Annotated in this window: 52 protein-coding genes (1 of these 52 only partly in view); 26 read left to right on the plus strand and 26 right to left on the minus strand. The window is 72.5% G+C overall.

Features of this window, described 5'->3' with window-relative positions; all coding sequences use genetic code 11:
* Positions 1-819 precede the first annotated feature (819 nt).
* Positions 820-1,473, plus strand: coding sequence for a DUF4360 domain-containing protein (locus ACIGXM_RS10090; protein ID WP_396558857.1), 654 nt, complete (start codon positions 820-822; stop codon positions 1,471-1,473).
* A 91-nt stretch (positions 1,474-1,564) separates the two neighbouring features.
* Here the strand turns inward: ACIGXM_RS10090 and ACIGXM_RS10095 are convergent, their stop codons facing one another.
* Positions 1,565-2,224, minus strand: a complete 660-nt coding sequence (locus ACIGXM_RS10095) for a TetR family transcriptional regulator (protein WP_396558859.1) — start codon at positions 2,222-2,224, stop codon at positions 1,565-1,567.
* 140 nt (positions 2,225-2,364) lie between these two features.
* Here ACIGXM_RS10095 and ACIGXM_RS10100 point away from each other — a divergent pair, with 140 nt between their 5' ends.
* Together ACIGXM_RS10100 and ACIGXM_RS10105 are read left to right on the plus strand one after the other, a co-directional pair.
* Positions 2,365-2,520 (plus strand): hypothetical protein, encoded by a 156-nt coding sequence (locus ACIGXM_RS10100; RefSeq protein WP_396558860.1) that lies wholly within the window; start codon positions 2,365-2,367, stop codon positions 2,518-2,520.
* 61 nt (positions 2,521-2,581) lie between these two features.
* Positions 2,582-2,860: a DUF4190 domain-containing protein gene (locus ACIGXM_RS10105; RefSeq protein WP_396558861.1), complete on the plus strand. Its 279-nt coding sequence runs from the start codon at positions 2,582-2,584 to the stop codon at positions 2,858-2,860.
* Positions 2,861-2,959: 99 nt separating this feature from the next.
* Here the strand turns inward: ACIGXM_RS10105 and ACIGXM_RS10110 are convergent, their stop codons facing one another.
* The 3 genes from ACIGXM_RS10110 to ACIGXM_RS10120 all read right to left on the minus strand — a co-directional run bounded on the left by ACIGXM_RS10110 (position 2,960) and on the right by ACIGXM_RS10120 (position 4,956).
* Positions 2,960-3,745: an SGNH/GDSL hydrolase family protein gene (locus ACIGXM_RS10110; protein ID WP_396558863.1), complete on the minus strand. Its 786-nt coding sequence runs from the start codon at positions 3,743-3,745 to the stop codon at positions 2,960-2,962.
* Between the two features lie 97 nt (positions 3,746-3,842).
* On the minus strand, positions 3,843-4,577 hold the full coding sequence (locus tag ACIGXM_RS10115) for a YoaK family protein (protein ID WP_396558865.1): 735 nt from the start codon (positions 4,575-4,577) through the stop codon (positions 3,843-3,845).
* 94 nt (positions 4,578-4,671) lie between these two features.
* Positions 4,672-4,956, minus strand: a complete 285-nt coding sequence (locus ACIGXM_RS10120) for a DUF427 domain-containing protein (RefSeq protein WP_396558867.1) — start codon at positions 4,954-4,956, stop codon at positions 4,672-4,674.
* 234 nt (positions 4,957-5,190) lie between these two features.
* Here ACIGXM_RS10120 and ACIGXM_RS10125 point away from each other — a divergent pair, with 234 nt between their 5' ends.
* Complete coding sequence (locus tag ACIGXM_RS10125; protein WP_396558869.1) at positions 5,191-5,346, plus strand: hypothetical protein; 156 nt, start codon at positions 5,191-5,193, stop codon at positions 5,344-5,346.
* Between the two features lie 251 nt (positions 5,347-5,597).
* On the opposite strand, the gene ACIGXM_RS10130 is transcribed toward ACIGXM_RS10125, so the two are convergent.
* Positions 5,598-6,122 carry a PadR family transcriptional regulator gene (locus ACIGXM_RS10130; RefSeq protein WP_396559170.1) on the minus strand — a complete coding sequence of 175 codons (525 nt, stop codon included), beginning with the start codon at positions 6,120-6,122 and terminating at the stop codon, positions 5,598-5,600.
* A gap of 142 nt (positions 6,123-6,264) precedes the next feature.
* Here ACIGXM_RS10130 and gndA point away from each other — a divergent pair, with 142 nt between their 5' ends.
* The 4 genes from gndA (at position 6,265) to ACIGXM_RS10150 (ending at position 10,043) form a co-directional block, all read left to right on the plus strand.
* Entirely contained in the window at positions 6,265-7,707 is a 1,443-nt protein-coding gene (gene gndA / locus ACIGXM_RS10135) for an NADP-dependent phosphogluconate dehydrogenase (protein WP_396558871.1), read from the plus strand.
* A gap of 21 nt (positions 7,708-7,728) precedes the next feature.
* Entirely contained in the window at positions 7,729-8,547 is an 819-nt protein-coding gene (locus ACIGXM_RS10140; protein WP_396558873.1) for a methyltransferase domain-containing protein, read from the plus strand.
* Between the two features lie 140 nt (positions 8,548-8,687).
* Positions 8,688-8,936, plus strand: coding sequence for an acyl carrier protein (locus ACIGXM_RS10145; protein WP_396558875.1), 249 nt, complete (start codon positions 8,688-8,690; stop codon positions 8,934-8,936).
* Positions 8,937-9,332: 396 nt separating this feature from the next.
* A complete protein-coding gene (locus ACIGXM_RS10150; protein ID WP_396558877.1) occupies positions 9,333-10,043 on the plus strand; it encodes an NADPH-dependent F420 reductase in 711 nt (236 codons plus the stop codon).
* Between the two features lie 197 nt (positions 10,044-10,240).
* Here the strand turns inward: ACIGXM_RS10150 and ACIGXM_RS10155 are convergent, their stop codons facing one another.
* Positions 10,241-11,044, minus strand: a complete 804-nt coding sequence (locus tag ACIGXM_RS10155) for a class I SAM-dependent methyltransferase (protein ID WP_396558879.1) — start codon at positions 11,042-11,044, stop codon at positions 10,241-10,243.
* Positions 11,045-11,211: 167 nt separating this feature from the next.
* Here ACIGXM_RS10155 and ACIGXM_RS10160 point away from each other — a divergent pair, with 167 nt between their 5' ends.
* Together ACIGXM_RS10160 and ACIGXM_RS10165 are read left to right on the plus strand one after the other, a co-directional pair.
* Positions 11,212-13,227 carry a glycoside hydrolase gene (locus tag ACIGXM_RS10160; protein WP_396558881.1) on the plus strand — a complete coding sequence of 672 codons (2,016 nt, stop codon included), beginning with the start codon at positions 11,212-11,214 and terminating at the stop codon, positions 13,225-13,227.
* Positions 13,228-13,556: 329 nt separating this feature from the next.
* On the plus strand, positions 13,557-14,414 hold the full coding sequence (locus tag ACIGXM_RS10165) for an oxaloacetate decarboxylase (RefSeq protein WP_396558882.1): 858 nt from the start codon (positions 13,557-13,559) through the stop codon (positions 14,412-14,414).
* 97 nt (positions 14,415-14,511) lie between these two features.
* Here the strand turns inward: ACIGXM_RS10165 and ACIGXM_RS10170 are convergent, their stop codons facing one another.
* The 3 genes from ACIGXM_RS10170 to ACIGXM_RS10180 all read right to left on the minus strand — a co-directional run bounded on the left by ACIGXM_RS10170 (position 14,512) and on the right by ACIGXM_RS10180 (position 18,146).
* Positions 14,512-15,516 (minus strand): hypothetical protein, encoded by a 1,005-nt coding sequence (locus tag ACIGXM_RS10170; protein ID WP_396558884.1) that lies wholly within the window; start codon positions 15,514-15,516, stop codon positions 14,512-14,514.
* 110 nt (positions 15,517-15,626) lie between these two features.
* A complete protein-coding gene (locus ACIGXM_RS10175; RefSeq protein ID WP_396558886.1) occupies positions 15,627-16,622 on the minus strand; it encodes a ketopantoate reductase family protein in 996 nt (331 codons plus the stop codon).
* A 63-nt stretch (positions 16,623-16,685) separates the two neighbouring features.
* Positions 16,686-18,146: an FAD-dependent monooxygenase gene (locus ACIGXM_RS10180; RefSeq protein ID WP_396558888.1), complete on the minus strand. Its 1,461-nt coding sequence runs from the start codon at positions 18,144-18,146 to the stop codon at positions 16,686-16,688.
* 235 nt (positions 18,147-18,381) lie between these two features.
* Between ACIGXM_RS10180 and ACIGXM_RS10185 the strand changes: the two genes are divergently transcribed.
* The 4 genes from ACIGXM_RS10185 (at position 18,382) to ACIGXM_RS10200 (ending at position 21,849) form a co-directional block, all read left to right on the plus strand.
* Complete coding sequence (locus ACIGXM_RS10185; RefSeq protein ID WP_396558890.1) at positions 18,382-19,077, plus strand: TetR/AcrR family transcriptional regulator; 696 nt, start codon at positions 18,382-18,384, stop codon at positions 19,075-19,077.
* Positions 19,047-20,111, plus strand: coding sequence for a 2-dehydropantoate 2-reductase (locus ACIGXM_RS10190; protein ID WP_396558892.1), 1,065 nt, complete (start codon positions 19,047-19,049; stop codon positions 20,109-20,111). The genes ACIGXM_RS10185 and ACIGXM_RS10190 overlap by 31 nt, the downstream gene beginning before the upstream one ends.
* An 81-nt stretch (positions 20,112-20,192) precedes the next feature.
* Complete coding sequence (locus tag ACIGXM_RS10195) at positions 20,193-21,002, plus strand: class II aldolase/adducin family protein (protein WP_396558894.1); 810 nt, start codon at positions 20,193-20,195, stop codon at positions 21,000-21,002.
* 106 nt (positions 21,003-21,108) lie between these two features.
* Positions 21,109-21,849, plus strand: coding sequence for an HdeD family acid-resistance protein (locus ACIGXM_RS10200; protein ID WP_396558895.1), 741 nt, complete (start codon positions 21,109-21,111; stop codon positions 21,847-21,849).
* A gap of 25 nt (positions 21,850-21,874) precedes the next feature.
* Here the strand turns inward: ACIGXM_RS10200 and ACIGXM_RS10205 are convergent, their stop codons facing one another.
* The gene (locus ACIGXM_RS10205) at positions 21,875-22,765 is read right to left on the minus strand and encodes a hypothetical protein (RefSeq protein ID WP_396558897.1); all 891 of its coding nucleotides are present in this window, start codon (positions 22,763-22,765) and stop codon (positions 21,875-21,877) included.
* Between the two features lie 158 nt (positions 22,766-22,923).
* On the opposite strand from ACIGXM_RS10205, the gene ACIGXM_RS10210 reads away from it, so the two are divergent.
* From ACIGXM_RS10210 to ACIGXM_RS10220, 3 genes are all read left to right on the plus strand, one after another.
* Entirely contained in the window at positions 22,924-23,946 is a 1,023-nt protein-coding gene (locus ACIGXM_RS10210) for an alcohol dehydrogenase catalytic domain-containing protein (RefSeq protein WP_396558899.1), read from the plus strand.
* A 139-nt stretch (positions 23,947-24,085) separates the two neighbouring features.
* Positions 24,086-24,517, plus strand: coding sequence for a CBS domain-containing protein (locus ACIGXM_RS10215; protein WP_396558901.1), 432 nt, complete (start codon positions 24,086-24,088; stop codon positions 24,515-24,517).
* A 109-nt stretch (positions 24,518-24,626) separates the two neighbouring features.
* Positions 24,627-25,010 (plus strand): hypothetical protein, encoded by a 384-nt coding sequence (locus ACIGXM_RS10220; RefSeq protein WP_396558903.1) that lies wholly within the window; start codon positions 24,627-24,629, stop codon positions 25,008-25,010.
* A 73-nt stretch (positions 25,011-25,083) separates the two neighbouring features.
* On the opposite strand, the gene ACIGXM_RS10225 is transcribed toward ACIGXM_RS10220, so the two are convergent.
* Together ACIGXM_RS10225 and ACIGXM_RS10230 are read right to left on the minus strand one after the other, a co-directional pair.
* A complete protein-coding gene (locus ACIGXM_RS10225) occupies positions 25,084-25,740 on the minus strand; it encodes a DUF2690 domain-containing protein (RefSeq protein WP_396558905.1) in 657 nt (218 codons plus the stop codon).
* A 253-nt stretch (positions 25,741-25,993) separates the two neighbouring features.
* A complete protein-coding gene (locus ACIGXM_RS10230; RefSeq protein ID WP_396558907.1) occupies positions 25,994-27,352 on the minus strand; it encodes an MFS transporter in 1,359 nt (452 codons plus the stop codon).
* A 203-nt stretch (positions 27,353-27,555) separates the two neighbouring features.
* Between ACIGXM_RS10230 and ACIGXM_RS10235 the strand changes: the two genes are divergently transcribed.
* Positions 27,556-28,218, plus strand: coding sequence for a hypothetical protein (locus ACIGXM_RS10235; RefSeq protein WP_396558909.1), 663 nt, complete (start codon positions 27,556-27,558; stop codon positions 28,216-28,218).
* A gap of 357 nt (positions 28,219-28,575) precedes the next feature.
* Here the strand turns inward: ACIGXM_RS10235 and pepN are convergent, their stop codons facing one another.
* The 3 genes from pepN to ACIGXM_RS10250 all read right to left on the minus strand — a co-directional run bounded on the left by pepN (position 28,576) and on the right by ACIGXM_RS10250 (position 33,485).
* Entirely contained in the window at positions 28,576-31,089 is a 2,514-nt protein-coding gene (gene pepN, locus ACIGXM_RS10240) for an aminopeptidase N (protein ID WP_396558911.1), read from the minus strand.
* Between the two features lie 90 nt (positions 31,090-31,179).
* Complete coding sequence (locus ACIGXM_RS10245) at positions 31,180-32,208, minus strand: SDR family NAD(P)-dependent oxidoreductase (protein ID WP_396558913.1); 1,029 nt, start codon at positions 32,206-32,208, stop codon at positions 31,180-31,182.
* Positions 32,205-33,485: a UDP-N-acetylglucosamine--N-acetylmuramyl-(pentapeptide) pyrophosphoryl-undecaprenol N-acetylglucosamine transferase gene (locus ACIGXM_RS10250; protein WP_396558915.1), complete on the minus strand. Its 1,281-nt coding sequence runs from the start codon at positions 33,483-33,485 to the stop codon at positions 32,205-32,207. The genes ACIGXM_RS10245 and ACIGXM_RS10250 overlap by 4 nt, the downstream gene beginning before the upstream one ends.
* A gap of 64 nt (positions 33,486-33,549) precedes the next feature.
* On the opposite strand from ACIGXM_RS10250, the gene ACIGXM_RS10255 reads away from it, so the two are divergent.
* Complete coding sequence (locus ACIGXM_RS10255; RefSeq protein WP_396558917.1) at positions 33,550-34,236, plus strand: response regulator transcription factor; 687 nt, start codon at positions 33,550-33,552, stop codon at positions 34,234-34,236.
* Positions 34,233-35,609 carry a sensor histidine kinase gene (locus ACIGXM_RS10260; protein WP_396558919.1) on the plus strand — a complete coding sequence of 459 codons (1,377 nt, stop codon included), beginning with the start codon at positions 34,233-34,235 and terminating at the stop codon, positions 35,607-35,609. The genes ACIGXM_RS10255 and ACIGXM_RS10260 overlap by 4 nt, the downstream gene beginning before the upstream one ends.
* Before the next feature lie 7 nt (positions 35,610-35,616).
* Here ACIGXM_RS10260 and ACIGXM_RS10265 read toward each other — a convergent pair whose 3' ends face one another.
* Positions 35,617-36,804, minus strand: a complete 1,188-nt coding sequence (locus ACIGXM_RS10265) for an aminotransferase class V-fold PLP-dependent enzyme (protein ID WP_396558921.1) — start codon at positions 36,802-36,804, stop codon at positions 35,617-35,619.
* A 261-nt stretch (positions 36,805-37,065) separates the two neighbouring features.
* On the opposite strand from ACIGXM_RS10265, the gene ACIGXM_RS10270 reads away from it, so the two are divergent.
* The 3 genes from ACIGXM_RS10270 (at position 37,066) to ACIGXM_RS10280 (ending at position 39,417) form a co-directional block, all read left to right on the plus strand.
* Positions 37,066-37,971 carry an aminoglycoside phosphotransferase family protein gene (locus tag ACIGXM_RS10270; protein WP_396558923.1) on the plus strand — a complete coding sequence of 302 codons (906 nt, stop codon included), beginning with the start codon at positions 37,066-37,068 and terminating at the stop codon, positions 37,969-37,971.
* Between the two features lie 254 nt (positions 37,972-38,225).
* Positions 38,226-38,810 (plus strand): GNAT family N-acetyltransferase, encoded by a 585-nt coding sequence (locus ACIGXM_RS10275; protein WP_396558925.1) that lies wholly within the window; start codon positions 38,226-38,228, stop codon positions 38,808-38,810.
* A 94-nt stretch (positions 38,811-38,904) separates the two neighbouring features.
* Positions 38,905-39,417 carry a methylated-DNA--[protein]-cysteine S-methyltransferase gene (locus ACIGXM_RS10280; RefSeq protein WP_396558927.1) on the plus strand — a complete coding sequence of 171 codons (513 nt, stop codon included), beginning with the start codon at positions 38,905-38,907 and terminating at the stop codon, positions 39,415-39,417.
* Between the two features lie 53 nt (positions 39,418-39,470).
* On the opposite strand, the gene ACIGXM_RS10285 is transcribed toward ACIGXM_RS10280, so the two are convergent.
* The 3 genes from ACIGXM_RS10285 to ACIGXM_RS10295 all read right to left on the minus strand — a co-directional run bounded on the left by ACIGXM_RS10285 (position 39,471) and on the right by ACIGXM_RS10295 (position 42,884).
* Positions 39,471-39,872, minus strand: a complete 402-nt coding sequence (locus ACIGXM_RS10285; protein ID WP_396558929.1) for a VOC family protein — start codon at positions 39,870-39,872, stop codon at positions 39,471-39,473.
* 249 nt (positions 39,873-40,121) lie between these two features.
* Positions 40,122-41,585: an aldehyde dehydrogenase family protein gene (locus ACIGXM_RS10290; protein WP_396558931.1), complete on the minus strand. Its 1,464-nt coding sequence runs from the start codon at positions 41,583-41,585 to the stop codon at positions 40,122-40,124.
* Positions 41,586-41,753: 168 nt separating this feature from the next.
* A complete protein-coding gene (locus ACIGXM_RS10295) occupies positions 41,754-42,884 on the minus strand; it encodes an MFS transporter (RefSeq protein WP_396558933.1) in 1,131 nt (376 codons plus the stop codon).
* 193 nt (positions 42,885-43,077) lie between these two features.
* Here ACIGXM_RS10295 and ACIGXM_RS10300 point away from each other — a divergent pair, with 193 nt between their 5' ends.
* A complete protein-coding gene (locus ACIGXM_RS10300) occupies positions 43,078-43,914 on the plus strand; it encodes a helix-turn-helix transcriptional regulator (RefSeq protein ID WP_396558935.1) in 837 nt (278 codons plus the stop codon).
* 61 nt (positions 43,915-43,975) lie between these two features.
* Here ACIGXM_RS10300 and ACIGXM_RS10305 read toward each other — a convergent pair whose 3' ends face one another.
* From ACIGXM_RS10305 to ACIGXM_RS10335, 7 genes are all read right to left on the minus strand, one after another.
* Positions 43,976-44,305: an STAS domain-containing protein gene (locus ACIGXM_RS10305; protein WP_396558937.1), complete on the minus strand. Its 330-nt coding sequence runs from the start codon at positions 44,303-44,305 to the stop codon at positions 43,976-43,978.
* A 2-nt stretch (positions 44,306-44,307) separates the two neighbouring features.
* A complete protein-coding gene (locus tag ACIGXM_RS10310) occupies positions 44,308-46,398 on the minus strand; it encodes a glycogen debranching protein (protein WP_396558939.1) in 2,091 nt (696 codons plus the stop codon).
* Between the two features lie 3 nt (positions 46,399-46,401).
* The gene (locus tag ACIGXM_RS10315; RefSeq protein WP_396558941.1) at positions 46,402-48,222 is read right to left on the minus strand and encodes an AGE family epimerase/isomerase; all 1,821 of its coding nucleotides are present in this window, start codon (positions 48,220-48,222) and stop codon (positions 46,402-46,404) included.
* Positions 48,219-48,830 (minus strand): DJ-1/PfpI family protein, encoded by a 612-nt coding sequence (locus ACIGXM_RS10320; RefSeq protein ID WP_396558943.1) that lies wholly within the window; start codon positions 48,828-48,830, stop codon positions 48,219-48,221. The genes ACIGXM_RS10315 and ACIGXM_RS10320 overlap by 4 nt, the downstream gene beginning before the upstream one ends.
* A gap of 79 nt (positions 48,831-48,909) precedes the next feature.
* A complete protein-coding gene (locus ACIGXM_RS10325) occupies positions 48,910-49,347 on the minus strand; it encodes a hypothetical protein (protein WP_396558945.1) in 438 nt (145 codons plus the stop codon).
* 53 nt (positions 49,348-49,400) lie between these two features.
* Positions 49,401-51,005 (minus strand): thiamine pyrophosphate-binding protein, encoded by a 1,605-nt coding sequence (locus ACIGXM_RS10330; protein ID WP_396558947.1) that lies wholly within the window; start codon positions 51,003-51,005, stop codon positions 49,401-49,403.
* A gap of 33 nt (positions 51,006-51,038) precedes the next feature.
* Entirely contained in the window at positions 51,039-51,866 is an 828-nt protein-coding gene (locus ACIGXM_RS10335; RefSeq protein ID WP_396558949.1) for a type 1 glutamine amidotransferase domain-containing protein, read from the minus strand.
* A 305-nt stretch (positions 51,867-52,171) separates the two neighbouring features.
* On the opposite strand from ACIGXM_RS10335, the gene ACIGXM_RS10340 reads away from it, so the two are divergent.
* Both ACIGXM_RS10340 and treS read left to right on the plus strand, forming a co-directional pair.
* The gene (locus ACIGXM_RS10340; RefSeq protein WP_396558951.1) at positions 52,172-54,142 is read left to right on the plus strand and encodes a maltotransferase domain-containing protein; all 1,971 of its coding nucleotides are present in this window, start codon (positions 52,172-52,174) and stop codon (positions 54,140-54,142) included.
* Between the two features lie 61 nt (positions 54,143-54,203).
* Positions 54,204-54,796, plus strand: the beginning of a protein-coding gene (treS, locus tag ACIGXM_RS10345; RefSeq protein WP_396559172.1) for a maltose alpha-D-glucosyltransferase. 1,081 nt of this gene lie beyond the right edge of the window; only the first 593 of its 1,674 coding nucleotides appear in the window; the start codon lies at positions 54,204-54,206; the stop codon falls past the right edge of the window.

Consider the following 54,796-nt stretch of genomic DNA (forward strand, 5'->3'; position numbering starts at 1 on the left):
CCGGTGGCCTGGCCAAAGCGGACGTGGCGCTTCTTCCCCCGAGGTGGTGCGGGCGCCGGAGCCGGCCGCGCCGCTGATCGGTGAACCGGCCTGCGCCGTGGCCGAACCACCCATGGTGCCAGGTGAGTTGGCGATCTCTGGCAGCTGTGGGTGGCGTCGAGCATTCCGCCCTTCCCGCACCTGGTGTCGGCCCGTTTCCCGCGGGACCCGTGGCCGGAGTGGGGTGCGGTGCGTCAGGCGCGGATGTGGAGCAGGCGCCGGGCGGGTGGGGCCGGCCCGCCCCGGCCCGCCCGACGGACCCGCCGCCGTGCGGGGACCCGCCGCCGTGCGGGGACCCCGAGCCGGCCGGCTGCGACCGGCCGGGATCCGTACGGTGCTCAGCCGTGCGTCAGCCGGGGGCCGGGAGGCACGGTGGGGGCGGGGACGGCCACTCCGAGGCCCGGCACCCTGCCCGTCGGTGCCGCCTCGGCCAGGACTCTCCAACGCTTGCGCATCCGCTCGCTCCTTCGCTCGGTGCTGAACTCCTGGGGGTGGTGCGTGGTGTGTGCTGCCGACTGACGTCTGGTCGGCGGGGGCCCGGCTCGGACCGGGCGACTACGGGGGAGTCTTGCGGGCCCGGGTCCGGCCCGCAAGAGGTCTGTACCAGTAGGACGGCCAAGGGTTCTCCTCGGTCGTCGCAATGGCCGGAAGTGACACTGCCCACGGCAGCGCGCTGGGCCTAGTGTGGCCCCCCTCGGCGCTCCCAGTCGCGTGATTGTCATGAACCCGCCAAAAGCTGGCCGAGCCGAGGCCCTGTCATCCCCCCGAAGGGAAACCCACATGCTCCGCACTCTGGCAGTCGCCGGTGCCGCCGCGGCCCTGCTCGCCGCATCGGGCCTGAGCAGCACCGCCTCCGCGCAGCCCGCCGACGACACCCCGCCCGGCGGCTTCACCGTCGGCCTGGTCAGCGTCAACGGATCCGGCTGTCCGGTCGGGACCGCCGCGGTCGCCGTGTCACCGGACGACACCGCCTTCACCGTGACCTACAGCAACTACCTCGCCCAGGTCGGCGTGGGCGCGCTGCCCACCGACTTCCGCAAGAACTGTCAGCTGGACGTCCAGGTGAACGCCCCGCAGGGCTTCACCTACGCCGTCGCCGAGGCCGACTACCGGGGTTACGCCTCGCTGGCGAGCGGCGCGACCGGCGTCGAGCGGGCCAACTACTACTTCCAGGGCCAGCCGCAGACCGCCACCGCCTCGCACTCCTTCGCCGGCCCGCTGGACGACGACTGGCAGGCCACCGACACCACGGGTGTCGCCTCGCTGGTCTTCGCGCCCTGTGGGGAGACCCGCAACCTGAACATCAACACCCAACTGATCGTGAATGCCGGCAGCTCCGACCCGAGCAGCACCACCAGCTTCATGACCATGGACTCGATCGACGGCAGTCTGACCACCATCTACCACCTGGCGTGGGAGACCTGCCCGCACTGACCCGCGGGGCAGGTGAGGTGACGGATCCCCGGGCGGATCGCGACTCGTCGACCGGCGAGCCGCGATCCGCCTCGCCCGTTCCGGCCCCGGCTCAGCCGCGAGTCCAGTGGCGGCGGCCGATGCTGATCAGTCGCAGCTGGTCGCGTGCGGTGTCGGCGATCCGCCGGGCTGCCTCCGGCTGGTCGGTGGGGGCCTCCAGGAAGGCGGCGGCGGTGGCGACCAGGTGCTCGACGTAGAGTCCGGCCAGCATCCGCAGGTCGGAGTCGCTCCAGTCGCCGCTCGCCGGCTGGGTGCCGAGAGCCGTCGCCACCTCGGTGGTGAAGACGTCGAGCTCCGCGGTGATGGCCGCCCGTACGGGTTGGACGCCGCCGTGTCGCTCGCGGGCCAGGAAGCGAATGTGAGAGCGGTGCTCCCGTACGTGAGCGGCGATCACTTCGATGCTGCGGTCGATCAGTTCCGCCGCCTCGCCCTCCCCGGCGAGCACCGAGCGGATCATCTCGTGCAGGCTCCGCAGCGACTCGCCCACCAGGACCACGCCGAGCTCGTCCAGGTCGCGGAAGTGCCGGTAGAAGCCGGCGGGGGAGAGGCCGGCGGCCCGGGTCACCTCACGCACCCCGAGGCTGCTGAGGTTCTGGTGCTCGAGCAGCCGCAGGCCCGCGTCCAGCAGGGCGCGGCGGCTCTGCTCCTTCTGGGCCTGCCGGGTGCCAGGGGTGGGGCCGCTGGCCGGGGTGGGGGAGGAAGTGTGACTCACGTCATTCAGTAAACAACTGTTTGCCGACTTTGACCAGCGTAGAGTGGAGAAGTCAGCGAACAGTTGTTAGCCGAACTGCTCGTCCCCCGACTTCGGCCCAGTAGTCGCCCCGCCGTTGGCCCGTCCCGAAAGGCCCGCAGATGTCCTTCCTCGTCGCCATCGTCGCCATGGCAGTCCTGCTGGGTGCCGCGGCGCACACCAGCCTGTCGGTCTTCCTGGCCGCCGCCGGGGCCATCTCGGCCTGGCTGCTGCTCTTCGGGGCACGCGAGGGCCTGGCCCGGCTGCGCCGCCGCTGAGCCGTGCCGCGAAGGCTCCCGCCGTCGAAGTACCGCACCCGCAAGGAGAGGAAAGCCTCGGATGAACGCCCTGACGCCCACTCGGCAGCCGCTCCCCGCACGGGCCCAGGAGGCGGACGGGATGGCTGTCGCCTCGTTCGTGCTGGGTCTGATCGGCCTGCTGCTCTTCAACCTCGTGCTCGGGCCGCTGGCCCTGGTACTCGGCTCGCTGGCGCTGGCCCGGGGCACCGGCCGGCGCGGCCGGGCCCTGCTCGGGCTGGCCCTCGGCGTGGCGGATCTGGTCGTGCTGGCCGCGACCGTGGTCTCCAGTCACGGAATGATCTGGCGGTTCGGTCACTGATGTGACGTCAGGCCACTTTCAGGAAAGAGGAGTTCGTGCTGCCCGGAGCGACCGTCGTCGCTCCGGGCAGCACGCCGTTCCGGCCCGCCGGGCACCGCGTCAGAGCGGCAGCAGCTCGGGCCGCTTCGCCTCGACGTTGTCCCCCGAGGACTCGCCGCGCAGTCGCCGCCCCACCCAGGGCAGCAGGTAGTCGCGCGCCCAGGCCAGGTTCTCCCGTCGCTGCTCGGCCGGGGTGTGGGCGGCCTCGTCCGGCCACGGCGCGGCCGGGTCGTCGGAGGTCGGCAGTCCCAGCGCCCGGGCGGCGAGCAGCGCGACCCGCTGGTGCCCCTCGGCCGAGAGGTGCAGCCGGTCCTCGCTCCAGGCCGGGCGGCTCCGCAGCGTCCGCAGCGACCAGAGGTCGGCCACCGCGCAGTCGTTGCGGTCGGCGATCGCGCGCAGGTGGACGTTGTAGGTGGCGATCTTGCCGCGCAGGTGGCGCAGCACCGGCACGTCCCGGGTGTCGAACCCGGTGCAGATCAGCACCCGCCCGGCCGCCCCGCGCAGTTCCACGACCGCGGCCTCGAACCGCTCGGCGACCTCGTCCGGGTCGCTGCCCGGGCGCAGGATGTCGTTGCCGCCCGCGCAGAAGGTCACCAGGTCGGGGGCGATCCGGCGGACCTGCGGGACCTGCTCGCTGACGATCTGGTCCAGCAGCCGTCCGCGGACCGCGAGGTTGGCGTAGCGGAACGTGCCCTCGTGCTGCCCCTCGGCGAGCATCCCGGCCAGCCGGTCGGCCCAACCGCCGAACGTGCCGTCCGGGTTGGGGTCGTTCAGGCCTTCGGTGAAACTGTCCCCGAGGGCCACGTAGGAGGTGATGAGGTCAGAGGTCTCCAGTAGGTCAGCCATGGAACGAAATAGTTCACCTTCTCAAGTGACCTACGCCACCGTAGGTGACGGGTGGCGGAGCGTGACATTGGCCACGCACGGTTCGGGAATAGCCGGGTCAGCACACCCGGGTCCAGTCCTCCCGGGAGCGCGCGGCGCCCGTGGCGGCGGCCAGCGTCACGGCGAACAGCATGACCGCGGGTGCCGCCAGGGCGAGTTGGCGGTTCAAGTGGCGGACCACCAGCGCGCCCGCGGCGGCGCCGAGCAGCAGCACCAGCACCGAGAGCAGCCGTCGGCCGGTCTGCTCGGCCCGGCTCCGACCGGCCCCGGTGTCGGCGAGCGCCCCGGCCATGGTGCGGGTCAGCACGGTGGTGGTCAGGTCGGGCACGCCCAGCAGGTGGACCATGGCGTTCTGGAAGCCCATCGCCACCGCCAGTACGGCCGTGGCCAGGTACCGGGCGGGGCCGGCGACCGGATCCGGGCCGGCGGCGGCCAGCGCGGCCGCGGCGGCCACCAGCACGGTCTCCAGGAACACCCCGTGCAGCATCGCCCGCCCGCGGTGCGGAACCCGACTGATCAGCCGTCCGCCGAGCAGGGCACCCAGCGCGAAACCGGCCAGCGCGGTGAGCGTGGCGCTGCGCGAGAACTGGGGAACACCGGCCAGACCGAAGGCGAGGAAGGCCACGTTGCCCGTCATGTTGGCGACGAAGACCTGACCGAGCAGCAGGTAGCTCACCGCGTCCACCAGGCCGGAGGTCACGGTGAGGCCGAGCAGCAGTGGCGGCAGCGGGCCGTGTGGGTCGTCCGGCGCGGGGACGACGGTCCGCCAGGCACCTCGCAACAGTCCTCGCACGCCCGTGCTCCCTCCGGCGGCCGGCTCGGTCGCCGCCGGAGGAAACCCTAGGTCCGGTGATCGGGGTCGGCCGGGATCCGGCGCGCCCGGCGGGTCAGGGGCGGATCTCCACGCCGCGCCAGAAGGCCACCCGGCCGCGGATCCGCTCGGCCTCCGGCTTGGGGTCGGCGTAGTACCAGGCGGCGTCGGTGTTGCGACTGCCGTCGACCAGCACCGAGTAGTAGCTGGCGGTGCCCTTCCACGGGCAGACCGTGGTGGTGTCGGAGGTCTCCAGGTACTCCGCCCGGACCGCGGCGAGCGGGAAGTAGTGGTTGCCCTCGACGACCGTGGTGTCGTCGCTCTCGGCGATGAGCTTGCCGTTCCAGTGCGCAGTGGTCATCACGCCAGTCTGACGCACCGGGCGGCCCAGCTCCAGCATTCCGGGCGGGCCGGGCGCGCGGGCGCGGGTCACGGCTGTTCACCCGGACGGGACGGCATTGCGGCCGGTTGCCGCCAAGGCGCTCCGCCCGGCGGGTGATCGTGCTCACCGCGCGGCCGAACAGGCGGTTCCGGCCGCGCCGACCTGGCGAGACTCCACCTCGACCCGATCGCCCACGACCGGACGAGGTGCGCCATGACCCTCACCCTGCTCCTGCTGATCGCTCCGCTGCTGCTCGCGGCGGCGCTGAGCACCGGCCTCGGGCCGGGCCCGACCGGCGTCGACTCCCCGGTCCGCCGCCGGCACGGACGCCCAACGGGCCGGCACGCCGCGCCGCGCGGCCGGGGCTGAGTTGTGACGGGCAACGCCTGAGCGGCCGAACACGCCACCGCCGCAGGCCCGTTGGGCTCGCGGCGGTGGCGTGTTCGGCCGCTGTGGATCACTCGTGTCGCAGATCCTCGGGCCGGGCTCCCCGCCGGAGCAGCGGCAGCCCGAGCGTGACCCCACCACCGGGATGTCGGGATCGTCCGGTCGCTCGCCCAGTACGGCGAACTCGCTGTAGCCGAGCGCCGATCCGGCCGAGGCGGCGCGGAAGGCGACCATCAGCGACGCACCTCCGCGGCCAGCTCGTCCAGCCGGGCGGCGGTGAGTTCGAGCCAGCGCAGGTCCGCCTCCAGGTGGAACAGCGCGTGGTCGCAGACCAGTTGGTCGACCAGGTCGCCGGCCAGCTTGTGCCGGGTGAGCTCGCGCACGTGGCGCAGGTGCTCGGCCCGCTGGGTGTCCAGCAGCTCGGCGGCCGGCCGGCCGGTCAGCAGGGCGAGCACCACCTTGGTGTAGAGGGTGTTCCGCAGGTAGGGCTCGGGGCTCTCCGGGGTGTCCAGCCACCGCGAGACGTCGGTGATCCCGGCCTCGGTGATGATGTAGCGCTTGCGCTCCGGACCCTCGCCCGGTTCGGTGCCCTCGACCTCGACCAGGCCGTTCTTCCGCAGTCGGGAGAGGGTCGCGTAGACCTGCCCGTAGTGCAGCGAGCGGCCGCGGCCGAAGCGCTCGTCATAGGCGCGCTTGAGGTCGTAGCCGTGCCGGGGTCGGGACTCCAGGAGCCCGAGGATGGTGTGGCCCAGTGACATGGTGTCGACTATGCACAGCATGTATACATCGAGTGTATAGACACGCCGGATCGGCCCTTGGGGTGCGGGGCCCCGGCGATCGCGGCAGGCTGGAGCCGGAGCCCCGTCGCCCAGCCACCCATCGTCACCCAGGAGGGCCGTCATGACCGAGCAGGCTCAGGCACAGATCGGTGTCACCGGACTGGCCGTGATGGGACGCAACCTGGCCCGGAACTTCGCCCGGCACGGCCACCGGGTGGCCCTGCACAACCGGACCGTCGCCCGGACCAACGACCTGGTCGAGCAGTTCGGGCACGAGGGCGACTTCGTCCCGGCCACCACCACCGAGCAGTTCGTCGCCGCGCTGGAGCGGCCCCGGCGGGTGGTGGTGATGGTCAAGGCGGGCGAGCCGACCGACGCGGTGATCGACGAACTCGCGCCACTGCTCGACCCCGGCGACGTCCTGGTGGACGGCGGCAACGCGCACTTCCTCGACACCCGGCGGCGCGAGGCCGCGTTGCGCGAGCGGCGGCTGCACTTCGTCGGCACCGGGATCTCCGGCGGCGAGGAGGGCGCGCTGAACGGGCCGAGCATCATGCCGGGCGGCACCGAGGAGTCGTACCAGGTGCTCGGCCCGCTGCTGGAGTCCGTCGCGGCCCAGGTGGACGGCACCCCGTGCTGCACCCACGTCGGCCCGGACGGTGCCGGCCACTTCGTGAAGATGGTGCACAACGGCATCGAGTACGCCGACATGCAGCTGATCGCCGAGGCCTACGACCTGCTGCGGCACGGTGCCGGCCGGCAGCCCGGCGAGATCGCCGAGGTGTTCCGGGCCTGGAACCGGGGGCGCCTGGAGTCGTACCTGATCGAGATCACCGCCGAGGTGCTGGCGCACACCGACGCCGCGACCGGCCACCCGTTCGTCGACGTGGTCCAGGACCGCGCCGAGCAGAAGGGCACCGGTCGGTGGACCGTGCAGACCGCGCTGGAACTCGGCGTCCCGGTCAGCGGGATCGCCGAGGCGGTGTTCGCCCGCTCGCTCTCCGGCAGCGTCGAGCTGCGCGCGGCCAGCCGCGAGCTGCCCGGGCCGACCGAGACCTGGCTGGACAGTGCCGCCGCCGACCGCTTCGCCGCCGACGTCGAACAGGCCCTGTACGCCTCCAAGATGGTCGCCTACGCGCAGGGCTTCCAGCAGATCCAGGTCGGCAGCGCCGAGTACGGCTGGCAGGTCGACGCGGGCGCGATGGCGACCATCTGGCGCGGCGGCTGCATCATCCGGGCCCGGTTCCTGGACCGGATCAAGGCCGCCTACGACGCCGACCCGAACCGCCCCACCCTGCTCACCGACGACCACTTCCGCCAGGCGCTCGGCGAGGCCCAGAGCGCCTGGCGCCGGGTGGTCTCCACGGCGGCGCAACTCGGCGTGCCCGCGCCGGGGTTCTCCACCGCGCTGGCCTACTACGACAGCCTGCGGGCGGCCCGGCTGCCGGCCGCGTTGATCCAGGGCCAGCGGGACTTCTTCGGCGCTCACACCTACCAGCGGGTGGACCGGCCGGGCACCTTCCACACGCTCTGGGCGGGCGACCGCAGTGAGCAGGAGCGTTGAGGGATCCGGCATGATCGTGGGGTGACCGACCAGCACGGGACCCGACCCGAACAGCAGCGTTACCTCCTCGACAACCGGCAGGACGAGGCCGGCGAGCGCTTCGTCGCGCTCGCCGAGCTCTTCGACCCGTGGACCCTGCGCCACCTCGACGACGCCGGGCTGACCGGCGGCTGGGCCTGCTGGGAGGTGGGCGCGGGCGGGCCCGAGCTGCCGAACCGGCTGGCCGAGCGGGTCGGCCCGACCGGGCGGGTGGTCGCCACCGACCTGGACACCGGCTGGCTGGCCGGTGACCGGGTGCACCCCCGGGTCGAGGTGCTGCGCCACGACGTCGCGGCGGACCCGGCGCCGACCGGTCCGTTCGACCTGGTGCACGCCCGGCTGGTGCTGGTCCACGTGGCCGACCGGGAACGGGCCCTGCGGACCATGGTGGAGGCGCTGCGCCCGGGCGGCGTGCTGGTCCTGGAGGACGCCGACCCGGCCCTGCAGCCGCTGATCTGCCTCGACGAGTACGGTCCCGAGCAGCGGCTGGCCAACCGCCTGCGGGCCGGGTTCCGCACCCTGTTGGCCGAGCGCGGCGCCGACCTCGGGTACGGGCGCACGCTGCCCCGGTTGCTGCGCGGGGCCGGGCTGGCGGACGTCCGGGCCGAGGCGTACTTCCCGGTGACCTCGCCGGCCTGCGCGGTGCTGGAGTCGGCCACCGTCCGCCAGGTCCGTGCCCAGCTGGTCGAGCGCGGCCTGGCCACCGAGGCCGAGATCGAGCAGCACCTGGCCGCCGTCGCGGCGGGCCGGCTGGACCTGACCACCTCGCCGCTGATCACGGCCTGGGGCAGGCGGGGGTAGCGGGGGCGGCGCGCCGGGGCCGGCCGGTCAAAACCTGCCGCCGGCCCGGTTCGCGTCTACGCTCGGCGGTGACATCGCACCAGGCCGGGCCCGGTCGCCGCAGATGCCCCGGGTCTGCCGAGGAACGGAGAACCGCACTCATGGCCGCCGAGCTGACCATCGAGCAGACCAGCAAGCTCATCGACACCGTCGCCCGCACCTCCAGTCACGCGGCCCGCGACATCGCGCTGTCCACCCGGTTCGCCGACGACCTCGGCCTGGATCCGCAGGGCCTCGACAAGCTCTACGGCCGGGTCCAGTCGGAGTTCGGGGTCACGCTGGCCGACGCGCAGGCCGGTCGGCTGCGGACGGTCGGCGACCTCGCCGAGGCGATCGCCGGGAAGCTGTGAGCCGGACCGGTCCGGTCGCGCGGCTCGCACCGACGGCGTCCCGGCGGGCTCAGTGCCCGTTCAGACTCTCACACAGTTGCAGCTCGGCGGCCGTCGTCGGGTTGGCCGAGGTGTTCGCGGTGAGCAGGTAGCGCTCGCCGGTCGGTGCGCCCGCCTCGTCCAGCTGGTGACGGAACTCCCGCGTCAGCGCGGTGTGGTCCCGGGTGTCCTGCGGGCCGTGGGGTGATCGGCCTCATCGTCCGGCTCGTCAGGGCACTCGGGCGGTCCGCCCGGTAGCAACGCGCCACGCGGCCCCCGGGAACGGGGGCCGCTCCCGGTGTCCTCCGTGGGAGGGGAAGTCCGGTCGCCGGGCCGGAGGTTGGAATACCGCCGCGGTCCGCGCCCGTTCCCCCAGCCATGAAGACTCTCGCACTGATCGGCAGCGGCAACATCGGCAGCACCCTGGCCCGACTCGGCGTCGCGGCCGGGCTGAACGTCGTGCTCAGCAACTCCCGAGGACCGCAGACCCTGTCCGGGCTGGTGGCGGAGCTCGGCCCGCGGGCCCGGGCGGCCACCGCCGCCGAGGCCGCGGCGGCCGGGGACTGGGTGGTGGTGACCGTCCCGTTGAAGAACTACCGCCAGGTGCCGGTGGCCGAGCTGGCCGGCAAGGTCGTGCTCGACACCAACAACTACTACCCCGAGCGTGACGGGCGCATCGCGGGACTCGACGCGGAGCGGACCACCACCGCCGAGCTGCTGCAGCAGCACCTGGTGGACGCCAGGGTCGTCAAGGCGTTCAACAACATCTACTTCAAGCACCTGGTCGCGCTCGCCCGCCCGGCGGGTGCCGCGGACCGCTCCGCCCTGCCGATCGCCGGTGACGACGACGCCGCCAAGGCGGCCGCCACGGAACTGTTGGACGCCCTGGGGTTCGACGTGGTCGACGCCGGGCTGCTGGCCGAGGGCTGGCGTTTCCAGCGGGACACCCCCGCCTACTGCGTCCCCTATGCGAAGAACCCGCAGGGTGCCGCCATCTCCGCGGACGACCCGGGCGCCAGCGCCGACGCCGCCACCCTGCGCGCCGCTCTCGCCGCCGCCCGCCGCCACCGCGACCTGCCCAGGAGCTGACCCGGGACCCGGGACGCGGGTTCGCCCGCGGGCGGGAGCGGGCGCGGCTGGACGGCGGTTGGCCCACCCCCGCCACCAACACGAAGAGCCGGCTTCAGCCGCGCCCTGACCCGGAAGCGACCGGGCTGGCGTCCCGGGCAGGCCGGGCTCGTCCCGGACCGGGCAGAAGGCCGGCCGCCGGAGCCGTCCGGCGAGTGCTACGCGTCGGTGCCGTCGGAACGGGTGGCACGCCAGCAGACGGAGCGGAACGGGAGGTCGATCTCACCGTCGCCGTCGAGCCCGTGCTGTTCCCGCAGCGCCCGCTCGGCCCCGGCCAGCAGCTCCCGCCGTTCGTCGGCGGGCAGCAGGATGACCGCGCTGTAGGTGCCGAGCAGCGCGGCCGCGTCGCCGGGCGTGCTGCGCCGGGTCCAGGTGAAGGTTCGCGACTCGATCCGGACGAACGGTGAGTCGGGGCCGGACAGGTCGGCGCGCAGCCGTTCGCCACGCTGGGCGTGGCGCTGCGGCTGTGCGCCGAGGTCGACGGTCCGCTCGGGGCGGAACCGGGTCCGCCACTGCGCCACCCACGGCACGGTGTTGTCCAGGCCGCTCCACACCACGCCCAGCCGGCCCCCGGGGCGCAGCACGCGCCCGACCTCGGGGACCGCCCGCGCGGTGTCGAACCAGTGCCAGGCGGAGGAGACGATCACCGCGTCGAGCCGGCCGTCGGGCAGGGGCAGCTCCTCCGCGGTGCCCTTCAGGGCGGTGACGCCGGGGCAGCGTGCGGTCAGTACCGCCCGCATCCGGTCGTCCGGCTCCACCGCGGTCACCTCGGGCACCCGCTCGGCGAGCAGCGCGGTGAGGGTGCCGGCGCCGGCGGCCAGGTCGAGCGCCCGGTGGCAGTCGGCGGGCAGCAGCCAGTCCACCGCCGCCTCGCAGGGCGCCGGGCGCAGCCGCCCGTAGTCCTCCGCGATGCTGCCGAACACCGTGGCCCGGGGGCCCTGTTCAACGTGTGCGTCGGCCATGGCGCGATCTCCTGCGGCTCGGTGTGCGGGTGGGCCGGTGGGCGGACCCGCCGTGCCGCCGAGCATAGGCGAGCGTCCTTCGCCGCCGGCACCCGGGCGGTCGACCGGGGCACCGGCGGCGCACGGATATAAGGACCCTTCTTATCCCGGCCCGCCACGATCCGGGCATGACCTCCAAGACCTCCCATCGTTCGGTACCGACCCGACGCCGCCGTGCGGCGGTCGCGGCGCTCGTCGTGCTCGGCGCCGGCACGCTGACCGGCGTGAGCTGGTCCTCCGCGTCCGGCGCGACCGTCCGGCCCGAGGCCCGGCTGCACGACGGCCGGATCGACCTCCCGATCACCGGCGGGACGGCCGAGCTGCGGCCCGACTCGCTGGCGGTGACGGTACGCGCCGCCGACGGCGGCGAGTTGACGCTCTCCGCGCCCGCGGCCCAGTCGCTGGGGCAGCCCGGGCCGGTCAAGATCAGTCACGGCACGGCCAGTTGGACGCTGCCCGAGCACGGACTGACCGTGACGGCGGCGGCCGAGCAGGGCCGGCTGCGCGTCACCGTCCATGGTGGGCAGGACAATTCGACGCTCTCGTGGCCGGTCACCGGAACCGACCGGACCGCCACACAGGTTCAGCTGCCGAGTGGTGACGGGCTCGGCATTCCGGTCTCCGACCCGTGGTGGAACTCGACCTCCACCGGCCTGGCCGGTCACAGCTACGACCTCACCGCCGACCTGACCATGCCGCTCTGGGGCTACACCCTGGGCGGCCACGGCGTCAGCTACCTGGTGCCGCGGCCGGCCGGCACCGCACTCGGCTTCGCGTCCGACGGCACCCGGCTGCACAGCACCGGCGTGCACACCTTCTCCCAGCGGGAGGGCACCCAGGACTACACGGTCACCTTCGCCCTGACCAGCCCGTCCCCGGTCGCGCCCGCGCTGGACTACCGGCGCTGGCTCACCGACCACGGCCAACTGGTCACCCTGCAGAGCAAGATCGCCGCCAATCCACAGGTCGGCAAGCTCCTCGGCGCGTTCCACGCCTACACCTGGGGCACCGCCCGGACCGCCCAGGGCGTCGCGCAGATGCAGCGACTGGGACTGAGCCGGATGTGGCTCGGTTACGACGCCGACGACAGCCCGATGGACCCGCAGGCGGTCGCCGCCGCCGAGCGGGCGGGCTACCTGGTCGGCCCGTACGACTCGTTCGCCAACGGGCAGGACCCGCAGATCGCCGACGCGCCGACCTCCAGCTGGCCGGCCCCGGTCTATCCGGACTTCTGCGTCCACGACCAGAACGGCCAGCTGAAGGCGGGCTTCCACGACCGTGGCTGCTACCTCAGCTCGCAGGCCTTCGAGCAGAGCGCGGCCGGCCAGCAGGTGCTGGCCCAGCGCACCCGGCAGATGACCGCGAACGGTGCCAACAGTTACTTCCTCGACGTCGACGCGGCGGGGGAGTTGTACGACGACTACAGCCCGGCCCACCCGATGAACCAGTCGCAGGACGAGGCCAACCGGCTCGCCCGGATGGGGAGGCTGTCCGGTTCGGACAAGCTGGTCCTCGGCTCGGAGAGCGCCGGCAGCTGGGCCAGCCCGGTGATCGACTTCAGCCACGGCTCGGCCACCCCGGTGGCCGACGGGCTGTGGTCGCTGGAGCGGGACAAGGCGACCTGGGGTGGCTACGCGCCCGCCGGCGCGCCCGGGACCTTCTTCAAGCCGGTCACGCTGCCGGCCGACCTGACCAAGGCGATGTTCGATCCGGTGTACCGGATCCCGCTGTACGAGACCGCGCTGCACGACGCGCAGGTCAACCTGGACCGCTGGGAGCTCTCGTACACCAAGTTCCCCGCGCTGGAGACCGACCGGGCGCTGCTCGCGATGCTGTACAACACGCCGCTGAACCTGGTGCTGGACGGCCCGACGCTGGCCGCGCAGGGGAAGCAACTGGCGGCGCTGCAGAACTACTTCGCGCCGCTGCACGAGGCCGCGGGCACCCAGCCGATGACCGACTTCCGCTGGCTCACGCCGGACCACCAGGTACAGCGGACCACGTTCGGCGACGGCGTGCTCCAGGTCACCGCCAACTTCGGTACCAGCCCGTACGGTTCGCTGCCGCCCGGCTGCGTGGACGCCAAGCTCGGGGGAGACCGTCAGCCGAGGCGGCTCTGCCCGACGACGCTTCCGGTCGGGTAGTCGCACCGAGGCTGTCAAGGCGTTCGTTGCGAACCGGCCTGTTACTGGAGTGGCGACTGATGCCTTTGTGGCATTCCGGCCCGTCACCGTGGGATCTCCCCGGTGGCGGGCCGGTCGGCATTGGTGGTTCGGATTGGCGGGATTCGATGCCTTGCGCAGTTTATTTGCCTGTGTGTGGTTGTTGTATGACCATCCCTTTACTTAGCTTGGGGTGAGGGCGAACGGGCGGCGGCCCAGCCGCACCGCTCCGACGCGCCCGCGGCCGGCACGTCCAGTGGGGCGTGCCGGCGTAACGCATCGGGTACCACCATCACCTGCTGGAGAACCCTGTGAATCACCCTGTTCGGCTGCGTGACGCGATCTCCGAGACCGGGACCACCCCGCTCATCGGCGTCTTCGACATGTTCTCCGCCTCCCTGGCGGCTCAGCACTACGACGGAATGTTCGTTTCCGGTTTCGGCTTCGCCGCCTCGCACTACGGTCTGCCGGACATCGGCTACATCGCCTGGCCCGACATCGTCGCCTTCGTCCAGCGACTCCGGCTGGCCTTCCCCCGCCAGCACCTGCTGGTCGACATCGACGACGGCTACGTCGACCCGGAGACCGCCTGCCATGTCGTGCAGCACCTGGAGGCGGCCGGGGCCTCCGGCGTGATCCTGGAGGACCAGCAGCGTCCGCGCCGCTGCGGGCACGTCGACGGCAAGCTGATCCTCCCGCTGGAGGCGTACCTGGAAAAGCTGCAGATGGTCCTGGCCGCCCGTCGCGACCTGGTCGTCGTCGCCCGCACCGACGCCACCGAGGAGGGGGAGATCCTGCGCCGCGCGGAGGCCCTGGCGGCGACCGACGCGGACGTCATCCTGGTCGACGGCGTGCGCAGTGTGGAGTGGATCCGCAAGGTCCGTGCCGTCATCGGGGACAAGCCGCTGCTCTTCAACCAGATCGCCGGTGGCAAGTCGCCGCGGCTCTCGCTGCCCGAACTGACCGAGCTGGGAGTGGACGTGGCGATCTACAGCACGCCGTGCCTGTTCGCCGCGCACGGCGCGATCGACCAGGCGCTGCTCGACCTGAAGAAGGCGGACGGCCGGTTGCCGGAGTTCACCGCGGAGAGCGTCGGTGTCGCCCAGTCGCTCGCCCTGCTGGAGAAGAACATCAGCCGGCACCACCAACTGGCGACCCAGGCCGGATAGTCGGCCCACCGTCACCGCGACGGCGCCGCCTCCCCCGGTTCCGACCGCCCGGACGGCCGTCCGATCGAACGGCCGTCCGTCGCGTCGCCGGGGCCCTTCAGCCCGGCGGCGTGGCGACGGTCTCGAACTCGTACCAGGTCCACTCCTCGGCCGCCCGGTAGCCGAGGGAGCGGTTGATCCCCAACATGTGCGCGTTGTCGGCGTTGTTGAAGGTCTGCACCCAGCGCGCCGCGGGAAACCCGTCGAGCATCCAGAGCGTCTGCGCGGCCTTGAGGCGGATGCCCAGCCCGTGGCCGCGGTGGCCGCGGGCCACCCCGGTGTCCCAGATGTCGAGGGACTCCGGCCCGTCCGGTGTGCTGGCGAAGATGGTGAACCCGGCGACCTCGCCCGTCGCGGTCACCGCGGCCAGCACGTGGCGGGCCACGCCCGCCCGCACCGACAGCCGTTCACGGCCGCGCAGCCGCTCGCGGTCGTGTGCGGCATGCTCGTACACCAGCTCCCCCTGCGGGGCGTCGGCCATCGCCGCCATCGCGACGCAGAACGAGTCGGCCAGCTCGTCCGGGCAGTGGTCGGTCCAACGGGCAAGCCGGTAGCCGGAGTTCTGCTCGGTGGCCGCGGCGGTCGCGGTGAGTCGGGCCCGGGAGACGCCCGCGAGGTCGAGCACGGACCTGGTCACCAGCTCGACTCCGCGGCCCCCGTGCGCGGTGACCAGCGCGTCCACCGGAACCGTCGACGCGCCGTTGACGACCACCCGCGGTCGGTCCAACTCTGCTCTCACCGCCAGTACTTCGGCGAACAGGGCGGAGCCCAGGCCGCGTCCTCGGCCGGTGGGAGCGACCCAGACGGAGGCCGCCAGCAGGTCCTCGTTGGCGTCGTCCGTCCACTCCGCGATCGCCACGCCGTCGGCGACTCGCGCGTCGGCGTCGCGGAAGGCCCCGAAGACCCGTACGCCGCCGTGGAAGTCGGGCAGGCACCACAGCCGCAGCGTGCTCGCCGCAAGGGCGGGGAATCCGGGCATCTGCTCGCCGAGCACCGCCCGCGCGACCGGCAGCACCGCGGCCAGCTCCTCGGCCCGGTCGGCCGGACTGATCTCGCGAATCATCACCGACCCAACCAAGCACGCGACACCGAGCTCGTGCCACCGGATTTCCTCTGCCGCGGAGGGGAGTTGACGCCGGGCCGGCCAGGTGTCGGGCCGGCCCGGCGCCGGTCCTACAGCTCCAGCAGGGCCGCCAGTCGCGCCTCGGGGAGGCTGCCCGGTGCGCGGCCGTTGCGGGCGAAGTCGTTGGCCAGGCGTTGCAGCGCCTCGTTGAGTGGTGTCGGCACCCCGTGCAGCCGCCCGAGCAGGACGATCTCGCCGTTCAGGTGGTCGGCCTCGATGTCGCCGGTGCCCCGGGCGAGGCTCTGCCAGGAGGAGCCGCCGGGGCGCGGTTCGCCCTCGACGGGGACGGCCGTCACCAGGTCGCCGCGGACCGCCTGCTGTTCGGCCGTGCTGCGGTACGCGATGCCGGCGGCCGCCAGGACGGCCTCGCCCTCGGCCCGCGCCCGCTGCCACACCGCCGTGCGCAGGTCGCCCCGGATCGGCCCGCTCAGGGCCTCGAGCGCGTTGCCCAGATTGCTGAGCAGCTTGGCGTACTTCCAGCTCATCACCGAGTCGCTGACCGGCGCGCCGATCCGGGCGGTCTCCAGGTCCGCGGCGATCCGCTCGGCCGTCCCGTCGCGGCCCGCGGGGTAGCGACCCAGGTGCAGCATGCCGCTCAGCGGGCTGCCCAGGGCGCAGACCCGGCCCGGCTCCAGATGGGTGGCCGGCATCCAGACGCAGACGCCGTAGACCCGACGGAACCGGCGGAGCGCGAGCCGCTCGTTCGCCACGCCGTTCTGCGCGCAGAGCACCGGCAGCAGCTCGCCCGCCGTCCCGCCACCGGCCACCGGCTGCGCGGCCCACTCGGTCAGCAGCGCCTCGGAGTGCTGGGTCTTCACCGCGAGGACGAGCACGTCGTCGCGGCGCAGCTCGACCTCCAGCGGTCCGCCGTGGGCGGGTACGGCCAGCTGCTGGACGCCCTGCGGGGTGGCGAGCCGTAGACCGTCCTGCCGCAGGGCCTTCAGGTGGTTCCCGCGGGCGATCAGGACCACCTCGTGACCGCTCTCGTACAGCCGTCCGCCGATCGTGCCGCCGACCGCGCCGGCGCCGATGATGATGTAGCGCATGTGTCCAGCATGGCAGGCCGGATCGGCCTCCCGGCAGGGGCTACGCCCAGAGCTGATCCCCCGTCACGACCGGTGGTGCCGGGCCGGGGCACCGAACCAGGCGCGCAGGGCGGCGTCCGGTCGCTCGGTGTCGTCGCGGCCGACCCAGCACACGTAGCCGTCCGGGCGCACCAGGACGGCCCGGGTGTCGGGGGCCCCGAGGGCGGCGGCGGTGTGGTCGACCCGGTCCGTCCAGGGCGCGAGCGCGGCGACCGGGCCGGGCTGCTGACCGGACGTCAGGAGCAGGCCGCGGCCGGTGGGCAGTTCGATCCCCGGCAGCCGGGCGCCCAGTAACGGGTGCGCGGGGGAGCCCGGCATCGGGTAGCGGATGTCCAGGCCGGAGATCATGCCGGCGATCCGCCGGTTGGCCTCGGGGACGGTGAGCAGCCCGGCCACGGTGGCGCGCAGCGCGCGGGCGTCCGGGTCGGGGGAGGAGAGGACGCCCTGGGCCCGGGTGTTCTCCAGCACCATCGCCCCGACCGGGTGCCGCTCGGCGTGGTAGCTGTCCAGCAGCCGCTCGGGCGCCCAGCCGTGGAGCTGGGCGGCGAGCTTCCAACCGAGGTTGAAGGCGTCCTGCATGCCGAGGTTCAGGCCCTGGCCACCGGCCGGCAGGTGGATGTGGGCGGCGTCGCCGGCCAGCAGCACCCGGCCGTCGCGGTAGCGCTCCGCCTGGCGGGAGGCGTCGGTGAACCGGGACGCCCAGCGCAGCTCGCGCAGCCGGACCCGGTCGCCGTGGTGGGCGAAGAGCGCGGCCCTGACCTCGTCCTCGGTGACCGGGGCGGACCGCTCCAGGCGTTGTTGCTCCGGGCCGCCGAAGAGCAGGCGGTGCACGCCGCCGTCCAGCGGGAGGAGGAAGGACAGGCCCTTCTCGTCGGGTTCGAGGGAGGGCAGCCGCCACTCGGTCCCCGCCGCCGGGCCGCCCTCGACGACCACGTCCGCGACCACCATCGACAACCGTCCGTCCCGGCCGGGGAAGGGCATCCCCAGCAGGTGGCGGACCGTGCTGCGGCCACCGTCCGCGCCGACCAGGTACCGCGCGCGCAGCCGCCGCGTCCGGTCCGGGCCGGTGACGGTGGCCGTCACACCCTCGTCGTCCTGCGCGAGGTCGGTCAGTTCGTGCCCGTGCAGGAGTGGGACGCCGTGGTCGGTCAGGCGGTTCTCCAGGCACTCCTCGACCCGGGCCTGTGGAATGCCCAGTTGGTACGGGAACGGAGTGTCGAAGACCGAGTAGTCCAGGGGCATCCCGGCGAAGTGCCCGCCGGGGATGGTGGCCAGCGCCCGGTCCAGTACCGGCTCCAGCCAACCGCGCAGCTGCAGGATCTCGGCGGTGCGCGGCTGCAGGCCCAGTGCCTTGGACTGGCCGGTACGCTCGGGCAGCCGCTCCAGCACCAGGGCGCCGACGCCCGCCAGCTGTAGCTCGTTGGCCAGCAGCAACCCGGTCGGGCCGGCGCCGGCGATCAGGACGTCCACGTCGTCGGAGGTCATGTCCCACCCCTTCCACTCCGTAGCTCCCCATCCTGCGCCGCGTGCCCGAGCAGTGGGACGGAACCCCGGGGCGTCACCCGAACGGCTTATCCGAGGCGGATACACGTCCTGTGCCGTCAACCTTCGAGGGGAACTGGTCGATGTTCGCCGGCACAGGACGGATACATTCAAGTATCCGATGCTTGGATGTATCGTGTGCCTGCAGTCACCGCACCGCTCCGCACCTGGAGGTCCGATGCCCAAGGGCACCACCAAGCGCCGGCCGCGCACCCGGGCCGCGCTGCTCACGGCAGCACTGGAGGCCTTCGCCGAGCACGGCTTCCAGGCCACCACCATCGAGCAGGTCTGCGTGCGCGCCGGGTACACCCGCGGCGCGTTCTACTCGAACTTCAGCAGCAAGGAAGAGCTCTTCCTCGCGCTCTTCGACCAGCACGCCGAGCAGACCCTGAGCCGACTGGCGGCCCGGACGGACGCGCTGGCCACCGAGGACTTCTCACTCGACCGGCTCGCCGAACTCGTCTCCGAGGTCGAGCCCGCCGAGCGCGAGTGGTACCTGGTGACCACCGAGTTCACGCTGCACGCCATCCGCGACCCGCAGGCCGCCTGGATCCTGGCCCGGCACGACGGCCGCCTCCGGGCGGAGCTCGCCCGCGGCCTCACCGGCTACCTGGAACGCGCCGGCCTGACCCTCACCGTCGCGCCCGAGGAACTCGCCCGGCTGCTGATCGCCATCCGCGAGGGTGGTCTGGCGCAGAGCTACGTCGAGCCCGAACAGCTGCCTCCCGGGGGGCTGGACCGGCGCTTCCTGGCCACGATCCTCTCCGCCGTCACCACCCGCGCCGACGCCACCGACACTGCCGTCACCGCCACCGCCGACACCGACCCGGGAGACCGATCCGCATGCCCAGCCCCACCCCACGGCGACGCCTGAAGATCGCGGTCCTCGGCGCCGGAAGCATCGGCTGCCACCTCGGCGGCCACTTGGCCCCGCACGCCGAGGTCACGCTGATCGGCCGGCCGGCGCTCCGGGAGACCCTGGCCGGTGGCCTCACCCTCACCGCCGCCGGCCGGCCCACCCGGCACCTCCCGCCGGACCGGCTGGTGGTGGCCACCACTCCGGACGCGGCCGCCGACGCCGATTTCGTCCTGGTCACCGTCAAGTCCGCGGCCACCCCGACCGCCGGCCGGGAACTCGCCGAGCACCTGCGCCCGGGCGCCGTCGTCGTCAGCTTCCAGAACGGCCTGCACAACCCGGGCATCCTGCGGGCCGCGCTGCCCGGCCACACCGTGCTGGCCGGCATGGTCCCGTACAACGTCCTGCAGACCGCCCCGGGCGCCTTCCACCAGGGCAGTACCGGCTCGCTCATGATCGACGACACGCCGGAGGGCGCCGGGCTGCTGGAGCTGCTGCGGGCGGGCGGCCTGGCGGTCGAGGCACGGCGGGACATGCGCGAGGTCCAGCACGCCAAGCTGCTGCTGAACCTCAACAACGCCGTCAACGCGCTCTCCGGCCTGCCACTGCGCGACCAGCTCGGCCGGCGCGCCTACCGGCGCTGCCTCGCCCTCTGCCAGCAGGAGGCGCTGGCCGCGCTGCGCGCCGCCGGGGTCCGGCCCGCCCGGCTGGGGCCCGTCCCGCCGGCGCTCACCCCGGCCTTGATGCGGCTGCCCGACCGGCTCTTCCGCCGGATCGCCGCCGGCGCGCTGGGCATCGACGCGCACGCGCGCTCGTCCATGTGGGAGGACCTGGAGCGCGGCCGGGCCACCGAGATAGACGCGCTGCAGGGCGAGGTGGTGGCGATCGCCGCCCGGCACGGCCGGACGGCCCCCGCCAACGCCCGCCTGGTGGCCCTGGTCCGCGAGCGCGAGGTGGCGGACGCGGCCGACGCCCGCCGCTGGACCGGTTCGGACCTGCTCGCGGAACTCACCGCCGCCCGCGCGGCCGACAAGGCGGGCCGCCCGGTCTGAGCTATCGGATCCATTGCCGTATCGGATACATCGGCGTACCTTTTGTAGGGCAGGCAGGACCACCACCCCTGGAGGACGGCCATGACCACCCCTGTGCCCGCCGCCGTGTCCGCCGTCGTCGGCCCCATGCCGGACGGCGTCACCTTCCCCCTCCCGCCGACCTTCGACTCTGTCGAGGCCGAGCGGCAGTACCGCAAGGAGCAACTCGCCGCCGGATTCCGGCTGTTCGGGAGGTTCGGCTTCTCCGAGGGCGTCGCCGGACACATCACCGTCCGCGACCCGGAGAACCCCGAGTGGTTCTGGGTCAACCCCTTCGGCCTGAGCTTCAACCTGATCAAGGCCTCCGACCTGATCCTGGTCGACCACCAGGGCACCCTGCTGCACGGCAATCGGCCGGTGAACAAGGCCGCCTTCGTCATCCACTCCCAGGTGCACGCCGCCCGCCCCGACGCGATCGCCGCCGCGCACTCCCACTCCCTGCACGGGAAGGCGTTCTCCAGCCTCGGCATCCCGCTGGACCCGATCACCCAGGACGCCTGCGCCTTCTACGAGGACCACGGCCTCTACGGCGACTACCGCGGGGTGGCCAACGAGCTGGAGGAGGGCCGGCGGATCGGCGCGGCGCTCGGCGGGTACAAGGCCGTGATCCTGCAGAACCACGGCCTGCTCACGGTCGGGCACTCGGTGGCCGAGGCCGTGTGGTGGTTCATCACGATGGAGCGCTCGTGCCAGGCACAGCTGCTCGCGATGGCGGCCGGCACGCCCAAACTCATCGACCGGGAGACCGCCCTGCTGACCCGGGAGCAGATCGGCAGCCACCTGGCCGGCTGGTTCCAGGCCCGGCCGCTGTGGGACCAGATCACGGCCTCCGATCCGGATCTGTTCGACTGACCCGCCCGGTGCGACCTCGGCGCCGCCCCGTGACCAGGCGGAACCAGAGGCTCGGGATCAGGATGGTAGGAGGTGTACGTCCTGTTCCAGCGATGAGGTGGGCGCCATGAGTTACCCCTCCGAGAACCCGTCCGGGGCCACCCCGGGGCCCAACGAGGCGCACCAGCCGCCGCCCCGCGAACCCGACCGGCCGCAGCCGCCGCACCAGCCGCCGCGCGTCGGGCTCGGCGAGAGCCCGTACGGCGGCGCCCTGAACGTGCTCTCCAACGCCGCCTGGCAGGTCCTGCTCACCGCGGGGGTGGCCGCCATCGCCCTGGGCGTCTTCGTACTGGCCTGGCCGGCCGCCACGCTGGTGGTGGTCGGGGTGCTCTTCGGCATCTACCTGCTGGTCAGCGGCGTCTTCCAGCTGGCCGGCGCGTTCGGCCACCACGTGCCCGGGCACCTGCGGGCACTCAGCTTCATCAGCGGTGCGTTCTCCTTGTTGCTGGGCCTGATCTGCTTCCGGGGAGCCGCGGAGTCGATCCTGTTGCTCGCGCTGTGGATCGGCTTCGGCTGGCTGATGCGGGGCACGCTCATGACGGCGATGGCGATCTCGACGCACGACCTGCCGGCTCGTGGCTGGCAGATCTTCCTCGGTGTCATCACCGGGCTGGCCGGCGTGGTGCTGATCGTCTCGCCGTTCCACTCGATCGCCGCGCTGACCCTGGTGGCCGGGATCTGGCTGATCGTCCTCGGGGTCACCGAGGTGATCCACGCCTTCCAGCTGCGGGGCCGGTCGAAGAAGCTGGTGGCCGGTGCCCAGGGCACCCGGGCGCGGCTGGGGTCGCACCCGCACCCGCAGGTCTGATCCCGGGCCGACGGGGTGGCCCGGGTCAGGAGCCGCAGTGGCTCCAGCCGCTGGTCCAGCTGCTGCCCTGGTACGAACCACCCCATTCGACACAGGTGTTGGGGGCGTGCTCGGTGACCGGGCCCGCGTAGTAGCTGAAGCTGCCCGGGTTGCTCGCCGAGCTGCCGCCCTTGACGGCCAGTGTCGCGTTCATCGGGACCGCGCCGCCGACGTCGTTCGCGAGCGTGGCGACGCAGTTGTCGCCGTTGGCGTTGTCGTAGAGCAGGTACACGGTGGCGGAGCCGAGGCTGTGCGAGTCGATGACGCTGTATCCGCCGCCGCACACCTGGCCGGCGCTGTAGGGGTTGTGGCCGGTCGGCGGCGGCGTCGTCGGCGAGGCCTTGGGGGTCGGGTCGGCGCTGGGGGCCGGGGCGGCCGGCGCCGCTGGCGCACCGCCCGCCGCCGGAGCACTGCCTGCTGTCGGCGCGGCCGCGCCGGCCGCGCCCGAACCGGTGGGAGTGACCGGTCGGGACGTGCCGGCCGCGGCGCCGGTACCGGCGCTGGCACTGGCCGGGGTTGACGGGTCGGCGGAGGCCGAGGGGCTGCCCGAGGGGGCGGCGCCGGACGCCGTGCCGGTGGGAGCGACCAGCGGGCTGAGACCACCGTCGAAGCTGTTGGCCGTCGTGGCGGCGGCGCTGGCGGAGCTGGCGGCGGAGTGCGCGGACTTCTGCCCGGAGCCGGAGAACTGGACCGCGGCGGTGATCAGGCCGCCGATGGCGGTGGTGGCCACGACACCGGCCGCCGCCGCGCGGATCTGCCTGCGCCGTCGCACCTGCCGCTCGTGACGCTCCGCCAACGCGGCCCAGTCGGGCTGCGGTGCGCTGGTCACCAGCGGTTCGTTGTTCCAGACCGGTTCGGTCCCCCGTGTGTCCGTCATGAGCCGACATCCTAGGGCCTGTCCGGCGGGCCCCGGGGTGGCGGCGTCGCCATCGCCGAGGCAGCCGGCGCCCGATCGGTTCCGGCGCGCGCGATCGGCTCGGAGCTGGTCTGCTGGTCCGGGGGAGGCCGTCGCGCCAGGACCCAGGGGAGAATCGGATGAGCACTTATCGAGTCGCACAGGTGGCCGCCGTCGGCGGGCCGTTCGAGATCGTGGAGCGTGAGGTACCGCGACCAGGCCGGGGCCACGTACGGATCGCCGTGGACGCCTGCGGGGTCTGCCACAGCGACGCCCTCTTCGTCGACGCCGGGGTTCCGGGCCTGCGCTTCCCGCTGGTCCCCGGCCACGAGATCGCCGGGCGGATCGAGGAGTTGGGCGAGGGAACGGACAGTGGTTGGCAGGTGGGCGACCGGGTGGCGGTGGGCTGGTTCGGCGGCAGCTGCGGCCACTGCACGCCCTGCCGGCAGGGCGACTTCATAGTCTGCGTCAACCTGCAGGTCCCGGGCTGGGCGTACGACGGCGGCTTCGCCGAGGCGGTGGTCGTCCCGACCGGCGCGCTGGCCCGGATCCCCGAGGCGCTGACGGCGGCCGACGCGGCACCGCTGGCCTGTGCGGGGGTGACCACGTACAACGGGCTGCGGCGCAGCTCGGCGCGCCCTGGCGACCTGGTCGCCGTCCTCGGTCTCGGTGGCCTCGGCCACCTGGGCGTGAAGTACGCGGCCGCCATGGGCTTCGAGACCGTGGCGATCGCCCGCGGCGCCGCCAAGGCCGACTTCGCCAAGGAACTCGGCGCACACCACTACGTCGACAGCACGGCGGGGACCGGCGTCGCGGAGGCGCTGCAGGCCCTCGGCGGTGCCAAGGTCGTGCTGGCCACCGCGGGCAACTCCGACGCCATCACGGCGACCGTGGACGGGCTCTCCCACCGCGGCGAGCTGGTGGTCATCGGCGCGGCCGGCGAGCCGCTGGGCGTCAGCCCGGTCCAGCTGCTCATGCAGGGCCGGATCCTCCGTGGCCACCCGTCCGGCACCGCCCAGGACGTGGAGGACACCATGGCGTTCAGCGCCCTGTGCGGGATCCGCCCGATGATCGAGACCGTGTCGTTGGACCAGGCCGCCGAGGCGTACCAGAAGATGCTCTCCGGTGCCGCCCGCTTCCGGATGGTGCTCACCACCGGCTGACCCCGCGCTGCCGACCTCGCGCGGCGATCGGCCGAATGGCGGAAGCCGACCCGTGGCGAGACGATGCAAGGGGCTTCATGAGGCCTGAAGCGTGCCACTGGGCGCGACCCGCGCGGCCCACCGCAATCAGGAGGACATCATGACCACGGCCAAGGACATCATGCATCCGGGTGCTCACTGGATCACCAAGGACGACTCCCTCGACCACGCGGCTCGGCTGATGCGTGAGCTGGACGTCGGCGCACTGCCCGTCGGTGACCCGAACGAGCGGCTGTGCGGGATCATCACCGACCGGGACATCGTCGTCAAGTGCGTCGCGGAGGGGCGCAACCCGGCCGACTGCAAGGCCGGCGACATCGTCGAGGGCACCCCGCGCTGGATCGCGGCGGACGCCGACATCGGGGACGTGCTGCACGAGATGGAGAGCCACCGCATCCGCCGGCTCCCGGTGATCGAGAACAAGCGGCTGGTCGGCATGATCAGCGAGGCCGACCTCGCCCGGCACCTCCCGGACGAGCAGCTCGCCGAGTTCGCCGCGCACGTCTACGCGCCGACCGGGGCGCGGCGCTGAGCGCGGGACCCGTGAGATCGGGCCCCGGTACCCCGACCTGTCGTCAGGTCGGGGTACCGGCGTGTCAAATGGGTGAACCGCAGGTCCGGGAGCTGAGACCATATGCGGTATGAGCATTGCTGAACCACTGACCGAAGCGCTTCGCCGCCGCAACGAAGTACAAGAACGCCACCGGCTGCAGCTGGCCGCTCTCGACGCCTACAGCCAGGCACTCGAGCGGACCGCCCAGGCCCAGGCCAATCTGAGCCGGACGGTCGCCGGGGCCGTGGAGGCCTTCGGCGGCCTGGACATCACGGCCAACCTGCTGGACCTGACGATCAAGGAGGTCCGCACGCACGTGGCCGCCCACGAGGCGGCGAGCCAGGAGGCCGCTCCGGCCGCCGACGCCGCCCCCGTGCCGGCCGCCCGGCCGGCCGGTAACGACAAGTCCGACACTTCCGACAGTCCCGACACATCTGACGCACCCGAAGCACCTGGCAAGTCCGACGGCTAGCGCGCCGAGGCTCCCGGGGTCGGTCGTGGCCGACCCCGGGACGCCTGGCGCCGGTCGGCCGGTCGGGTGACGATCAGGCCCACGAGCTGCAGCTGGAGAAGCCGGCGAAGGTGGTGCCGCACACCCAGGCGTCGGCCGTGCCGTTGACCATCGGCGTGACGATGTCCTCCGGTTCGTCGTCGTCGGCGTTGCCCGTGCTCTGCACCTCTTCGAGCGCGTTGTGCACCTCGATCGTGGCCAGGTCCGCGGTGGTCTGCGCCTCGGCCCAGTTGGCGTTGCACGAGCCGCTCCAGCGAAGCTCCACGGTCGTGCCGGCGACCGTGGTCGTCGCGACGGTGATGGCGTCGTCGTCGCAGCCGGCCGCGACCGGATCGAGGCCGGGGCAACTGCCGCCGGAGCAACTCGCCGCGTGTGCCGCCGTGCTGAGGGCGGGGATCGAGCTCAGGCCGCCGACGGCGAGCAACAGCGCGACAAGGGCCGGTGAGTATCGTGCACGTATCATCATCATCGCTTTCTGGCCGGGTGGGTCACGGCGGTTCGCGGCGCACGGTGTGGTGTACCTGAAAATGTCCGCTTCCTGCATCGGCCCGGCAACAGCAGGGACGCCCCGCAGAACCCCGGTGTGCCAAGAAAGTCGCAGGTCAGGGCGGATGTTGTGGGCGTGGACCGAGGAGTTCGGCAGCCGTCCTTCCGGACGAACCGCGACCCGCTCGAACTCTCCGCCCTCCATGCGGAGTTCGGGGCCCGCCCGGACCGTTCCCGGCGAGGTGGACCACGCGGCCCGGCAGTTGCCCGGCGCTCCGGCCCGGCGCACGGGCCCGCAGGCCGGTCACGAGGCGGTGCGTGGCCCGGCCACCCGGTTGGAGGACCGCGGCGCTGACGGCCGTCCGTCGGTGGCGGTGGGCACCCGGGACCGAAAACGGCCCTGCGCGCCGCTTCGGGACCGAAGCAGCGCGCAGGGCCGTACCGTGCCGCCGGGCGGATCAGCCGACCGGCACCGGCCGGCGTCGCGGGACCTCGGGGGTGGTGGCACCGAGTGCCGTGTCCTTGGTCTCCTCCGCCCAGAGCACGCACACGGCCAGACCCAGCGCGGTGACACCGGCGGCGATCAGCATGGTCGGCCCGGTACCCAGCCCGGTGAGCGAGAGCGGCAGCAGGTACGTCCCCACGGCCGCGCCGATCCGGCTCACGGAGGTCGCCACCCCGACCGCGGTCGCCCGGATCTCGGTGGGGAAGAGCTCGTTGGGGTACGTCCAGTCCAGCACGTTCGGGCCGCCGCACAGGAACGCGTACGCGCACAGCGCGAGCAGCGCGACCGCGGCGGGGGCGGTCGGCCACACGCCGAGCAGCGCGAGCGGGACGATCATCAGCGCGAACGACCAGATGATCGTGGGACGCCGGCCCTTGCTGTCGATCAGGCGCAGCGCGGGGTAGCAGCCGATCAGGAAGACCAGGCTCACCGCGCCGGTCCCCAGGGTGTCCAGGACGGTGCCGCCGGGCATGCCGAAGGAGCTGAGGATCTGCGGCCCGAAGGTCAGCATCGCGAACAGCGGGCCGACCTGGCAGAGGAAGAACAACCCGCAGAACAGCGTACGGCGCCGGTACCGCGGGGTGAGCAGCTCGCGGAACGGGCTGGTGCGGGCGGTGGTCCGGCGGGGCGGCAGCAGCTCACGGCCGTCGACCCGGACGCCCAGGTGCTTCTCGACCAGGGCGACGGCCTCGCCTACCCGGCCGTTGGCGGCCAGCCAGCGCGGCGACTCGGGGGAGCCCCGGCGGATCACCAGGAAGACCGCGCACAGCACGGTCGAGCTGGCCAGCATCCAGCGCCAGCTGCCGGTCCCACCGAACTCCAGGAAGAGGTAGCCGACCACGTAGGCGAGGACCGAGCCCGCGTACCAGGCCACGATCTGCTTGCCCAGCAGCCGCCCCCGGTGCTTGCTGGGAAGCCACTCGGCCAGCAGTGAGGTGGCGATCGGGTAGTCCGCGGCGACCGCCATGCCGAGCACGAAACGCAACAGGGCGAGGGTCCAGACCCCGTCCACCCAGAAGGAGAGGGCCGAGCAGACGATCATGACGACCAGGTCTGCGGTGTACATCACCTCGCGGCCGATCCGGTCGGTCAGGACGCCGAACAGGGCGCCGCCGACGAACATGCCGATGAGCGCGGCCGCGCCGATCAGGCTGACGGCGGCCGTGCTCAGGCCGAGTTCCGGCCGCATGCCGATCAGGGCCACTCCGACGATGCTGAGGATGTAGCCGTCGAGCAGCGGGCCGCCGGAGCAGGCCAGCGCCAGTCTCCGGTGGAAGGCGGTATACGGGGCGTTGTCGATGGTGCTGGACATTGCCAGGTCCTCCGAGCGCTCCGCCGGATCACGGTCCGGCTCGGCGCGGGTTGTCGAGGTCAGGGGTCGGGACGGTCCCTGCGGACCGTCCCCATCGCCCGTAGTGGCGGGCGACCGTCCACGGTTACCCGGGACCGGCCGGGGCAACCGGGGTCGAAGGACCTGACCTCGAGGGACCAAAGTCCCTGGAGGAGCATGGGCGGATGACCGCTTCCGTGTCCCCGTCGCCCGCCTTCTCGGCGCCGTCCACCGAGGCCACGGCGGTTCGGTTCGATCTGCACCGCCTGGTGGCGCTGCTGCCGGCGGAGGAGCGCCTGACCGCGCTGTCCGCGCTGGTCGCGGCGGACGGTGACCTGTTCCTGATCGGTTTCGACCCGCCCGCCGCGGTGCGCGAGGCGGTGGACGCCGCGTTGAGCGACAACGCCTCGCTGGACTTCGCGGCGGAGAGCGTGCTGCGCCGGCGGGACCCGGCGCTGCTCGCCACCGCCCGCCACCGGCCGCGCCAGCACCGGCTGGCGCTGCTGGCGCCGGACCTCGAGCTGGCCGCCGCCGCGCTGCTGGACGGCCGGGGGAGCACCCTCCGACGGTCTGGGCGGCGGCCTGGCGGTCCGTGCGCGAGTTCGGCGGTCCCGGAGCCGTGCGGGAGCTGGCCGGCCGGCGGGCGGCGCGTTCGACCCGGTGACCGCCGAGGTCGTCGCCGCCTGCGCGGAGGCCGAGCCGGCGGCGTTCCTGGAGGGCGTGGAGCAGCGGTGGCTCGGTACGGGCGCGCTGCTGCGCCGGCTTCGGGAGCTGGGCGCGGGTGCGGACCGTCGGACCGTCCGGGAACTGCTGGAACGAGCCCTACCGGATCGACTGGGCGCTGGTGAAGGCGGCACGGCGGGGCGGGCGCCTGCCCCGCGGGGCCGCGCTCGCGCTGGCGGAGCACCGGGGCTGCCCGCCGGAGGCGGCCTGGGGGCAGCGCACCGGGCGGCCCGGTGGCGCCGGGGCCGTCCCACCCATCAGGTCCGCGGAGCGGATGCCGGGGCCGGGTGGGTCGGTGGCTGCGGCGGGGTGGTGGCGCAGCCCGGGGACCCTCACTGACCTCCTGGGGCTGGACGCCGGCGTCCCGGAGACCGGCGGGCGCCGGCCCACCGAGGCCGCGACGGAAACGCCCGAGGACGGTGTCCGCTGACCGCCGTCGTGGCCGGACGGCCACCCCCGACCATGGCTGGCGGCCGGTCACCCTACCGCGCGGCCTCCTCCGCCGCCCGGGCCCGCACCGCGCGCCGGAGGTCGTCCAGCTGGTCGGCCAGCCCGCGGCGGGCGGCCGGGATCAGGTCCTCGCGTTCCAGGCAGGCCTCCGCCGCCCGCAGGGTCGGCTCGGTCGCCGCGAACGCCGGGAAGCCGTGCAGGGTGAGTGCCCGGGCCATGGCCGGGCCGCGCTCGGCGGCGCCCACCACGTCCTCGAAGTAGCGGGCGGTGAGCCCGCTCAGCAGGTCGGCCTGCTCGGGCTGCCACAACCCCTGGATGGTGGCCGTGGCCAGGTAGACGGAGAGCTCGCCGTGGAACAGCGCGTCCCAGGCCGCCTCCTTGGCCTCCGCCTGCGGCAGGGCCGCCCGGCAGCGGGCGGCGCCCTCCTCACTGACGTTGCTCGGGTCGCGGGCCAGCTCGGCGGCGATCTCCGGCTGGTCCGCCGCGCCGAGCACGCACAGCCGCAGCAGCAGTTGCCAGCGCAGATCGGGGTCCAGCTCGGGCCCGCCCGGCACGCTGCCCGCCGTCAGCCAGTCGCGCAGCTCGGCGGCCTCCTCCGGGCTCGCCGCGGTGGCGATCGCCCGTCGCACGGCCACCAGGCGCAGTCCGCTGTCGTCCGGCCCACCTTCGGTGCGGCGCAGCAGCGTGCGGCAGACGCCCGCCAGCAGCGCCAGCCCCGCGGGCCGTCGCGCGGGCGGCAGGCAGCGGTCGACGACGAAGCCGTGGGCGAACGCGAGCACGGACTGGACCAGGTGGACCGACTCCTCACCGGGCAGGTGCGAGGCGACCAGCTCCAGGTACCGGCCGGGCGTCAACTCGCCGTCGCGCACCTGGTCCCGGGCCGAGTTCCAGAGCACGGCCCGGGCCAACTCGTCGGGGACGTCGCCGAGGGACCTCTCGACGGTCTGCCAGGACCGCTCGTCCAGCCGGACCTTGACGTAGCCGAGGTCGGTGTCGTTGAGCAGGACCAGGTCACCGGGCGCTCCGCCGTCCGCGGCGGCGAGCCGCACCGGGGCGGCGGGCTCCGGAGTCAGTTCGAGCGGCTCGCGCGAGAGCAGCGCCAGTGCGCCGTCCGGGGTGTGGCGGTAGCGGCCGACGGTCACCAGGTGCGGCCGCAGCGTGCCGTCCGCGGAACTGTGCCGCACCTGGTCGTCGTCGATCCGCAGGCTGTCCACGCCGGTGCTGCGCAGCCACCGCTCGGCCCAGCCGTGCACGTCCCGGCCGCTGCTCGCGGCGAGTGACCGGAGCAGGTCGTCCAGGGTGGCGTTGCCGAAGGCGTGCCGGTCGAAGTAGTGGTTGACACCCGCCAGGAAGTGCTCCTCGCCGAGCCAGGCGGCCAGTTGCCGCAGGGCGGACGCGCCCTTGGCGTAGGAGATGCCGTCGAAGTTCTGCAGCGCCTGCGCGGTGTCCTCGACGGCCTCGGGGGCGACCGGGTGGGTGGAGGGCCGCTGGTCGGCGTCGTAGCCCCAGGCCTTGCGCGCGCCGGCGAAGCCGGTCCAGGCGCGGGTGAAGCGGGTGGACGCGGCGGTCACGGTGTAGGCCATGAACTCGGCGAACGACTCGTTCAGCCACAGGTCGTCCCACCAGCGCATGGTGACCAGGTCGCCGAACCACATGTGGGCCATCTCGTGCGTGACGACGACGGCGCGCTCCTCCCGCTCGGTGTCGGCCACGGCGGATCGGAACACGTACTCGTCGCGGAGGGTGACGCAGCCCGGGTTCTCCATCGCGCCCGCGTTGAACTCGGGGACGAAACACTGGTCGTAGCTGTCGAACGGGTAGCGGTGGCGGAAGACGCGGTGGTAGTGGTCGAAGCCCTGCCGGGTGATCTCCAGCAGCTCCTCGGCGTCCGCGTCGAGGAAGGCGGCCAGCGAGCGGCGGCAGTGCAGGCCCAGCGGGATGCCGTCGTGTTCGGCGACGACCGAGTGCAGTGGTCCGGCGACCAGCGAGACCAGGTAGCTGCTGATCGGCGGGGTGGGCGCGAAGCTCCAGCGGCCGGCATCGCCCCTGGTGGCGATGGTGTTGCCGACCACGGTCCACTCCGGCGGCGCGGTGACCGACAGCCGGTAGCCGGTCTTGAGGTCGGGCTGGTCGAAGGAGGCGAAGACGCGCGGTCCGTCGTCCATGAAGGACTGGGTGTAGACGTAGTCCTCGCCGTCCGCCGGGTCGGTGTAGCGGTGCATGCCCTCGCCGGTGTGCGAGTACGCCATGTCCGCCTCGACCGTCAGCTCGTTCTCCGCCGCCAGCTCGGCCAGCGGGAACCGGCCGGCGTCCAGCGCGGTGACGTCCAGCTCGCGCCCGTTCAGCACCACCCGGCGCAGCCGGGACGGCTTGACGTCGACGAAGGTCGACGCCCCCGGGCTGGTGCAGGCGAAACGGATCACCGTGGTGGAGCCGAACTCCTCCGGGCCCCTGGTGAGATCGAGGTCGATGGTGGCGGCGTGGACGGTCAGCAGGCGGCGACGCTCGACGGCTTCGGCGCGCGTCAGTGCGGGGTAGGCAGACATGGGAGTCATACTGTCGCATCCGAACGGCCGTCGTCCCGCCGGCTGCCGTCCCGCCGCTCCCGGACGGCCGGGAGCGGCGGGCACGTGTCCTCAGACCTGGTAGCGCTCCGGCGCGAGCAGGTGCAGGTGCTCGGCGACCCAGTCGGAGGTCCGCCGCAGCCCCTCGGCCAGCTCCACCCGCGGCTGCCAGCCGGCCAGTTCACGGGCCTTGCGGTTGTCGGAGAGCAGCCGCTCCACCTCGCTGCCGCCGGGCCGCAGTCGGCTCGGGTCGACCACGATCTCGGCCTCCCGGCCGGACGCGGCGATCAGCGCCTTGGCCAGCTCGCCGATCGAAACCTCGCTCCCGGTACCGAGGTTGACCACCTCGCCGAGCGTGCGGTCGGCCCGGGCGATCGCCAGGAACCCCTCGGCGGTGTCCGTCGCGTACGTGAAGTCCCGGGTGGGGGAGAGCGAACCGAGCCTGATCTCCCGCGCACCGGAGTGCAGTTGGGCCAGCACGGTGGGGATCACGGCGCGGGCCGACTGGCGCGGGCCGTAGGTGTTGAACGGGCGGACCACCGAGACCGGCAGCTCGAAGGCGTGCCAGTAGGAGAGCGCCGCCATGTCCGCGCCGATCTTCGAGGCGGAGTAAGGGGATTGGGGCTGCAGCGGGTGGTGCTCGCTGATGGGTGCGGTGATCGCCGTGCCGTACACCTCGCTGGTGGAGGTGTGCAGCAGCCGGGCGCCGTGTCGCAGGCAGGCGGCGGCGATGTTCTGGGTGCCGACCACGTTGGTCTGCACGTAGGCCTCCGGGGCCTGGTAGCTGTAGGGGATGCCGATCAGGGCGGCGAGGTGGAAGACGGTGTCGCAGCCGGCCACCGCGTCCAGCACCCGGCCGGCGTCCCGGACGTCGCCGGCCAGCATCTCCACCGGGCGGTCGGGGTCGGCCAGGTAGCGGGCCAGGTAGCCACGTTCGGCGTACGGCTTGTAGTGCACCAGGGCCCGCACCCGGGCGCCGCGGGCCACCAGCAGGTCGACCAGGGTACTGCCGATGAAGCCCTCGGCGCCGGTTACCAGCACCGTCCGTCCGGTCCAGTCCTGGTGTGCGGCAGGGGAGTTCGGGTGGTTCGGGGTGCTCATGTCGTCCTCCAGTGGTTCTGGGTCAGGTTGTTGCTGTTCAGCGGTCCGTGCGGGCTGTCCGGTCCGTACGGACCGAACGGGCCGAAGCGGCCGTACGGGTCGTGCGGACCGGCGGGCTGGTCCTCGGGGGCGGCGGCCCGGCGGATGGTGCCCAGCACCTTGGCGGCCAGCAGGTCGGCGGCCCGGGCGTGGTGGCCGGGGTTGGCCGCCCGGCCCATCGCCGCCAGCCGGGCGGGGTCGGCGAGCAGTGGTTCGACCAGCTCGGCCAGTCGCTCGCCGGTGCACTCGCCGTCCGGCAGCAGCAGGCCGGCGCCGGCGTCGGAGAGCACCCGCGCGTTGTGCGTCTGGTGGTCGTGCGGCGCGTGCGGGTAGGGCACCAGCACGGCCGGCACCCGCACGCTGGAGAGCTCCGCGACGGTGGCCGAACCGGCCCGGCAGACCATCAGGTCGGCTGCCGCGTAGGCGAGGTCCATCCGGTCCAGGTACGGCACCACCAGCGCCACCGGGTTGCCCGCCAGCCGGGACCTGACCTCGTCGAACGCGGCCGGGCCGGTCTTGATCAGCAGGCGCCGGTCGGTCCGGTGCCGCCAGCGCTCCGCCAGCTCGACGGCGGCCTCGGTGAGCCGGGTCGCGCCGAGGCTGCCGCCGTTGAAGACCAGCAGCCGGGCGTCGTCCGGCACCCCGAAGGCGCGACGGGCCTCGGCCCGCAGCGCGTTCCGGTCCAGCCGGGCCACCGCGCCGACCAGCGGCATGCCGACCGTCTCCGCCGCCAGGCCGGCCGGCAGGTGGGTGCGGGTCTGGTCGAAGGCGAGCGCGACGTGCGGGGTGAGCCGGGCCGCGAAGCGGTTGGCCCGTCCCGGCACGGCGTTCGACTCGTGCACCACGCTGGGCAGACCGGCCAGCCGGGCGCCGACGATCACCGGAGCGCTGGGGTAGCCGCCCATGCCCACCGCCACCTGCGCCCCCTGCGCGCGCAGGATCTCCCGGCACTGTCGGCCGGAGCGCAGCAGTGCGGCGGGAAGCAGGTAGCGGCGCAGGCCGAGGGCCGCGTCGAAGGGGATCATGTCCACGGTGTGCAGCCGGTAGCCGGCCTCCGGGATCAGCCTGGTCTCCAGGCCGCGATCGGTGCCCACGAACGAGATCACCGCTCTCGGATCGGCCCGACGCAGCGCCTCGGCCAGCGCCAGGCCCGGATAGATGTGCCCGCCGGTCCCGCCGGCCCCGATCACCACGGAGAGGGGCGCCGAGCGGGGTGTGTCCTCGTGTTCTGTCCGCATGACGTCGCAGCCTGCTCAGCCGATGTAAGAGAGTTCTCAGAGTCGGTTTGAGAGGGTTGTCCGCATGAGCAACGGGCAGAAGGTGCTGGTCGTGGACGACGACCCGGAGGTGCGCGCCGCCGTCGAGGACGGCCTGGCGGTCGAGGGCTACGTGGTGCGCGGCGCCCCGGACGGGCTGGCGGCGCTGACCGAGGTGGCCCGCTGGCAGCCCGACGCCATGGTGCTCGACCTGCTGATGCCGGCCCTCGACGGCCTCGCGGTCTGCCGCCGGCTGCGGGCCCTGGGCGACCGGATCCCGATCCTGGTGCTCACCGCCCGGGACTCGGTGAGTGACCGGGTCGACGGCCTGGACGCGGGCGCCGACGACTACCTGGTCAAGCCGTTCGCCCTGGACGAGCTGACCGCCCGGCTGCGCGCCCTGCTGCGCCGGGCCGCCCCCGCCCCCGAGGAGGTCACCTACCACTTCGCCGACCTCACGGTCGATCCGGTCACCCGCACCGGCACCCGGGGCGGCCGCCCACTGGACTTCTCGCGCACCGAGTTCGCCCTGCTGGAGGTGCTGCTGCGGCACCCCGGCCAGGTGCTGCCGCGCGAGCTGATCATGGAACGGGTGTGGGGTGCCGACTTCGGTCCGGACTCCAACTCGCTCGCGGTGTACGTCGGTTACCTGCGTCGCAAGCTGGAGGCCGGCGGCGAGCCGCGGCTGGTGCACACCGTGCACGGGGTGGGCTACCGGCTGGACGGCCAGTGAGGGCGCACGCCCGCTGGCCCCGCCGCCGTCCGCTGCGCACCCGACTGGCGCTGGCCTGCACGGCCGCGGTCGCGCTGGTCGCGCTCGGGGTCAGTGCGGCGGCCTTCAGCATCGTCCGCTACGAGCTGGAGCACCAGCTCGACCTGCACCTCACCCAGCAGGCCACCCTGCTCCAGCAGCAGTACCGCGACCAGGGTCCGCAGGTGGTCTACGGCGAGTGCAACTACCTGGCCGCTCCCGCCTGCACCCAGATCGTGCCGGCCGACCCCGGCAAGGACCCGGCCCAGCCCTACCTGCTGCCGGTCACTCCGGCCACCCGCCAGGTCGCCGCCCGGCAGCGGGCCGGCTACTTCACCGACATCGTCATCGGCGGCCACCCGGCTCGGATGCTCACCACGCCGATGACCGCGGCGCCGGCCGGCGCCCGGCAGGCCGTCCAGGTCGCGCTGCGCGCCGACACCGTACGGGAGGGCGTCCAGCAGGCCGGCGAGCTGATGGCCGCGGTCGCCGCGGCCGGCGTGCTGCTGGCCGCCGCGCTCGGCTACGCCGTCGCCAGGACCGGCCTGGCCCCGGTCACCCGGCTGACCAGGACCGCCGAGCGGATCGCCGCCACCCGGGACGCCGGCCTGCGGATCGAACTGCCGCCCGGCCGGCGGGAGGACGAGCTGACCCGGCTGGCCGGCAGCTTCAACACCATGCTGGGTGAGCTGGAACAGTCCGTCGCGGCCCAGCGCCGGCTGGTCGCGGACGCCTCGCACGAGCTGCGCACCCCGCTCACCGCACTCCGTACCAACGCCGAACTCCTCTCCCGGGCGGACCGGTTGACCGAAAGTCAGCGCGATCGCGCGGCGGCCGCACTGCGTCGCCAGCTGCGTGAGGTCACCGGACTGGTGAACGACCTGATCGAACTGGCCCGGGACGAGGAGCCGCAGCCACTGCTCGAACAGGTGCGGCTCGGCGCGCTGGTCACGCACTGCGTGGAGGCCGCCCGGGACCACTGGCCCGCGGTCGGCTTCACCCTGGAGGAGCAGGCCGGCGAGCGTGGTGTCCCCGGGGTGCCGGCCCGGCTCGCCCGGCTGGTCTCCAACCTGCTGGACAACGCGGCCAAGTTCAGCCCGCCGGGCGGGCAGGTCGAGGTGTGGCTCACCGCCGGGCTCGAACTGACCGTCCGCGACCACGGGCCGGGCATCGCGCCGGAGGACCTGCCGTACGTCTTCGACCGCTTCTACCGGGCCTCGGCGGCCCGGGCGTTGCCCGGCTCCGGCCTCGGACTCGCGATGGCTCGGCAGATCGCCCGGGCACACGGAGCCTCGCTCACCGCGGAGGCCGCTCCGGGCGGCGGCGCGCTGTTCCGGCTGCGCTTCCCGGGATGATCCGGGGTCAGGCCCTCCGCCGCGCTCGCGCCAGCTCGGCGATCGCTCGGACCACCCGGTCGATCTCCGCCTCGGTGTTGTAGTAGTGTGGCGAGAGGCGCACCAGCGGGTGCACACCGCGCTCCTCGGTGTCGAACTGCGCGTGCTCGGCGGCGGTGACGCTGACGTTGACGTCCTGCCGGGCCAGGGCGGCGGCGACCTCCGCGCTCGCCATCCCGGCCAGCCGCATGGTGACGATCGCGCACCGGGTACGGCCGAGGTCGTGGGTGGTCACGCCGGGCAGCTCCGCCAGTCGCTCGCGCAGCCGGGCACCGAGCGCCGCCGAGCGCCGGCCGATCTCCGCCGGCCCGAGGTCCAGCGCCTGGCGCACCGCCGTGCTCAGGCCGAGCACGTTGGCCACGCTCGTCTCCCAGGTCGCGAACCGGCGCGCGCCCGGCCGCCAGCTGAAGCCGCGCCCGCCGTCCCAGCTGCCGGACTCCATCTCCACCACGAGCGGGTCGAGCCGGTCCAGCAGTGTGCCGCGCACCCAGAGGAACCCCGTCCCGCGGGGCCCGCGCAGGAACTTGCGGCCGGTGCCGGTGAGCAGGTCACAGCCGATCTCCTCGACGTCCACCGGGAACTGGCCGACCGACTGGGTGGCGTCCAGCAGGAACGGCACCCCCGCGGCCCGGGTGATCCGACCGATCTCGGCCGCCGGGTTCACCAGGCCACCCCCGGTGGGCACGTGGGTCACCCCGACCAACCGGGTACGGGCGTCGATGAGTTCGGCCAGCGCGGCGGTGTCCAGCTGCCCGGACGGGTCGTTCGGCACCACCACGATCTCGGCACCGCTGCGGCGGGCGGCCTGGAAGTAGCCGAGCACGTTGCTGCCGTACTCGGCCCGGCCGGTCAGGACCCGGTCACCCGGCCGCAGCGCGAGCGAGTGGAAGGCCGCCTGCCAGGCGTGCGTCGAGTTGTCGAACAGCGCCAGTTCGTCGGCCCGACCGCCCAGCAGCTCGGCCAGGTTGGCGTAGATCGCGCCGATCGCCTCGGTCTGCCGCGCGGCGGCCTCGTACCCGCCGATCGCGGCCTCCAGTCGGAGGTGCGAGACCACCGCGTCGAGGGTGCGTCGGGAGAGCAGCCCGGCACCGGCGTTGTTGAGGTGCACGCGGTTGGCACAGCCGGGGGTCTCCTCGCGGAGCGCGTCGATGTCCATGGTGTGGTGCCTTCCCTCCAGCCGGGCTGCGTACCGCCACCCTGCCGGGAACCCCGTCCCCGGTAAAGCACCACTCGCCCAGTACCAGCCGCCACTTCGCGCCTCGAGGTCCGCACGGAGATGGATGCGCCTTCGGCCCGGCTGACCGCGATCCGCTCGAAAGGCCTTGGCGCTGGGGCGAAGGAGGCGACTAGGCTCCGGTCCTCGTGGCGCGACGCGGCCGGTGGGCGCGGTCGGGCCCGTCCCAGACGGAGGAGATTCGTGTCCAGCGTGAAGATGCATGCCGACGAGGTCGAGATCGACGAGTCGCTCGTCGGTCGGCTGGTTGCCGCACAGTTCCCCCAGTGGACGGATCTGCCCGTCACGAAGGTCCGCTCCGCCGGCACGGACAACGCGATGTACCGCCTGGGTACCGACCTGGCCGTGCGTCTGCCGCGCACTCCCGGCTCCGCCGAGCAGATCGGCAAGGAGAACCGCTGGTTGCCGCACCTTGCTCCGCACCTGCCGCTGGCCGTGCCGGTGCCGATGGGCGAGGGCGTTCCCGGCGAGGGTTACGGGTTCGCGTGGTCGGTGTACCGCTGGCTCGACGGAGCGGATCTCCTCGACGAGCCGGTCGTCGAGCCGCACGATGCCGCCGTCGAGCTGGGCCGCTTCGTCGCGGCCCTGCGGCGGATCGACGCCACCGACGCGCCACCGTCCTTCCGGGGAGGGCCGGTGGGTGCGCGCGATGACGACGTCCGCGCCGCGATCCGGGACCTGGCGGCGGACGGCAGGGTGGACGCGGACGCCGCGACGGCCGCGTGGGAGGGGGTCCTCCGGCTCCCGCAGTGGCAGGGTGCGCCCGTCTGGTCGCACGGCGACCTCCTGCCGGGAAACCTGTTGGGTCGAGAGGGCCGACTCAGTGCCGTCATCGACTTCGGAGGGGTGGGCGTGGGCGACCCCGCGTGCGACACGATGGTCGCCTGGACGCTCCTGTCCGCCGGGAGCCGTGACCTGTTCCGCGAGTCGGCCGGCGTGGATGACGCGACCTGGGCCCGAGGACGCGGTTGGGCGCTGTGCTTCGGACTCACTGCCGAGCACTACTACCGCGTCACGAACCCGGTACTCGCGAGCGTCGGCCACCGCGCGGTGGCCGAGGCCCTCGCCGACCACCACCGCACCACCTGATGGCGGCGACCGCTCCTCCTCCCAGGTGACCGGCACGGTTCTCCGGGGCGACGGCGGCAGGCGGGCCCGGGCCCGGGCCCGGCCCGCGGTGAGCTGTCACGGCGTCAGCAGGAGCCGGGCCGGCGGGTCTTGCGAAGGACCGGTCGGGCAACGCTCTCCTTCGCGGAGGGTGGCTCGAGGGTGAAGGGGTTCGAGTGTGAACCGTACGGTCCTCGACCGTGCCGGGTGCTCGAGGGATGCCGGATGCTCGAGGGATGGACGAATGGGAGGCTGGACCGATGATGGCCCTGATCGAGCCGGCGACGGCCGCGGACGCTCCGCTCCTCGCCCAGGTGCTGTTGGCGGCCTGGCTGGAGACCTACCCGAACGAGGCCGCCGGGATCGACGAGGCGTGGATCCGGGAACAGCGCGGGGACGTGGTCTCGGCGGACGGGGTGGCCCGGTGGCGTGAGGTGGTCGAGCGGTCCGTCCGGGCGCCGGGTGAGCTGCCACCGCCGGTGTTCTGCCGGGTGGTCCGCGTGGAGGGGCAGATCGTCGGTCTCCTGTGCGGCCTCCGGGACGAGCGGGACGCCGGGGCGGTCACGCTCGGCCCGATGTACCTGCTGGCCCGGGCCCAGGGCCGTGGGATCGGTCGCCGCCTGCTGGAGCAGTTCCTGGACTGGGCGGGGGAGGCACGGATCCGGCTCTGGGTGACGGCCTACAACGACCAGGCCGTGCGGTTCTACACTCGGCATGGCTTCCGGCCCACCGGTGAGGAGATGCTGTGGCAGGGACGGCTGCCGAACCTGCGGATGGAACGGCCACCCGGCGTCGTCCCCCTGGACGGGGAACGGCCCTGAGCATGATGTCCGAAATCCGCCGGACGGGGCCCGCCGCAGGCGGCACAGTGGAGAGCGCACCGAAAGAGATCAGCGCAGGAGAGAGGCACCACCGATGACCGTCCACACCACGATCGACAGCCCGCTGGGCGAGCTGCTGCTGGTCGGCGAGGAGTCCGCGACGGCTGCCGGCGGTCTGGCCCTGTCGTCCGTCTCGATGACCGGCCAGAAGGGGGCGGTGGTCGTCCAGGACGGCTGGCGGCACGAACCGGCCGCCTTCGCGACGGTGGAGCGCCAGCTGCGCGCGTACTTCGCGGGTGACCTGAAGGACTTCGAGGTCGAGTTCACCACGCACGGGTCGGCGTTCCAGGAGCGGGTCTGGGCCGCGATCGACAGCATCCCCTACGGCTCCACGACCACCTACGGGCGGCTCGCCGAGCAGATCGGGGCCCCGCGCGCGGCCGTCCGCGCGGTGGGCGCGGCGATCGGCGCCAACCCGCTGCTCATCCTGCGCCCCTGCCACCGCGTGATCGGCGCGAACGGCTCGCTGACCGGCTACGCGGGCGGCCTGGAACGCAAGGAGTACCTGTTGGCCCACGAGGGCGCCCTCCCGGCCACCCTCGGCTGAGCCGAGGGGCGGGGAGCGGCTGGCGAGGGCGAGGACGGCGGGCTTCGGAGGGATCAGGCGGCGGCCTTCGCTCCGGACCCCGTCCCGTGGGCACGGGTGAGGATCTCCAGGTAGTGGCCGTTCGGGTCGAGGAAGTACGTACCGCGGCCGCCTTCACGGTGGTTGATCTCGCCACGTCCCTCCAGCGTCGGCTGGGCGTAGTAGGTGATCTCGGCCTGCTGGATCCGGGCGAAGATCACGTCGAACTCCTCCTCGGACACCAGGAACGCGTAGTGCTGCGGCGTGATCGGCTGCTGGCTGTCGGCGAAGTCGAGGGTGACGCCGTTGCCGGTGGCGACCGGGAGGAACGGTCCCGTGGGGGCGCCGACCTCCAGTCCCAGCGTGCTGGCCAGGAACTCCGCGGAAGCCCGCTTGTCACGGGACAGGACGATGGTGTGGTTCAGCTCGATGGTCACCTGGACCGCCTCCCTGAGCTCGGCGCGGGCACCTCGGCCGCCCCACCCGGGTGGTGACACGGTTGGGCGCCCCCACAGGCGAGCCTAGGCGCATCCGTACCGCCTGTCAGCGGAACGCTGGTTCGTGCGCGGTCGGGGGGGGGGGGGGGGGGGGGGGGGGGGGGGGGCCGCCCCCCCCCCCCCCCCCCCCCCCCCCCCCCCCCCCGCGGTGCTTGGCTGCGGACCGCCGCGGCGGTCAACAGGTCGGCGTCATTCGGCGTTGATGACGACGGTCTTCAACTGCAGGTACTCGTCGATGCCCTCGGGTCCGAGCTCGCGGCCGAAGCCGGACTGCTTGTACCCGCCGATCGGGATGCTGTTCTCGAACATCGCCCAGGCGTTGACCCAGACGATGCCCGCCTGCAGCCGGGCGGAGACCTGGTGCGCACGGCTCAGGTCGGTGGTGTGCAGGCCGGCCGCCAGCCCGTAGGGCGTGCCGTTGGCGATCGCCACGGCCTCGTCCTCGTCCTCGAACGGGATCACGGTCAGCACCGGCCCGAAGATCTCCTCCTGGGCTATCCGCATCTGCGGGGTCACCCCGGTGAAGATCGTGGGCTGGTAGAAGAAGCCGCGACCGTCGCCCGCCGGGGCGCCGCCGGTCACCACGGTGGCACCCTCCGCCTTGCCGATGGCCACGTACTCCATGACCCGCTCCAGCTGGGTCCGGTGGGCCAGCGGACCCATCTCGGTCCGCGGGTCCAGCGGGTCGCCGACAGCGGTGGCGGCCGCCCGGGCCACCATCCGCTCGACCATCTCGTCATGGATGTCGCGTTGCACCAGCAGACGCGAACCACTCATGCAGAACTGGCCGGTGTTGGCGAACGCCGCCAGGTGGGCCCACTGGGTCACGGCGTCGAGGTTCGCGTCCGCGAAGACGATGTTGGCGCCCTTGCCACCCAGTTCGGCGGTGACCTTCTTCATCGTCTGGGCGGCGGTGGCGATCAGCCGCTTGCCGGTCGCGGTGGACCCGGTGAAGGCGAGCTTGCGGACCCCGGGGTGCTCGGCGAGCCGGGCACCGACCGTCGCGCCCTCACCGGTGACCACGTTGTAGACACCGGCCGGGAGACCGGCCTCGACCATGATCTCGGCCAGCCGCAGAGTGGACAGCGGGGTCTGCTCGGCCGGCTTGTGCACGATGGTGTTACCGGCGGCGAGCGCTGCGGCGATCTTGTTGATCGCCAGGTTCAGCGGGAAGTTGAACGGCGTGATGGCGCCGACCACACCGTACGGCTCCTTGCGGGTGATGGCGATCGACCGCCGCGCGGCCGGTCGCGCCGAGCCCTCCAACTGCTCCACCATGCCGCCGTAGTAGCGGAACACGCTGGAGGCGAACGGCAGGTCGAAGGCGCTGGCGACGGTGATCGGCTTTCCCACGTTGAGGGACTCCAGCAGCGCCAGCTCCTCCGCGTGCGCGTCGATCGCGTCGGCGATCCGCAGGAGCAGGCGACCACGCTGCGGAAGCGTGAGCCCACCCCACTCCTCGCTCTCGAAGGCGGCCTGCGCGGCGGAGACGGCCTGGTCGAGATCGGCGACCGTGCCCCAGGCGACTCGGCAGATCACCTCCTCGGTAGCCGGATTGACGACCTCGCGGGTCTCACCGTGCTCGGCGGGACGGAACTTGCCGTCGATGAAGAGCTGTCCGTCGGCGATGGTCGGTCGGGCCTGAAGAGACATGACTGCACTCCTGTGCGCGAGTGATGGATTCGGCTGCGGGTGGTGTCGCGACTGGCCGGGAAACCTGCTGGCTTCCCCGACCGGCTCACTCTGCCCGCTGCCAAGACGCTAGCGGTGCAGTCGCGTTGGACAACGGTCCGACCGCGGTCCGGGTGCGGTTTCGTTAAGTCAGCTGTGCTTCGGCCGACCGATGAGCAGGTGAACCAGCAGGGCCACCACGGCGACCGCCACACCGATGAGGCAGAGCGGACGCGCGCCGACCGCGTGACCGATCAGGATGCCACCCACACCGGCGCCGAGCGCCTGGCCGAGGTAGATGCCCGAGGAGTTGAAGGAGATCACCACGGGCGGCAGTTCGGGCACCAGCGCGGTGAGCCGGTGGTTGTTCGGCGTGGCCACGGCCCAGGCGGCAGCACCGTTGACAGTCATGACGACCATCACGGCGGCGGTCGAGGTCGCGATCGTGAGGGCGGCCAGGGTGACGGCCAGCAGCAGCACGGCGAGCGTCAGGGTCCGCTCGGCGCCCCAGCGGTCGGTCAGCCAGCCGCTGCCGAAGGAACCGACCGTACCGCCGACCCCCCAGAGCAGCAGCGCGATCGCCAACGCCGTTCCGGTGGTGTGCGCGGTCGCGCCGAGCACGTTGGCGATGTAGGTGTAGACCATGATGCTCGACGCACTGGCCAGCAGCATGAAGGCGACCATGGCCAGCACCCGGCCACGGGCGAGCACCTTGAGCCGGGCCGACATCGGCACGGCCGGCGGGATGGGCAGCGCCGGCAGGGTCAGCAGCAGCCCGAGCAGCGCGACCGCGCCGACCACGGCGACGAACACCAGGCTCGCCTGCCAGGAGTCGTGCTGGCCGATCGCGGTACCGACCGGGACACCACAGACGGTACCGACGGTCAGACCGCCCAGGATGACCGCCAGGGCCTGCCCGCGGCGGGCCGGGCCGGCCAGGACCGCGGCGGCCGCGGAGGCGTTGGGCGTGTACAGGGCCGCGCCGAGGCCCGCCGCGACACGTGCGACGAGCAGCAGCGCCAGCGACGGCGCGGCGGCGGAGGCGAGGTTGGCGAGGACGAAGAGGGAGAGGGCGAAGATCAGCAGTGGCTTGCGTGGCAGCTTGCTGGTGATCGCGGCCAGGAAGGGCGCGGCCAGCGCGTAGGTCAGCGCGAAGGCGGTGATGACCTGCCCGGCCGCGCCGGTCGACTCCTTCAGACCGTGGGCGATCTGCGGCAGGATCCCGGCGAGCACGAACGAGTCGGTGCCCATCGCGAACGATCCGAGTGCGAGGACCGCCACCGGGCGTCCCCAACTCGACTTGGTGGGAGCTGAGTTCACAGGTGTCGTAACGGCCTGATCGACACGTGGAGAGGTGTGTTGAGTAGTCACGTATTCAGGATGGAGCCTCCCGTGAAGCTGGTACAGAGGGCCAATCATGCTGGTATAAATCGCACCAGGACAGAATCGGAAGAGAGCGGTTGCAATGGAAGGCATGTCGCAACGTGAACAGCTCGCCAGCTTCCTGAGGTCGCGTCGGGAGATGCTCAGTCCCCGTGACGTCGGCCTCGATCCGGGGCCCCGACGGAGGACTCCCGGCCTCCGGAGGGAGGAGGTGGCGCAGCTGTCCGGAGTCAGTGTCACCTGGTACACCTGGCTCGAACAAGGCCGGGACATCGGCGTCAGCCGCCAGGTGCTGGACAGCCTGGCGAACGCCATGCGCCTCACGGCCGCCGAGCGCCGCCACCTCTTCACGCTCTCCGGGACCGCGCTGCCGACCGAGCAGCCGCAGGAGATCACCGTCAATCCGACCCTCCAGGCCCTGGTGCGCACCCTCGCCCCGAACCCGGCCCACGTGATCAACTCGTGCTGGGACCTGCTCGCCTACAACGACGCCTACGCGGAGCTGGTCGGCGGCCTGGACAACCTCCCGGAGGAGGAACGCAACAGCATCTGGCTGCTGTTCACCCGGCCCTCGCTGCGGACCGTGCTGATCGACTGGCAGCGCGAGGCCAGGGAGATCCTGGGGCAGTTCCGCGCCTCGGTCGGGCGCCGGCCCGACGATCCGCGGGCCGGCGCGCTCATCACCGCGCTCACCGCCGCCAGCCCCGCCTTCGTGGCCATGTGGTCCGAACACCCCGTCCAGGCCTTCACGCCGGCTCAGAAGCAGTTCCACCACCCGCTCGCCGGGCGGGTCAGTCTGAACTACGCCAAGCTCTCGGTCGCCGACGACCTCAACCAACATCTGGTGGTCTTCCTGCCGGCCACCCCCGAGGACGCCGTCGGCCTGGAACGACTGCTCCGCGCCCGCGACCCGAAACCCTCCGAGTGACGCCGAAGAGGGCCTGCCCCGCCGGTGAGGCGGGGCAGGCCCTCGGTGCTCCGGGCTTCGATCAGCTGGAGAGGACCGGATGCTCCTCGGTCACCGTCATCGACCGGTCCAGCCCGCCGAGACGCAGCGCCTCGCGGACCGGCTCGTTGGCGCCGTCGATGATGAACTGGGTCCCGGGGCGCATGTGCTGCTGCGCGAAGGCCAGGCAGCGCACTCCGCCACCGGCCAGCGTGCCGAGCTCGGAGACGTACAACACCAGGCGCTGGAGCGGCCGCCCGGCGGCCTTCTCGATGAGGGAACGCAGCAGCGGGACGTTGCGCTCCTCCAGGTCGCCGGCGAGGTGGAGGGTTGCGGTCGTGCCGGAGAAACCGAGATGTGCCTCGAAAGCCATGATCATGTCCTCTCGTCGGGATGGGCTGCCAGAACGACCACCGAGTGGTCCGCCACCCGCAGCGTCGTGCTCTCCAGAGCCGGTTCGCGTCCTGCGGGATGACTGTCCGCTCCGGCGTCGGCAGCGGTGTCCATGCACAGGTGCCACCGGGTGCCCGTCGGCGGGGCCGGCGGACGGACCGTGCGGTGGCGGTCACCGGTGTTGGCGGTGACGAAAACGGTGTCCGCCTCCCCCGCCGGTTCCCGCTGGTGCAGCAGGACCGCCAGGAGGGTGGACGAGTCGCTCCAGTCCGGCTCGTCGGGCCGTTCGCCGTGCCAGCTCACGGGCGGGTGGCTCCAGCCCGTGGGCGGCTCGCCGACCGGATGCCGGCGGCCACGCAGCACCGGGTGGGCCTGCCGCAGTGCCGTGCAGTGCCGGACGAAGCGCAGCAGGTCGACCTGTGTGCCGGTGGCCGACCAGTCGAACCAGCTCACCGGCGAGTCCTGGCTGTAGGCGTTGTTGTTGCCCTGCTGGGTGCGGGCGACCTCGTCACCCGCCAGGAGCATCGGAATGCCCTGGCTCAGCAGGAGCAGCAGCAGCGCGTTCCGCTGCTGCCGCCGTCGCAGCCGTCGCACCCCGGGGTCGTCGGTCGGCCCCTCGTGCCCGCAGTTCCAGCTCTCCTCGTCGGGGATGCCGTCCTGGCCGCCCTCGCCGTTGGCCTCGTTGTGCCGGCGGTCGTAGGAGGTCCAGTCCGCGAGCGTGAAACCGTCGTGGCACGTGATGTAGTTGATCGAGGCCGCGGTGCCGCGCTCGCGGTAGAGATCGGGGGAGCCGATGAAGCGGCCGGCGAACTCCTTGGTGCTACCCGGGCGGCCCAGCAGGAACCGCCGGATGGCGTCCCGGTAGCGGCCGTTCCACTCGCTCCACCGACCGTAGGACGGGAAGCACCCGACCTGGTCGACGCCGGTGGCGTCGGTGGCCTCGGCGATCAGCAGGCAGTGCGCCAGGACCGGGTCGTGGGCGACGGCCTCCAACAGGGGTGGATCGTCGAGCAGTCGCCCGTCGGTGCCCCGGGCCAGGATCGAGGCCATGTCGAAGCGGAAGCCGTCGACGTCGAACCGGGTGACCCAACCGCGCAGGCAGTCCAGGATGAGGGCCCGCGTCACCGGATGGTTGGCGTTGACCGTGTTGCCGGTCGCCGTGAGGTTCAGGTGGTCGCCCTCGGGAGTCAGCAGGTAGTAGGCCGGCGCGTCCAGTGCGCGGAACGACAGTGTCGGACCCCGATGGTTCCCCTCGGCGGTGTGGTTGAACACCACGTCGAGCACCACCTTGATTCCCGCCCGGTGCAACTCCGCGACGAGCTGCCGGAGTTCGGCGTCCGCCCCGGCCGGGGTGGGATCCGCGGCGTAGGCCGTCTTGGGCGCGAAGAACCCGACGGTGTTGTAGCCCCAGAAGTTGCGCAGCGGCGCTCCGGTCTCCGGGGACGTGTAGGTGTTGTCGGTCTCGTCGAACTCCGCGATCGGCAGCAGTTCCACACAGTTGACCCCGAGTTCCCGCAGGTACGGGATCTTCTCCCGCAGGCCCGCGAAGGTGCCCGGGTGGCGCACTCCCGAGCTGGGGTGGCGGGTGAAGCCGCGCACGTGCAGCTCGTAGATGACGAGGTCCTCCGCCGCGGTCCCCGGCCGCGGCACGTCCGGCTGGGAGTGGTCAACCACGAGCTGCGAGCGGTAGTCCGGGCGCTCGCCCCAACTCCCGCCGCCCGCCAGGCCGCGGGCGTACGGGTCGAGCAGCACCGGCGAGCGGGTGCCGGCGGCCTGGCCCGGGTACGGCTCGACGCGGAAGCCGTACCCGACCCGGGCCGGGTCGAGCCCGGACACCCGCAGGGTGAAGACCGAGCCGACCCGGTAGCGGTCCGGGAAGGGCAGTTCCGCCAGCACGGTACCGTCGTCCGGGTCCATGAGCACCAGCCAGACGCGCTCCGAGACGGACGAGTTGACCGCGAAGTTGATCCCGCCCGGCACCACGGTCGCGCCCAACGGCAGCGGCCGGCCGGGCCCCGACGACAGGCCGCCGATCGGGTTCCGGAGCCGGGCCGGCCCGGTCGCGCTCCTCATGGGCTACTCCCTCACCGGGCGCAGTCGGGCCTGGACGATGTGCCGGGACTGGCTCTTCGGCAGCCGGACCGTCATGCTCTCCGGGTCGAAGTCGGTGTACGGCGCACCGTCGATGCGCACCGACTCGAGCACCACCCGGCCGGCCGGCAGGACGTCCGGGGCGACCCGGAGCAGACCCTGCGGGTACTGGGCGTCGCTCTGCGGGCGGAACCAGAGGTCGAGCGGCTCGCGGTGGACCAGCAGCCGGGTGTAGACCTCGGCGAGGTAGCACAGCTCCGCCTTGTGGTACATGCTCATCGCATGGCTGCCCTTGAGCCGTTCGTTCCCCAGGTGGTAGGGCAGGCCGTCGGCGAGGACGGTGAAGTGCACGCCCCCCTCGTCGTGGTCCAGGAAGTAGGCGTTGTAGAAGGCCGAGGACTCGTGGGCGTGCCGGAGGAAGTCCTGGTCCCCGGTGTGGCCCGCCAGCACCAGGTAGGCCAGGATCGCCTGCTCCTGCTGCCACCAGGCCTTGCGGTCGTGCCAGACGAACGCGTGCCGGCCCTCCTCCGGGATGCGCTGGACCATGTCGTACCAGCCACCGCGCTGCGGGTCCCGGCCGACCTCCGGCATCGTGCGGCCGATCTGCTGGGCCAGGGCGCGGTACTCCACCTTCGGCAGGGTCGCCTGCATCCGCATCAGGTTCCAGGCGATCTTCAGGTTGTGTCCGACGACGGCCCGGTCCTGCTGCCAGCCCCACTCCCGGTCGGGTGTCCAGTCCGCGTGGAACCGCTCGTTGACGAACGGGCTCCGCTCGTCGGAACGGTCCGGCATGTGCGTGACGATCATGTCGAAGGTGTGTTCCAGCATCCGGCGGTAGCGCTCGTCGCCGGTCGCGAGGAACAGGTTGAACAGGTAGGCGGGGGCGTGGTCGCCGACCGAGTTCCAGTTCTTGCGCGAGCGGTTGGGACCCAGCGAGTCATGGTGCGGGCTGAGCGTCACCGGGTCGATGTGCGAGTAGTAGCCGCCGAGCTTGGGGTCGGCGAAGAACCGCTCGAAGAGGCGGACGGTGCCCTCGATGTCGGCGAGGATGGCGGGGCTGCCGGTGGCACGGTAGGTCTGGGTCAGCCCGACCAGCGCGTAGATCTGCTCGTACGCCGGGATCGCGCGGTAGTCGTCGCCGAACTCGGAGGCGAAGAACTTGTGTTCGCGCGGCCCCTCGAGGTCGATGCCGTGGTACCAGTAGACGACGTCCTCGGCCGGGTCCTGGAACCGCATGTGGTCGTGCAGGTACTGCGATCCCCGCTCGGCGACGTCGAGGAAGTCCTCCTCCCCGGTGAGCATGAACGCCGTCGCCATCCCGTACAGCATCCGGGAGATGGTGTCGGTCTCCTGCACATGGGTCAGGGTCTTCTCACCGCTCCTGCGGATCTCCGTCCGGTAGTCGGCGAAGTCGATCCGCGTGGTGCCGAACTGGGAGCGCCGGTAGAAGCGGGCCAACTGCCTCAACTGTTCGGTCCACCAGCCCGGTTGCTCGTACGGCGGGCGGACGTCGGACTCCGCCACCACGATGAGCTGGGTGGACTGGAAGTGCAGGCCGGACTCGCGCGGGTAGACCGGGCCGTAGCTGAACACGAACGCCCCCGGCTGCAGGAGCTCGTCCAGTCGACCGGTGACGTCCTGGTAGGGCTGGCCGAGGTTGCGCAACTGCTGCGCGAACGTCACGTCGGTGAGGTGGACGGTCACCTCGCGGCCGTCCGGCGTGCGCAGTTGGAGCCGCTGCCCGTGGCGGCCCAGCACCCGCCCCGCGACGCTGTCGGAGAAGGAGAAGGCCAGGTCCGTGGTCATGACGCCAACACCAGCGGGGTGTCGAGCACGTCGATGACGGCCCGGACCAGCAGGTGGCAGTGATCGACCGTGCGCCCGGTCACCAGATCGCCGTCGACGACCACGTCCTGGTTGGCGTAGACCGCTCCCATGTTCCGGACGTCACCGACCAGGTTGTTGTGGCAGGTGACCTGGCGGTCGCGGACGAGTTCGGCGGCGGCCGACATCAGCAACAGCCCGTGGCAGGAGAAGGCCTTCACCACGTGCGGCAGCCGGAACGCCCGACGCATGAGGTCGACCGCCGGCGCCGGCTGGTCGACGTCCTCGCTGTAGCGCAGCCGGTCGGCGACCATGCCGGAGGGCACCACCAGCGCCGAGTACCGCGACAGCTCCCCGTAGTCGAGGGACTCCAGGTCCTCGGTGACGGTGAGCGGGGCCCGGTGTTCGTGGCCGGTGAAGGTGAGCGAGGGCTGTCCCCACAGCCGGGTCAGCAGGACGACCTCGGCGCCCTCCTCGGCGAACCGGCGCCGGTAGTAGGAGATCTCGTCCTCGACGAAGTCGCTCTCCACGAGGATCCCGATCCGCCTGCCGATGAGGCGCCCAGGCGATACCGATGTGTTTTGGGTCATTGTGTTGTCCTCGATTCGTGTCGGATGGGTGCGCGCCGCTCCGCCGCCGGTCCACGGGAGCGGACCGGCGGCGGAGGGGTCAGACGCCGGCGAGCGCGCCGCTCAGTGCGGGCTGCTGCACGGCGATGCCGCGGATGCGTGGTTCGCCGTTCTGGAGGACCACCCACCAGGTCTGTCGTCCGGTGTCCCGCTCCGGCCGTACCGGGACACCGGCGGCCTCCCCCGTCGCGGGCGTGATGGTCACCTGGGCGTGGATGGGCGACACCAGGCGGACCTCGACCTCGTCGGCGCTCCCGCCGCCGGCCGCCAGGCCCGCGGCCCCGGCCTCCTGGTACCAGGTCTGGAACTCGCGGACACCGCGGACCGTGTGTCCGGGCAGCTCCAGCAGCAGGCCGTTGGCCAGGAGCGGGAGCAGCTCGGCCGGAGAGGCCCGGCGAGTGAGCGCGGAGCGCCACTGCTCGACGAGCCGGTGGACCCCGTCGGTGGAGAGTACGGACCGTGCGCTGACCGATGTCATGGCAGTGCCTTCCTCTGTTGATCGGATGGACCGGTTCTGCCGGGCCCGGCGGATCAGTCAGTGGCCAGGTCGATCAGGTAGGGGCCGTCGTGCCCCAGCATCGCCTCGACGGCGTCCTCCACCTGATCCAGCCGGTCCACCCGCCGGCCCGGCACACCCAGCGAGCCGGCCAGCTCGGCGAAGCGGATGTCCGGCTTCGACAGGTCGAAGGCCGCTGGGTAGGCGTGCGCGGCGATGCCGAGCTCGCGCCAGTACTGCTCGATGTTCAGGTCCAGCAGCCGGTAGCGGCGGTTGTTGCAGATGACGAACTTCGCGTCGATACCGTGTCGCGCCGCGGTCCACAGGGCCTGAATGGTGTACATGCTGCCGCCGTCGCCGGTGAAGCCGACGACCTGGAGCTCGGGACGGGCCAGCTTGACGCCCAGGGCTCCGGGAATCCCCACCCCGAGCGAGCCGCCCCGGGTCTGGAAGAACCGGCCCGGCACGCGCGGCGGGAGGAACTTCGCCAGCGCCCCGGAGGCGGTCAGCGACTCGTCGAAGACGGCGAGGTCGGCCGACGCCCGTTCGGCGAGCACATGGACGAAACGCTCCAGGACCGAGCCGTCCTCCGCCGGAGCGGTCGGTGCCGGGTGGTCCGGCCGGGCGGCCCGGTAGGGCCGCCGGCGGTCCAGTTCGCCGGCCAGCGCGGCCAGGGTGAGCTTGGGGTCCGCCACCACGCCGAGCTCCACCGGGAAGTTCTTGGCGATCTCGTAGGCGTCCAGGTCGACGTGGACGATCCGGGCGCCCTCGCGGAACGGACTCACCAGTGAGGGGAACACCTCGGGGAACACGTAGGTCCCCACGATCAGGACGGCGTCCGCCTCCCGCACCACGCGGGCGCTGTCCGCCCCGAACATGTGGCCGAGCTGGCCCCCGTACAGCGGGTGGGTCGTGTCGATGTTGACCTCGGAGGAGTTCACTCCCCACACCGGTGCGCCCAACCGCTCGGCGACCGCGGTCAGTTCCTCCTGGGCACCGCTGGCGGCGACCCCGTCGCCCATCAGGATGAGCGGCCGTTCCCCCGCGAGCAGGGCCTCGGCGGCCTGCTCGACCAGGGCCGGCGCGGGCGCCACCCGGGTGTCCGGGATCGGGGTGGGCACCACCGGCTCGGCGGTGACCTGGTCGAGCACGTCCGCCGGCAGCACGACCACGACCGGCCCCCGGGGCGGCGTCATGGCTATCTTGACCGCGCGCCGGAGCACCCGCAGGGTGGAGGCCGGATCCACCACACGCGTGGCGTACTTCGTCACCGGACGCGCCATCGCCACCAGGTCGGCGGCCATCTGGGCGTCCATGGAGTCGTACCGGACGCCGGCCTCGCCCACCAGGACCACCAGCGGTGAGCCGCCCCGCTTGGCCTGGTAGAGCATGCCGATCCCGTTGCCCAGTCCGACCCCGCTGTGGAGCTGGACCAGGGAAGGCCGCTGGGCAGCACGCGCATAGCCGTCTGCCATACCCACCGCCACTGCCTCGTGCAGAGCCAGCAGATAGGACGTCTCGGACCGGCCGGCCTCGTCCAGGAATCCCTGCTCGACGGTTCCCGGATTACCGAACATGTAATCGATGCCGTCAGCCGCGAACTGCTCGTACATCGCGATCTTCCCTGGTCTTGCCCGCACCTCGGTTCTCCTTTCCAGAATTCGGACCGGTGGTTACCAGCCGTATCGGCGCAGACCGCTTTCCAGGGTCTGCACCAGCAACTCACCGCTCAGAATCGAGTCGGGAGTGGACCGCGCGGTGACGAACGGGAAGTCGACGATCACCGAGGTCTCCTTGCCCACGTTGCCGTGGAAGGCGCCCTCAGGACCCGTGGCATCGCGCAGGATGTACTCCAGCGGGTACGGCGGCGGACCCATGTTGAAGTTCACGCCGAGGAATCCGGTGCCGTCCTTGTAGTCGTACTCCTTGGGGTGACCGGTGACGTGCTTGCCCCACAGCAGGCTGGTCCGGGTCTCCAGGTCCCGGGCGAAGGCCAGCACGGCCACGCCGTAGCACTCGGCCAGGATCGGCTTGTCCGCGGCGGCGAAGGCGAGCACCACCTCGTGCAGCCGCTCGTTGTTGGCCAGGTCGACGATGGGACCGCTGCCGCCGACGATGACCAGGGCGTCGAACCCGGCGATCAGGTCGGCGGTGGCCGTGCCGAGCCGGCGGTGGTAGTCCTCCAGCTCACGCAGGTGGTTGAGCGCGCTGTAGTAGGGGCGCTCGGGGATGATGTCCTGCAGGCTGAGCGGGTTGTCCAGGCGGCTGGACTCGTCCAGGGCACGGGCCTTGCGGGCCATGTCCCGGGTGGTGACCGATCGACCCAGCGGCGGGTCGATGTAGTCGGCGTCCATGCTCGGGGGCAGCGCGTGGGCGCGCTTGCCGGTGGGGGTGGCGAAGGTGATGCGGTACCCCTGGGCGTCGAACGCGTCGACCGGGCCGACGAGTTCCTCTCCCCAGTAACCGTATTCGGAAAGCACCACCAGGATTCGCTTCGACAAAATTCCTCCATGGCTCGTGGATTGGACGCGGTCGATTCCCCGGACTTCCCTGAGGTGTCGGCGAATTCCGTTCGCCGGACGACTGCGTGACACCTACTCAATCGGCTGGGCGCTTCCCCCGGCAAGGTCCGGCCCGGGCCGGGCGACCACTTGTCGAAGTTGACCGTGTCGCCGAACCGGGCCCGGTGCCGGTCCGCCGACTTCGCGGAGTCCGCACAGTACGCGGCGGCTTCCCCGGCGGGCCTTTCTTCCGCCTTTCACCGCTCCACATGATGACGACATCACAGGAGAAGAGGTGACTGATCATGCTTAGTCGGTTAGCAGTCACGGATGTCCGCCCGGCAGTCGACGGCGGCCGGTTCCCGGCCAGGGCCGTCGTGGGCGAGCACATTCCGATCGAGGCCACCATCTGGCGTGAAGGACACGACGCCCTCGCCGCGGCGGTCGTCTGGCGCCGGCCGGACTCCACCGCCCCGGGCACCACTCTGCCGATGTCGCTCGCCGACCCCGGCAACGACCGCTGGACCGCGACGGTGGTCCCCGACCAGCCCGGCATGTGGACGTACCGCGTCGAGGCCTGGAGCGACCCCTGGGCGACCTGGCGCCACGGGATCCGGGCCAAGCTCGCGGACGGCCGGTCGGCCGACCAGCTCGGCAACGAACTCGAGGGCGGCGCCCTGCTGTTGGAACGGTACGCGGAGCTGGCCGAGCCCGACCAGGTGCCGCGACTACGACTGGCCGCGGACCGGTTGCGCGACCAGAACGCGACACTCGGACAGCGGGTGTCACCCGCGCTGAGCGCGGAGACCGGCGCCGTCGTCGCCCGGAGCCCGCTGCGGGAACTGCTCACCCGCGGGTTCACCCACCAGATCTGGGTGGACCGCCCGTTGGCCCTCGCCGGCGCCTGGTACGAGCTGTTCCCACGCTCGACCGGCGGACGGGACGGCGCGGGCCGTCCCGTGCACGGCAGCTTCGCCACGGCCGGCGCCGAACTGCCGCGGATCGCGCGGATGGGCTTCGACGTGGTGTACCTGCCGCCGATCCACCCGATCGGCCGGAGCCACCGCAAGGGCCGCAACAACACCCTGACCGCCGGCCCCGAGGACGTCGGTTCGCCCTGGGCCATCGGCTCCGAGGACGGCGGCCACGACGCCGTCCACCCGGACCTCGGCACCCTGGCGGACTTCGACGCCTTCGTCGGCCAGGCCCGGGAGTTGGGCCTGGAGGTCGCTCTCGACCTCGCCTTCCAGGCCTCCCCCGACCACCCCTGGGTCCGCTCCCGTCCGGAGTGGTTCACCACCCGGCCCGACGGCACGATCGCCTACGCCGAGAACCCGCCGAAGGCGTACCAGGACATCTACCCGCTGAACTTCGACAACGACCCGAGCGGGCTCTACGCCGAGCTGCTCCGCATCGTCCTCTTCTGGATGGCGCACGGGGTGACGGTCTTCCGGGTCGACAATCCGCACACCAAGCCCGCCGAGTTCTGGCACTGGCTGATCCGCAAGGCCAAGCAGCACGACCCCGACGTGTTGTTCCTCTCCGAGGCGTTCACCCGTCCCGCCGTCCTCCAGGGCCTGGCCAAGGTTGGCTTCACCCAGTCCTACACCTACTTCACCTGGCGGACGACCAAGCAGGAACTGACCGACTACTTCACCGAGTTGTCGGAGACCATCGACTTCCTGCACCCCAACGCCTTCGTCACCACACCCGACATCCTGCCCGCCCAGCTACAGCCGGGGCAGCCCGCGGCCTTCGCCCTGCGCGCCGCGCTCGCCGCGACCCTCTCCCCCAGCTGGGGCGTCTACTCGGGCTACGAGCTGTACGAGCACCAGGCGTTGGCCGAGGGCGGCGAGGAGTACCTGGACTCCGAGAAGTACGAACTGCGGCCCCGGGACTTCGCGGGCGCGCTGGCCGAGGGACGCAGCCTGCAGCCCTGGCTGACCGCCCTCAACCGACTCCGGCGCGAGCACCCCGCGCTGCGCCAACTGCGCCAACTGCGCTTCCACACCATCGACAACGACGCGCTGATCGCCTTCTCCAAGACCGACCCGGCGACCGGCGACACCGTGCTGTGCGTGATCAACCTCAACCCCGAGCAGGTCGAGGAAGGTCTACTGACCCTCGTTCCGCCCCTGCCGGGCGTGGAGCCGGACGGCACTGTCGCCGCCCGGGAGGCGCTCAGTGGCGAGGCCGTCCGCCTGGGCGGCGGCACCGTCAAGATCGACCCGGCCGATTCCGTCGCCCACATCTACACCTGGAGCAGCCATGGCTGATCTCACCGACGACGGACTCGTCGTCACACCGCAGGCCGAGGACTACGACACGGCGCGCGCCATGCCGGTCGAGCCCGAGTGGTTCAAACGGGCCGTCTTCTACGAGGTACTGGTCCGGTCCTTCTTCGACAGCAACGGCGACGGCACCGGCGATCTCCGGGGCCTCACCTCGAAGCTCGACTACCTGCGGTGGCTCGGGGTCGACTGCCTGTGGCTGCCGCCGTTCTACGCCTCGCCCCTGCGTGACGGCGGGTACGACATCAGCGACTACCGCGCGGTGCTGCCCGAGTACGGCACGATCGACGACTTCGTCGAGCTGCTGGACGCCGCCCACGCGCGGGGCATCCGGGTCGTCGTCGACCTGGTGATGAACCACACCTCGGACCAGCACCGGTGGTTCCAGGAGTCCCGGCAGCATCCGGACGGTCCCTACGGGGACTTCTACGTGTGGGCCGACGACGACCAGGGCTATCCCGACGCCCGGATCATCTTCGTCGACACCGAGGACTCCAACTGGACCCACGACCCGGTGCGCGGCCAGTACTACTGGCACCGGTTCTTCAGCCACCAGCCCGACCTCAACTACGACAACCCGCGGGTCCAGGACGCCATGCTCGACATGCTGCGGTTCTGGCTCGACCTCGGCATCGACGG

Source organism: Kitasatospora sp. NPDC052896 (genome assembly GCF_044547075.1).
Lineage (GTDB): Bacteria > Actinomycetota > Actinomycetes > Streptomycetales > Streptomycetaceae > Kitasatospora.

What these genes read in the sequence shown, in the direction of transcription:
- ACIGXM_RS10215 (WP_396558901.1), top strand. Translation starts at nt 24,086, where the DNA reads ATGACCACGGCCAAGGACATCATGCATCCGGGTGCTCACTGGATCACC.
- ACIGXM_RS10145 (WP_396558875.1), top strand. Translation starts at nt 8,688, where the DNA reads ATGGCCGCCGAGCTGACCATCGAGCAGACCAGCAAGCTCATCGACACC.
- pepN (WP_396558911.1), bottom strand. Translation starts at nt 31,089, where the DNA reads ATGTCTGCCTACCCCGCACTGACGCGCGCCGAAGCCGTCGAGCGTCGC.
- ACIGXM_RS10325 (WP_396558945.1), bottom strand. Translation starts at nt 49,347, where the DNA reads ATGACATCGGTCAGCGCACGGTCCGTACTCTCCACCGACGGGGTCCAC.
- ACIGXM_RS10190 (WP_396558892.1), top strand. Translation starts at nt 19,047, where the DNA reads ATGCCCAGCCCCACCCCACGGCGACGCCTGAAGATCGCGGTCCTCGGC.
- ACIGXM_RS10150 (WP_396558877.1), top strand. Translation starts at nt 9,333, where the DNA reads ATGAAGACTCTCGCACTGATCGGCAGCGGCAACATCGGCAGCACCCTG.
- ACIGXM_RS10280 (WP_396558927.1), top strand. Translation starts at nt 38,905, where the DNA reads ATGACCGTCCACACCACGATCGACAGCCCGCTGGGCGAGCTGCTGCTG.
- ACIGXM_RS10180 (WP_396558888.1), bottom strand. Translation starts at nt 18,146, where the DNA reads ATGACCTCCGACGACGTGGACGTCCTGATCGCCGGCGCCGGCCCGACC.
- ACIGXM_RS10160 (WP_396558881.1), top strand. Translation starts at nt 11,212, where the DNA reads ATGACCTCCAAGACCTCCCATCGTTCGGTACCGACCCGACGCCGCCGT.
- ACIGXM_RS10315 (WP_396558941.1), bottom strand. Translation starts at nt 48,222, where the DNA reads ATGACCACGGACCTGGCCTTCTCCTTCTCCGACAGCGTCGCGGGGCGG.
- ACIGXM_RS10110 (WP_396558863.1), bottom strand. Translation starts at nt 3,745, where the DNA reads ATGGCTGACCTACTGGAGACCTCTGACCTCATCACCTCCTACGTGGCC.
- ACIGXM_RS10090 (WP_396558857.1), top strand. Translation starts at nt 820, where the DNA reads ATGCTCCGCACTCTGGCAGTCGCCGGTGCCGCCGCGGCCCTGCTCGCC.
- ACIGXM_RS10340 (WP_396558951.1), top strand. Translation starts at nt 52,172, where the DNA reads ATGCTTAGTCGGTTAGCAGTCACGGATGTCCGCCCGGCAGTCGACGGC.
- ACIGXM_RS10225 (WP_396558905.1), bottom strand. Translation starts at nt 25,740, where the DNA reads ATGGAGGGCGGAGAGTTCGAGCGGGTCGCGGTTCGTCCGGAAGGACGG.
- ACIGXM_RS10185 (WP_396558890.1), top strand. Translation starts at nt 18,382, where the DNA reads ATGCCCAAGGGCACCACCAAGCGCCGGCCGCGCACCCGGGCCGCGCTG.
- ACIGXM_RS10175 (WP_396558886.1), bottom strand. Translation starts at nt 16,622, where the DNA reads ATGCGCTACATCATCATCGGCGCCGGCGCGGTCGGCGGCACGATCGGC.
- ACIGXM_RS10205 (WP_396558897.1), bottom strand. Translation starts at nt 22,765, where the DNA reads ATGACGGACACACGGGGGACCGAACCGGTCTGGAACAACGAACCGCTG.
- ACIGXM_RS10120 (WP_396558867.1), bottom strand. Translation starts at nt 4,956, where the DNA reads ATGACCACTGCGCACTGGAACGGCAAGCTCATCGCCGAGAGCGACGAC.
- ACIGXM_RS10320 (WP_396558943.1), bottom strand. Translation starts at nt 48,830, where the DNA reads ATGACCCAAAACACATCGGTATCGCCTGGGCGCCTCATCGGCAGGCGG.
- ACIGXM_RS10290 (WP_396558931.1), bottom strand. Translation starts at nt 41,585, where the DNA reads ATGTCTCTTCAGGCCCGACCGACCATCGCCGACGGACAGCTCTTCATC.
- ACIGXM_RS10155 (WP_396558879.1), bottom strand. Translation starts at nt 11,044, where the DNA reads ATGGCCGACGCACACGTTGAACAGGGCCCCCGGGCCACGGTGTTCGGC.
- ACIGXM_RS10130 (WP_396559170.1), bottom strand. Translation starts at nt 6,122, where the DNA reads ATGTCACTGGGCCACACCATCCTCGGGCTCCTGGAGTCCCGACCCCGG.
- ACIGXM_RS10105 (WP_396558861.1), top strand. Translation starts at nt 2,582, where the DNA reads ATGAACGCCCTGACGCCCACTCGGCAGCCGCTCCCCGCACGGGCCCAG.
- ACIGXM_RS10230 (WP_396558907.1), bottom strand. Translation starts at nt 27,352, where the DNA reads ATGTCCAGCACCATCGACAACGCCCCGTATACCGCCTTCCACCGGAGA.
- ACIGXM_RS10200 (WP_396558895.1), top strand. Translation starts at nt 21,109, where the DNA reads ATGAGTTACCCCTCCGAGAACCCGTCCGGGGCCACCCCGGGGCCCAAC.
- ACIGXM_RS10275 (WP_396558925.1), top strand. Translation starts at nt 38,226, where the DNA reads ATGGACGAATGGGAGGCTGGACCGATGATGGCCCTGATCGAGCCGGCG.
- ACIGXM_RS10250 (WP_396558915.1), bottom strand. Translation starts at nt 33,485, where the DNA reads ATGCGGACAGAACACGAGGACACACCCCGCTCGGCGCCCCTCTCCGTG.
- ACIGXM_RS10210 (WP_396558899.1), top strand. Translation starts at nt 22,924, where the DNA reads ATGAGCACTTATCGAGTCGCACAGGTGGCCGCCGTCGGCGGGCCGTTC.
- ACIGXM_RS10265 (WP_396558921.1), bottom strand. Translation starts at nt 36,804, where the DNA reads ATGGACATCGACGCGCTCCGCGAGGAGACCCCCGGCTGTGCCAACCGC.
- ACIGXM_RS10170 (WP_396558884.1), bottom strand. Translation starts at nt 15,516, where the DNA reads ATGATTCGCGAGATCAGTCCGGCCGACCGGGCCGAGGAGCTGGCCGCG.
- ACIGXM_RS10125 (WP_396558869.1), top strand. Translation starts at nt 5,191, where the DNA reads ATGACCCTCACCCTGCTCCTGCTGATCGCTCCGCTGCTGCTCGCGGCG.
- ACIGXM_RS10220 (WP_396558903.1), top strand. Translation starts at nt 24,627, where the DNA reads ATGAGCATTGCTGAACCACTGACCGAAGCGCTTCGCCGCCGCAACGAA.
- ACIGXM_RS10255 (WP_396558917.1), top strand. Translation starts at nt 33,550, where the DNA reads ATGAGCAACGGGCAGAAGGTGCTGGTCGTGGACGACGACCCGGAGGTG.
- gndA (WP_396558871.1), top strand. Translation starts at nt 6,265, where the DNA reads ATGACCGAGCAGGCTCAGGCACAGATCGGTGTCACCGGACTGGCCGTG.
- ACIGXM_RS10305 (WP_396558937.1), bottom strand. Translation starts at nt 44,305, where the DNA reads ATGGCTTTCGAGGCACATCTCGGTTTCTCCGGCACGACCGCAACCCTC.
- ACIGXM_RS10300 (WP_396558935.1), top strand. Translation starts at nt 43,078, where the DNA reads ATGTCGCAACGTGAACAGCTCGCCAGCTTCCTGAGGTCGCGTCGGGAG.
- ACIGXM_RS10310 (WP_396558939.1), bottom strand. Translation starts at nt 46,398, where the DNA reads ATGAGGAGCGCGACCGGGCCGGCCCGGCTCCGGAACCCGATCGGCGGC.
- ACIGXM_RS10235 (WP_396558909.1), top strand. Translation starts at nt 27,556, where the DNA reads ATGACCGCTTCCGTGTCCCCGTCGCCCGCCTTCTCGGCGCCGTCCACC.
- ACIGXM_RS10100 (WP_396558860.1), top strand. Translation starts at nt 2,365, where the DNA reads ATGTCCTTCCTCGTCGCCATCGTCGCCATGGCAGTCCTGCTGGGTGCC.
- ACIGXM_RS10245 (WP_396558913.1), bottom strand. Translation starts at nt 32,208, where the DNA reads ATGAGCACCCCGAACCACCCGAACTCCCCTGCCGCACACCAGGACTGG.
- ACIGXM_RS10195 (WP_396558894.1), top strand. Translation starts at nt 20,193, where the DNA reads ATGACCACCCCTGTGCCCGCCGCCGTGTCCGCCGTCGTCGGCCCCATG.